This is a genomic window from Tissierella sp. P1, assembly GCF_002266425.1.
GTDB lineage: Bacteria > Bacillota > Clostridia > Tissierellales > Tissierellaceae > Tissierella > Tissierella carlieri.
Genome location: NZ_NPMN01000007.1, coordinates 115343 through 161224, shown reverse-complemented (window position 1 = coordinate 161224; position 45882 = coordinate 115343). Strand labels below are relative to the sequence as shown.

Genomic DNA, 45882 nt, shown 5'->3' with positions numbered 1-45882 from the left:
CATTTATATAATAGAAAGGAAGAAGATTTATAGGGGAGGTGCCAGCTCCCCTATGAAACTAAACATCTTTTTGTGCAAAGAACTCTTCATTTGTAGTTGAGTTCTTTGTATTTTTTTTAGTAGAATGAAAAGTACTTATGCTGGCCACTAAATTAAGTAAAGCTGTTAAAGTTTTAAAGAGTTTCTCCCAGAATAACATTTCTATCACCTCCTATATATAAACTCAAATGAGTTAAATATTTCATAGAGATGAGATTAAATTAGATAGGGATATGAAAAATAAATAGTTAATGTATGTGTTAATATTATTTTATGAGATGGTTTACATAAATATTCTTGATATTAAAGGATATGTCCTTTCTTTCTATATTTATAGTAACACTTGTACAAACTCATAATATACTAATATTGGGAAAGAAATTCCCAATACAAAATAAGGAAGGCGAAAGCAATGGATTACGAACAAGTGGCTAGCGGAAAACCAATATGTAACGAGCCAATTATGATAGGTGCAACATGCGTAGCCCAAATAGATGGAAGATTTTTCTTGCTTATAGAAATAGAAATAGACGTTATGGGTAATGAGAGAGAAGAAGTAATCATATTTGAGATAACAGCAGCACAAGCAGCAGCACTAATAGCATCGGGAGTCATGCGTTGCCAAATAGTTAATACAATCCCTACAGGAAGAGAAGTAAATCTTATTTGCGTGTTTGTAGTAGGTCAAAATGCATTCTTGGTGTTTAATGTTGAAAATGCAACTGACCGTCTAGTTCTAGTTAGAGTACCTTTGTGTACTATCATTTAATATAATAAGTGATTACGACTATAGAGTTATTAGACCAGGATTAATTTTCTGGTCTTTTTTATTGAAGAATTTAATATAGATTTAAAATAGTAAAGAGACCTACTAGGAAGTTCTCTTAAGAGAATGTATTTTATATAATGGCAGTTATGAATTACTAGTGGTGATGTAAATTCTAAAAAATGAGTACATTGAAAATTGAGTAATACAGTTAATTAACTGAAGAAAATGTTCTTGACATTTAAAGATTAATATTATAACGTATATATACCGACGGTTGGTATGCAAGGAGTGATTAAATGTCAAGAAATAAATATCCAGAACAAACAATTGAGAAAATATTATCTGTCTCAGGAAGATTATTTAGCGAAAAAGGATTTGATAAAACAAGTATACAGGATATTATTAATGAACTAGAAATGTCGAAAGGTGCAATTTATCATCATTTTAAATCCAAAGAAGAAATTTTAGATGCTATAACCAAAAAGCAATTAAGTTATTCAAATCAGATGTTAAAAAAATTAATAAAGGATACAAAAGCGAATAATGGTAGAGAAAAACTTGTACGTATATTAGAAGCTACTATGTCTGATGAAGAAGCACATTCTTTAGATAATGTACTAATGAGTCAAATAAAAAATCCACAATTTGTAGTTTTGGGCATCAAAGCAGGTATTAACAGTGACGCACCCACTTTAAGTGAAATAATACAAGAAGGAATAGAGGATGGTTCTATTAATACAGAGTTTCCAAATGAATGCGCTGAGATATTCATGTTACTTGTTAATATTTGGATAAATCCAGTTTTATTCAATCGTAATACTTCTGAAACATTAAGTAGATTAAAGCTCTTACAAATGTTAATGAAACAACTTGGAGTTGATATTGTAAGTGATAAACTCATTAAACAAATCTTAGAAAGACATTCAGATATCATGGAGGATAAAAATGAATAATATTAATGAAAAGCTTTTGCAAATAACAAAAAAAGCACTAACTAAAACAGAAAAAGCAATAGAAAGAACAGGAGCAATACCTAAGATATCCTCTGCAGTTCAATATAAGGGTTGTTTAGTGGGATTAGGTATTGGAACTATATTTATAGTGGGTGGAATTATTGGGCTATTAATGAAAAAACAAATATGGCCGCTAGGTACTCTAATTGCTGGAACAACAACTATTATTAGTAACATTATAACTATGAAAAAGTTACAGGCATAAAGTCAGATTATTATAGAATTATAGTAATAAAATATATAGATATAATTAAATGTATAAAAAATTTTGGATACTCTATTATTCAGAAAAGAATTGTACGGTATCTTTATTGATATTGTAATTATTAAATAACGGTTAGAGGCTTTAGAAGGCCAGGGATAATAAAATAAAATCCTTGGGCTTTTCTTTTTTGGGAAGGAGAACATGTAGGAACTACAGATAGAATTAAATAAATATAGAAGTGACCTTAATAAAGCTATTACAATTATAAAAGAAAGAGGAAAGACTAAAGCAATAGCTGAAAGAAATTATAGAGTAGAATTAGCAAAAGAGATATTAAGATTAGAAGTTATGTCAGTCACAATAATATCAGATATATGTAGAGGAAATGAAAGGATAGGAGAATTGGAAATGGAAAGAGGGGAGCCAATGATAATATAAACATATAGGTGATAGTTTAGTAAGACAGATATTTAAATTAAGATGTATAAATGGGCTAGAATGGAAACAGTGAATGTAAGTATAAGAGGGAATGTCATCACATTCATTTTGAATGTGTTAAAATAGTATATAGAAACTTATTTCAAATTACATGTTAAAATTAAATAAGGATTTACATTAAATCGAATCAGTTCTTTGGTGGGTTTTTATAATCTAAACAGATATACTCATAAATGATAACTTTTTAATTTAAATTTATATAAAATTGTGGAGATGACTTACTGAAGAAATTATAAAAAATTATGCTATAATAGCTGGAGTTATACTTTATAATTACATTTTGACATGAATTAGAGAAGGTCGCTACTTAGATTAGACATAATAAATCTATGCAGAGCTTTTCCTTATCTCAGAAATGAAAAAGAAGCTGGTTCAAATTTCTATTACGAAGATTGCTTGGTCGGATTATAGAAAAAGTGAGTGGAAAAAGTAATATGTATTTATTAATGCTAAAAAAAGGAGGAGTTAAATTGTACGTTAAGCAATTATCCGAAAACGAAAAAATAGCACTAAATGAAAGATACGAAAAAATAAAAGAACTGCAAGAAAAGGGCACGTGTTTCTCATGTTATAATTTTATTACAGGAGATATATTTCCTGATGATGGTTTAATTTTTTACGAGGATGAAAAGGTAAGGTGTCAATTTGAAAAATATCCAATAGCAACGGGACATACAATTATTGTAGCAAAGGAACATTATGAAGATATTTCTGAAATGCCTCTTGAATTAGGAGTGCATATATTAAAAATATCAGATGCAATAATTAAACTTCATAAAGAAATTATAGGTGCAGAAAAAGTATATATGTGTACAATATGTGACGGTAAAAGAAATCATTTACATTTTCAACTTCTCCCTCGATTAAAAGGAGAGACGATGGGCTATGGAAACTTTGTCAGAGAAGAAGGAATAATTATGGATTATCATGAAACAGCAGAACTTTATAAGCATAAACTAAAAAGAATTATTCTATAAGTAAGGAAGTCCAAGAATACCATTGTAAAATGCAATTTGAAACGTTAGTGTTGTTATTCTGAGCTTGTCGAGGAAGCTAGCTTTGTTATCCTATTGAAAGCAGCTAGATAGTTGACACAATTGTAGAATTAAGCGTAATGGAAATGATTGATAAAACAACTAGCTAGTATCTTTTATTAATATAGTAGTGAAAAATATATTACTTTATAATATTAACAAAGGAAACCTAATGTGATGCATATATATCATTATGATACATATATATATCATAAAAGGGGGGTTCATTATGATAAAAAAACAGTTTTATTTTGGGTTTTTCGGCTTAATAGGATTTAAGAGTTTGCTATACTTTCATACAGGAAATTTATCAGATTTAGCGTATATTGGATTTTTTGGTTTCTTTGCGAACTTTTTTACTGGTAAAATTAGTGGGAGTAAAGAGGATGAACGATATGTTGAAAATAGGAAAACAGCATTGGCTTTTATTGCTCCATTAGCTATTCTTGCAGTAGCTATTATATGGAGTTCTACCGTCCTTGTAAGGGATATTGAATTAATTAGGGTATTAATTTTCTTGTTATCTGCAATTTTATTAAATGTATATGGTATGAAATTATATATATTAGAGGAAAAATAATATGGCTAAATTCGTTTGCAAGCTAAAAAGATATAGACAATTAAAAGAATTAACACAAGAGCAACTTGCAGATATTGTTGGTGTAAGAAGAGAGACAATAATGAGACTTGAATCTGGAAAATATAATCCTTCATTAAAACTTGCTATAGATATTTCAAAAGCAGTAAATACTCCTATTGAAGAAATATTTATATTTGATTAGATTAATTATTTTACTTTATTAATTTTCATGTCACATTTTTTATATTTTACATCATAATTTTTAGAACTTAATATTTCATTGAGATACCGTATTATTCAGAAACGAATCTTACGGTATTTTTATATTATACTTTAAGTAACTAGAACTATCTATGTAAAGTAATAATTAAAAAATTGAACATTGAAAACTGAATAATGGGGTATTTAAAATAAAGGTATCTACCGTAATATACCAAATAAATTCATTATATATGTTATAATATCCACATAAGTAATTCGTAATAGTAATTTTATGTGCGGTAAAAAAGTCGAAGGCTAGAAGGAATTGTATATTTAAAGATAATCTTAGAGGGGGTAGATTGTTATGGATATTGGTAGAATATTAATTTTCTTTCCTGCAATGATATTCTTTTTTTATTCGTTTTGGAAACATAGAAAAGATTTTTATTTATTGTGTGGAATTGCGTGTTGGTTGAGCGTGTTTTATGTTGGAAAGCATAATTTGCATCAAGTCCTTCAAGATTCTACAAAAGCAATCATAAATAGCATCTCTAAATTTTTTCTAATCTTAGTATTTACATTATATTTTATAAAATCATTTAAAGAAGTCAAAGAAATCAAGAAATAAAATATATAGGTAAAAACATAGTGCTAATACACATAATTTATATTAAACGTCATACTTGTCAAAACTAAATATTTGATTGAAATACTATATTATCGCGAAAAAAATTGTACGATATTTTTATTGATATTGTAATTATAAAATTATAGATAGAGGCTTTAGAAGCCCAAGGAGAATAAAATTAAATCCTTGGGTTTTTCTTTTTGGGAGGAAAAACATACAGGACCTAGAGATAGAATTAAATAAATATAGATATATGCTTAATGCTATTGTATTAATTTAATGAAATTATGTGATATAAAATATGAAGATAAATATAACGATTAATACTAAAGTAGATTTCAAAATAACATTTTTTTATTTAAAAATTTTTCTCTAAAAAGAAGGAGTTTTAATTCGAATATTGAACTATATAAGTAAAATCTAATGTAAAGAATAATGGTATAGAGCCTATTATTTATAGCTAGAGATTTATTAAGTTCTTTAGGAGCTATGGAATTTATAGAAGATGAAAAGGATTACATAGCTTATGTAGCATCGAGAGTTATGGCTGTTTTATCAATCCTTGATTTTCCTAGCTCTTTTTTTATGTTCTAATATTTGATATAATAATTATACAAATATTTTTATGAGGTGAATTTCAAAATGGTAGAAAAGCAAAAAACCTTCTTTACAAAAACTTATGGTTGTCAAATGAATGAGCATGATTCGGAAAAAATTTCATGGATATTAGAAAATATGAACTATATTGAAACTCAAAATATCGAAGAAGCCGATTTTATAATATATAATACTTGCTTAGTTAGAGAAAATGCAGAAGTTAAAGTGTACGGAAATTTAGGTTCTTTAAAGCAATTAAAAAGGCAGAAACCTGATTTGATGATTGCAGTTTGTGGATGTATGATGCAAAGAGAAGAGGCTAGGAATGTTATATTATCCAAGCATAAACATGTAGATATAATATTTGGAACCCATAATATCCATAAGCTACCACAACTGATTAATAATCATTTACAAACAGGCGAGACTATTGTGGATATATTTGAAGATGGTAGAGAAATAATCGAAAATATCAACTCCAATCGAAAATATTCATATAAGGCATTTGTCAATATCATGTACGGATGCAATAATTTTTGCACATATTGTATAGTACCTTATACTAGAGGAAGAGAAAATAGTAGAGAGCCTGAAAATATAATTAAGGAGATAGAAGAATTAGCTAAGAATGGATGCAAAGAAGTTACTTTATTAGGACAGAATGTGAATTCATATGGCAAAACTTTAAAGACTGACTATAGTTTTACGGATCTCTTAAAGGATATCAATAAAATAGAAGGTATTGAAAGAATTAGATTTATGACATCTCATCCTAAAGATTTATCGGATGAATTGATTAATTGTTACGCTACTTTAGATAAACTATGCGGACATTTGCATCTTCCGGTCCAATCAGGCAGCAATAAGGTTTTAAAAGAAATGAATAGAAATTACACTAGAGAAGGCTATTTAAAGATTATCAATAACCTAAAAAAATTAGTTCCAAATATCTCGATTACAACAGATATTATTATTGGCTTCCCAGGAGAAACTGAAGAAGATTTTAATGATACATTAGAATTAGTAAGAGAGGTAAGATTTGACTCAGCTTTTACTTTCCTATATTCCATTAGAGAGGGTACCAAAGCTGCAAAGATGGAAAATCAAATAGATGACAAAGTTAAACATAGTAGATTTCAAAGATTAACAGATACATTGAACGAAATTGCTTTAGAGTTAAATCAAAAACTAGTTGGTGAAACATTAGAAGTGCTAGTAGAAGAAGTAAGTAAAAATAATACTGAAGTCTTAACAGGAAGATCAAGAAACAATAAGCTTGTGCATTTTAAAGGAAATGAGGATCTCATAGGTTCTATAGTGAGTGTAAAAATTGAAAATGTTAAAACTTTTACACTTGAGGGCAGTTTAGTTTAATATGGTTCTCTTTAAAAAGGAGGAAAATTTTTGGAAAATTTAACACCAATGATGCAACAATATATGAGTATAAAAAAACAATATGAAGATTGTATACTCTTCTTTAGATTAGGCGATTTTTATGAAATGTTCTTTGATGATGCTTTGACTGCTTCAAGAGAATTAGAAATAACCTTAACTCAAAGGGACTGTGGCATGAGTGAAAAGGCTCCTATGTGTGGAGTACCTCATCATGTATCGGATTCATATGTATCTAGATTAGTTGAAAAGGGATATAAAGTAGCTATCTGTGAACAGATAGAAGATCCAGCATTAGCCAAGGGGATTGTGCAAAGAGATGTAATTAAGGTTGTTACTCCTGGAACTATAACAGATCAAACTATTCTAGATGAAAAATCTAATAATTATTTAGTATCTATCTATTTGGATAATCTAGGACTAGGAATTTCCTATGTTGATAATTCAACTGGGGAAATGTATACTACTGAACTTATGGGAGAAGGAGATGAAATCAATTCTTTTCTTATAGATGAACTGGGTAAAATACTCCCATCTGAAATTATATGTAATGATATATTTAGCAGAAATACTAAGATTCTAAAGATTTTGAAAAATACTATTAATCCATATATTAATATTTATAAAGAAGATGAGATAGCAAAGAAAGATTGGAAATCTATGGTCTTGGGCCATTTTGATGTTGAAACCTTAGAGCAAATAGAATTAAATAATAGATTATATTCTATTATCGCTACAGGTAAATTAATAGATTATCTATATAAAACTCAGAAGTCTTCTCTGGAGCATATTAACAGCATATCTTATTATAGGCCAAATAACTATATGATATTAGATATAAGCACTAGAGCAAATCTTGAAATTCATGAAACAATCATAAAAAAGGATAGGAAAGGTGCCTTAATTGGATTATTAGATAAAACATCTACATCTATGGGTGGAAGACTTTTGAAGAAGTGGTTAGAGCAGCCTTTAGTAAATATAGCTGAAATAGAAAAGCGTAATAGTATTGTAGAATACTTTTTTAATAATATTGTAATTATGGATGATATTAAATCAATTTTAAGGCAAATATACGATATTGAAAGACTGGCTAGTAAAATATCTAATGGAAATTGCAATGCAAGAGATTTAATATCTTTAAAATCTTCAATTTCTGTTTTACCAGATTTTAAGAGAATATTAAGAAACTGTGATAACATAGAATTAGGTGATATGGGAATTAGTCTTGATACATTAGAGGATATTTACTTATTATTAGGGAAGGGAATTAATGAAAATCCTCCCATATCTTTAAAAGATGGTGGATTAATAAAGGAAGGTTATGATTCTGAATTAGATGAAATTAGAGAAGCTTGTTTAAGCGGAAAGGAATGGCTTGCAGCTTTAGAATCTAAGGAAAGAGAAAAGACTGGTATTAAGAATTTAAAAGTAGGATTTAATAAAATCTACGGATACTATTTTGAAGTTACTAAATCTAATATTTCTTCAGTTCCTGATTATTTTATTAGAAAACAGACCTTAACTAATTCTGAACGATATTATACTGAAGAATTAAAAAATATGGAAGATAAGATATTAGGTGCTGAAGTTAAATCCTTAGATTTGGAATACCAAATTTTTAGTGATATTAGAAATAAAGTCAAGAAAAACATTGAACGAATCCAAAATGCAAGTAGGATAATCTCTCAAGTTGACGTATTAAATGCTTTTGCTCAAGTAGCATATAAATTGAATTTTGTTAAACCTAATTTCAATAAAAAGGGAATAATTCATATTGTAGATGGAAGACATCCCGTAGTAGAAAATAATATTGAAAATAATTTATTTATACCTAATGATACCTACTTAGATACAAAAAATAATATGGTGCAGATAATTACTGGTCCAAATATGGCTGGTAAATCTACTTATATGAGACAAGTTGCTATCATTACCCTTTTAGCTCATATAGGTGCATTTGTACCAGCAAGTAGTGCAAATATATCCGTAGTAGATAGAATATTTACTAGAATTGGAGCGGCAGATAACCTTTCTCAAGGTGAGAGTACATTTATGGTTGAAATGAATGAAGTGTCTAATATAATAAGATCTGCTACTAAGAATAGTTTAATTATTTTAGATGAAGTAGGAAGAGGAACAAGTACCTATGACGGTTTAAGTATAGCATGGGCTATAGTAGAGCATATTACTAATGTTATAAAAGCAAAAACTCTATTTGCAACTCATTATCATGAATTAACTCAGCTTCAAGCAAAAAATAAAGGTATAAAGAATTTAACAATAGCTGCAGAAGAAAAAGGAGATCAAATTGTATTTTTAAGAAAAATAGTTGAAGGTAGTACTAATAGGTCTTATGGGATAGAAGTTGCTAAATTAGCTGGGATAAATAGAGATGTTATTGACAGAGCTAATGAGATATTGTCATTGATTGAAGGTAATCATCAAATTAATATTAATAATATACCTAAAGAAGAGCCTAAACAATTAAATTTAATAGATTATAAGAAAGATTATTATCTTGATAAGGTTTTAAATTTAGATATAGATAGTATCACGCCTAGGGATGCCTTAAACATTCTTTATAATTTAAGAGATGATGCAAAAAAACTAAGGGGAGATAATAATGGGTAAGATTAAACTATTAGATAATATAACTATACAAAAGATCGCTGCAGGAGAAGTTATTGAAAGACCGTTATCTATAGTTAAAGAATTAATAGAGAATTCTCTAGATGCTAATTCAGAAAATATAGTAATTGAAATTAAAAATGGTGGAAAATCTTATATTCGAGTTACAGATGATGGAGATGGTATTGAGGACGAAGATTTGAACTTAGCTTTTAAAAGACATTCAACATCAAAGCTATCTACTATTGAGGATTTATATAGAATAAAATCTTTAGGATTTAGAGGTGAAGCTTTAGCAAGCATATCTCATGTTTCAAAGGTGGAAGTTATGACTAAAACCAGTAATGCCGTAGGAGGTATTCATGCTATAGTTGAAGAAGGGGAAATTAAATCTAAAGAAGTTGTAGGATGTCCCAAAGGTACTACACTTATCGTAAAAGATTTATTTTACAATCTGCCGGTTAGAAAAGAATTTCTAAAATCAGATTTGGTTGAATCTAATCAAATTTCTGATATAGTATATAAGGTAGCTCTTGGAAATCTAAATACTTCATTTAAATTTATACGAGATGATAAAGTGGTTTTAAAGACTTCAAAAAATAATGATATGAAAACACATATATATAGCATCTTAGGGAAGGAGTTTTCTAATAATTTAGTCCAAATTGATTTTGAAGAATATGGGATTCATCTCCATGGATATATATCTAATAATAATTTATATAGAAGCAATAGAAATCATCAGTATATTTATATTAATGGAAGATATATAAATAATATTAATATATCGAATACTATAGAAAATCACTATAAATCTCTCATTCCACTAAATAGATTTCCTTGTTTTATTCTTTTTATAGAACTAGATCCTAGTACTATAGATGTAAATATACATCCTACTAAGCAAGAGATTAAATTTGCTAATCAATCCGAGATATTTTCAGTAATAGATAAAGTTATAAAGGACACATTATATCCTTCATTATCTGTACCTAAAGTAGGTTTTAAGGAGACTAAGGAAAAGGTTAAGGAAGAAAAACCTCCACTATTGTTTATGAATACTAATGCTAATATACAAGATGATATTATAGTTAAGGACTTTACTCATAAAACAATATTTGAAGAAGAAAAACTAAAAGAACCTCATGAATTTAATATGATATCAGAACATGAATTGTTAATCAGAGAAGATATTGGCAGGGAGGCAATCCCCTCTAAGGAAAGTATTGTTGATGACAGTCCTGCTGATATTAAAAATATTCTTTCGGACATAGAACCAATAGGAGTAATCTTTAACACCTATATACTTGCTGAGGATAAAGTTAATGAAAAATTATATTTTATTGATCAACATGCAGCTCATGAAAGGGTTATGTATGAGAAATATTTAGAAGAATATAGCAATGAAAATATAATAGCCCAGCAACTTTTAATTCCAGAAATTGCAGAATTAACAAACTCAGAAATGAGCAATTTCCTAGAAAATATATCGATTTTTAAAAAACTGGGATTTGACATTGAAGAGTTTGGAAATAATAGTGTGGTTATCCGATCTGTTCCTTTAGTCTTTGGAGTGCCAAATATTAGAGAATTGTTTTATGATTTACTTGATAATATTAATAATATTAAAAGTAATTATGATACTAAGCTGGAAAAGATTATGAAATTAGCCTGTACTAAGGCTGTTAAAAGTGGAGATCATATGAGTGAAATTGAGATGTTTAGTTTGTTTGAGCAGCTAAAAAGGTGCAATAATCCTCATAGTTGCCCACATGGCAGACCGACAGTTCTAGAAATGAGTAAGACAGATATAGAAAAGGCGTTTTTAAGGATCATGTAAAAGGATGATAGAATGAAGAATAAAGATAATTTATTTATTTTAATAGGACCAACAGCTATTGGAAAGACTGCTTTATCTATTGAATTAGCAAAGAAAATGAATGGAGAAATCATCTCAGCTGATTCTATGCAAATATATAAATATATGGATATAGGATCAGCTAAGATTACTAAAGAAGAGATGGATGATATTCCTCATCATTTAATAGATATAGTATTACCCAATGAAGATTTCACCGTAGCAAACTTTAAAGATAATGCAATTAAGTTGATTAGAGATATAAATAGTAGAAATAAGATTCCTATTGTTGCAGGTGGAACAGGATTATATATTAATTCACTAGTGTATAGTCTAAACTTCACTCAAGTGGCACCAAATGATGAGATTAGGAATAAACTTGAATCTCTAGGAGATAAATATGGAAATGAATATTTACATCAAGAACTACAGAGAATAGATGTGAAAAGCGCTGAGAAAATAAGTGTTAATGATAGAAAAAGAATAATCAGGGCAATAGAAATATTTGAAATGACAGGTAAGCTAATGTCTGAGTATAATGAGAATTTTAGAAAGCCAGTAGAAGATTATAATTTAGTAATGATTGGATTAAATATGGATAGGAAGGAATTATATGATAGAATAAATCTTAGAGTAGATATAATGATTGAAGAAGGACTTATGGAGGAAGTAAAAAAACTTTTATCGATGGGTTATAGTAAGGAACTTGTATCTATGCAAGGTATTGGATATAAAGAAATTATCATGTACTTAGAAGGCAATATTTCATTGGCCAAATCTATAGAAATGATTAAACAGGGTACAAGAAATTATGCTAAAAGACAATTGACATGGTTTAGAAGAGATAATAGAATTAAATGGGTGAATGTAGATGAATTTTTTACCCTTGATGATTTAACTCAATATATAATTGACTATTCTAAAGATAAGATTATAATTAATAAATAAGGGAGGGATATAGGTGAAGCAAAATATAAACTTACAAGATGTATTTTTAAACAAAGCTCGTAAAGATGGAATAGGAATAACAATATTCTTAGTTAATGGTTATCAAATAAAAGGTCAAGTAAAAGGATTTGATAATTACACTATAATTTTGGAAAGTGAAGAGAAACAACAATTAATATATAAACATGCTATTTCAACAATAATACCTATGAAGCAGATAGACTTAGATAACTAATTTTTTATAATCCATAGGAAAGCTCTCTTTTTTACCAGTTTTTTAATTGGAATTTTTCCGTATATGGATTTCAAAAAAAGGCTTCCTTAATATATTAGATATATTAAGGTCCCATATGAGGCCTCTTTTATTTAAATATTTTTAGTTTTGCAAATGTCTCTGAATTTATCAGGGGCTTTTGTATTTTATAAAATAGAAAGGTGAAATAAGATGAACGAGTTAACTATAAATAGATTATGTAAACAATTTGATTTGGATAAAGAAATTATTGAATTTATTAATAAAAAAGAAAAGTTAATTTTAAATAAGTTTAATAAAATTGATGAGATTAAGGAATATAATCAATATAAGGTTATAAATGCAATGCAAGAATGCAGATTATCATCTACAGACTTTAACTGGACAACTGGATATGGATATGGAGATATTGGAAGAGATAAAGTAGAGCAAATATATGCCAATGTGTTTAATGCAGAGGATGCTCTAGTTAGGCCTGCTATTGCTTCAGGGACCCATGCTCTTACCTTAACACTCTCTGGTCTTTTAAGACCTGGTAATGAGCTTATAGCCATAACAGGGTCTCCTTATGATACTCTTCAAAAGGTGATAGGAGTTAAAGGTGATATGTCTGGTACTTTAATGGAATATGGAGTTAAATATAAAGAAATTCCTCTAAAAGGGAATACTATAGACATTGAAGAAGTGATAAAAAATATATCTCCGGATACTAAGATACTTATGATTCAAAGGTCCACTGGATATAGTGATAGAAGAGCATTAACAATTGAAGAAATTGAAATTGCAATTAAAAGTATTAGGGAGCATAACAAAAATGTGATTATTATGGTTGATAACTGTTATGGAGAGTTTCTTGAATTTAGAGAGCCAACGGAGGTAGGAGCTGATATTATGGCAGGCTCTTTGATAAAGAATCCAGGAGGAGGAATTGCCTTATCAGGAGGATATATTGTAGGTAAATCTAGTTTAGTAGAACAAGTGGCTAATAGACTAACAGCTCCAGGACTTGGAAAAGAATGTGGACTTACATTCGGTACTACAAGATCTACATTGCAAGGACTTTTTTTAGCTCCTCATATAGTATCGGAGGCAGTTAAAGGGGCATTATTGGTAGCAGTTGTATATAAGGAATTAGGATTCAATGTGGTTCCTGATGTTGATGATTTAAGGTCTGACATAATTCAAGGAGTACAGTTAAATAGTCCTGGGAGGGTTATTGAGTTCTGTAGAGGGATTCAGGCTGCTTCTGTGGTAGATTCATATGTTGTTCCTGAGGCTTGGGATATGCCTGGATACGAAGATAAAGTTATTATGGCAGCGGGAGGTTTTATAGAAGGATCATCTATTGAACTTAGTGCTGATGGACCAATAAGGGAGCCTTATTTTGCATATTATCAAGGCGGTTTAACATATGAACACTGCAAGCTAGGCACCATGAAATCCTTAAATAATTTATATAGAGGAAATTTAATTGATAAGACTAAGGTATTAGAATAGAAAATAGCAGGATATTAATCCTGCTATTTTTAAATCTTTCTAAACAATCCAATAACTTTTCCTAAAATAGATACATCCTTAGTATATATAGGCTCCATAAATTGATTTTCAGGCTGTAATCTTATTTTATCTTTTTCTTTAAAAAATCTCTTAACTGTAGCTTCGTCTTCCAGCAAAGCTACTACAATGTCGCCATTTAGTGCAGCTTTCTGCTCTCTTACTAAAACTAGATCTCCATCTAGGATTCCTGCATCAATCATACTTTCGCCTTGAATTTTGAGCATAAATACATCATGGCCTTCCACCAATTCCAATGGTACGGGATAAGTATCTTCGATATTTTCTACGGCTAAGATTGGAGTGCCAGCAGTTACCTTTCCTAAAATAGGTATATCGACAGTTTTTTTAGAAGTCAGTAAAAAATCATCATTTTTATCAAGTATTTCGATAGCTCTTGGCTTCGTAGGATCCTTTCTAATATAACCTTTGGCTTCAAGTTTTTCTAAATGACTATGAACCGTTGAAGTAGACTTTAGATTAACACCTTTACAAATATCTCTAACAGCTGGTGGGTAACCTTGCCTTTGAACCTCTGATTTTATATATAGTAAAATTTCAATTTGTTTCTGAGTTAAGTCTTCGTACATAAGATACACCCCTCATTCATATAATTAATAATAATACTGATTTTTTATTTATTATATCATATAAGTAAAAATATTTCAAACAAAGGTTCGATTTTTTTGGAAAAAACTGTTGACAAGGAACCTATGTTTGTGTAGAATGTATTTAGAACGGTTGTTCAGAACTAATGTGCGAGGTGCTGTTATGAAGAAGAGGTATAAGATAGTTAACAGAAGAAGATTTTACTTTTTTATTACATCTGTATTTGCAGTTATATCAATCCTATTATTTACTTTGCTATTAAATAATAAAGCTCATAGTTCGGTATATAGAGTTAACTATAGGGAGATTGAGGTAGTGGAAGGGGATACACTATGGAATATTGCTTTAAACTATCTTCCAGAAAAAACAGATATAAGGAAGATGATATATGATATTAAAGAATTTAATGGAATGGATAATTCATACATATATCCTGGAGATATGATAAAAATTCCAATTACAAATAAATGATGAGTTGACATAAAAATAATATGTTAACTTACCTAAAATAAATGACTTGATAAAAAAGAATTGAGAATATATTCTCAATTCTTTTTATTAGTCCTAGTAGATAATGGATTACTTTTTACTGCATCTCTTAGCCTTTCGTTATCGATATGAGTATATATTTGGGTTGTAGATACTGATTCATGTCCTAAAATCTCTTGTAGGGCTCTAATATCTACATTGCCATATTTATACATCAATGTAGCTGCTGTATGTCTTAGCTTATGGGTAGAATATATAGAAGTATCTAATCCGGCTTTTTCCAAATATCTATCAATCATATGCTGTATAGCTCGATTGCTCATTCTATTTTTTCTTTTACTTATAAACATAGCTTTTTCATCTATTGGATTTTTAGGTCTAACTTTTAAATATTCTTCTATGGCCGATATGCAAGCATCATTTAAGAAAATGGTTCTTTCCTTGTTTCCTTTTCCGATAATAGATAAAGTATCACTGTCTTTAATTTTATCAATATCCATGCTAGATAATTCTGATAGTCGTAGGCCACAATTTAAAAATAGCATAATTATTGCATAATCTCTTTTTCGATATTCCTCATTATTGTTTTCTAACACTATATTTAATAGTAGTTCTGATTGTTCTAAAGTAAGATAAGCAGGATGCCTATTATCTCTTTTTGGAAACTCTAAAGCTTCAGCAGGATTTTTCTCTATTACGTTTATTATGGAATAGAGATAATCAAAGAAAGATCTAAGGGATGCAACCTTTCTAGATTTGGTAAAGTTCTTATTATCTCGTTTTTTGTCTGCGTATGAGATATAGGCGTGTAGATCTTGAATGCTTAGTTTTTTAATTAAATCTAGCTCGACATCCGAGATGTTAATTTCGTCAAATGGTTGATCATGGTCAACAAGTTTATATCTCAATTTGATAAATCTAAAAAATGTTCTCAAGTCAAAAAAATATTCTTTTACAGTATTAGGGGAAGCCCCTTTAATGGTTTCCATATAATTTAAGTAATCTTCTAGGATTAACGGTATATCTTTCATTATCTCCCTCTTTTCGCACTATATTAGTCACAAAATAACTATTTTGTGACTAATAATATTTTACACCAAAATTATCCAAAAATCAATTTAAATAACCTTTTAAATAATATAATTATTTTTCTACAAATAATATAATTTTGAAGCAAATATTTATATATCTCTATCCCTGAATATATAAATATAAAATAAACTATATATTAATCTGCTTTTTATCTAAAAATAAGCTGTTCAATTAAATTCAGAATGGTAAAACATATAGTTCAAAGCTAAAGGCTGCTAATGAGGCTGTATAACTGATTTCGATTAAAGCACACACAAATACATTAGTTGTGCTTTTTAAAGAGCTTAAAAGCGATTCTACGAGGTCGAAAATTCAAGTTGTATAAAAAATTTATTTAAATATGTAAACTTGAGCTTGATATTCATTATCCTGCTAAAATTATTTTGTTTGTTAGTATGCATCCATGACTGTGAGTATATTACGATGATCGATTTGTTGCATGGGCGATTTAAAAAGTTTTATAGCATCGAATCAAGTATACATAATTTAATTATGTATACTTGATTCGATAAGTTGAAGAGAAAATAAAAAAGTTAACATAAATACATTATGTTAACTTTTTCTCTTCTATTAAATTTATTTTTATTCCTCTACTATCTGTTTAATTCTTTCTAATCCATTTTTTATGTTTTCCATAGATGTTGCATAAGATAATCTTACATATTTATCATCTCCGAAAGCAATTCCTGGAACTACTGCTACCTTACCTTCATCAAGTAGCAGATTGGCAAAATCCATAGAGGAGTTTATAGCATGTCCTTTAATAGTCTTGCCTAATAACTGTGTAAAGTTAACCATTATATAAAAAGCACCCTGAGGTTTTCTACAGCTTAATCCTTTAATTGAATTGATTGTATCAGCCATGTAGTTTCTTCTTTCTACAAAATGTTTTTTCATTTCTTCTACACTGTTTTGATCTCCTGTAAGACCTACTACACTGGCATATTGAGATATTGAACAAGGATTAGATGTTGCATGACTTTGAATATTGCTCATTACTTTAATTATTTCTTCATGAGCAGCTGCATATCCAATTCTCCATCCAGTCATGGCATGGGATTTTGACATACCATTTATAAGTATTGTTAATCTCTTTATGTCTTCATTAAAAGAAGCAATACAAACATGTTTATTATCATCATATATCAATTTTTCATATATCTCATCAGAGATAACGAAGATGTTATTTTTAACAGCCCATTCAGCTATTGCTCTTAGCTCTTCTTCAGTATAAATGGAACCTGTTGGATTACTAGGGCTATTTAATATAATTGCTTTAGTTTTATCAGTTAAAACTTTATTCAAATCATCTACATTGAATTTAAAATCATTTTCTTCCTTTGTTTCTATATAAACAGGAACTCCATCAGCTAATCTTACTAACTCTGGATAACTTACCCAATATGGAACAGCAAATATAACCTCATCCCCTGGATTTAATATTGCCATTAAAGCATTATGTATAGAATGCTTTGCACCATTAGATATTATAATATTACTTGGTTTATATTCTAGACCATTATCTATTTTAAATTTCTCACATACAGCTTTTTTAAATTCAACTATTCCAGAAGCTGGAGTATATCTAGTTAGACCTTCTTTTATTGCTCTAATACCTTCTTGTTGAATATTTTCTGGTGTGTTAAAGTCTGGTTCGCCAGCCCCAAAACTAATAACATCTATTCCAGAATCCTTCATAGCCTTTGCTTTTGCCGTAATCTCCAATGTAATTGAAGGGGCAATCCTTAACCCTTTTGCTGATAAATTAAAGTTCATAAATAATCATACCTCCACAATAGTATTTTGTTTTATATAATTATATTTTTTCTCCATATATATCTTTTAACACATTTTTAACAATAAGTAAAGAATCTTCGAAGGAAGTTTTATTTTGTAACAATAATATTTTGTAATGTTTTATTCCTTCGTCAGTTATTCTATACCTTCTTATTGATCTTTTGTCGGGTTCATCCCACCATCCCTCAATATATCCTTCTGATTCTAATTCTCTAAGAAGAGGATATATCATTCCAGGGCTTGGTTCCCATCTATTACTCATCCTACTCTTTATTTCATCTTTTATTTTATTACCATAATAAGATTTCTCATTTAGTAGATGTAATATATAAAGTTTTACAAAAGAAGTTGTACTTATTTTTGTAGGAAATTGTCTCTGCCTTTCTCCTTTATAAATAGTCACTTATATCCTCCCCTTAAACTCTGGAATAGTATCGATATCAACAAAATATTTACCTAATAGTAAGTCTTTATTTATTAAGTCTCCATGAAAATCTGAGCCACCTGTAACTATCAAATTATTTGACTTTGCTTTACTAATCAAAGAATTAGTATCATCTTTTGTGTGCTTTGAATGTATGCATTCTAACCCCTCTATACCTAATGAGATACAATAATCAACAATACTTTTATCTTTTAAAATACCAGGATGAGCTAAAATTGCAATTCCACCAATGGTTTTTATCAAAGATATAGTTTCGCCAATAGTTATTTTATACCTTTCAATATATGCTGGTTTACCCCTATCTAAGTATTTAGAAAACGCTTCCGAAATATCAGCTACATAACCTCTTTTAATTAGTGCTCTTGCTATATGAGGCCTACCAATATATTTTTCACCTGAAAACTTTTTAACTTCTTCTATCGTAAGATCTAATCCTAGTTGATTAAGTTTGCTCACAATTTCCATTCCTCTAGTTAATCTAGATTGTTTTAATTCATTAGTTATTTTAATAAGATTTGGATCTTTGTAATCTATGAAATATCCTAGTATATGTACTTCTTCATTGTTAAATACGCAGCTAAATTCAATGCCTGGTATAACTCTAAAATTATCATAGCTATTACTGAATTGAATAGCTGTTTCTATTCCAGTTATAGTATCATGATCAGTGATTGCTACTCCATCTAAACCTTGTTCAATAGCTAGATCAATTACTTTTTCTGGAGAAAATAGTCCATCTGAATGATTTGTATGTACATGTAAATCAAAGATCATAAAATCCTCCCTCCTTATAATATAATGAATTAGTATTTGCAATATCTGAATAAGATTATACAAATATTTTCATATATAGATTATAAAAAACCTGCCAGCACGGCAGTTTTTATAATATTATCTTGGTTCAATAATTAGCTTTATAGCTGTCCTTTCTTCACCATCTATTATTATATCTGTGAAGGCTGGTATACAAATAAGATCGATTCCACTTGGAGCAACAAATCCTCTTGCGATTGCTACTGCTTTTACGGCTTGATTTAAAGCACCTGCTCCTATTGCTTGAATTTCAGCAGCACCTTTTTCCCTTAAGACTCCTGCTAATGCCCCTGCAACAGAATTTGGACTTGATTTTGCTGATACTTTTAATACATCCATTAAAATAGCCCCCTCTAACTAAATTTTTTAAATATATCTTTTTATATTATTTAATTACCGTTTATTTAAAAAATTATTATTTGGCGTATTCAATAGCCTAGTTTCTCGGATTACATTTACCTTTATCTGACCCGGATAATCCAACTCAGCTTCAATTCTTTTTACGATATCTCTAGCTGTATGGATTATATGATTTTCTGAAATTTCATCAGGTTTTACTAAGATTCTAATTTCACGCCCTGCTTGAATTGCATAAGATCTTTCTACTCCATCAAAAGAATTTGCTATCTCCTCAAGTTTTTGTAATCTCTTTATATAAGCTTCAAGTGTTTCCCTTCTAGCACCTGGTCTTGCAGCAGATATAGCATCAGCTGCTTGTACTAGAACAGCTTCGACAGTTTGTGGTTCACAATCGCCATGATGAGCAGCAATACCATGTAATACTTCTTTAGATTCTTTATATCTTCTAGCTAAGTCTACTCCAATATCAACATGAGGACCTTCCACTTCATGATCCACAGCTTTTCCTAAGTCGTGTAGTAAACCTGCTCTTTTTGCTATTTTTACATCAGCTCCTAGTTCTGCAGCCATTATACCTGCAAGATGTGCTACTTCAACAGAATGCTTTAATACATTTTGTCCGTAGCTTGTTCTATACTTTAATCTACCTAGAAGCTTAATTAATTCTGGATGAATTCCATGAACACCTGCATCAAAAGCAGCTTGTTCACCTTCTTCGCGAATAATATTGTCTACTTCTTTTTTGGCTTTCTCCACCATTTCTTCGATTCGAGCAGGATGTATTCTGCCATCTACTATAAGTTTTTCTAAGGCAATTCTAGCAACTTCTCTTCTTACGGGATCAAATCCTGACAGAACTACTGCTTCAGGAGTATCATCAATAATTAAATCTATTCCAGTTAAGGTTTCGAGAGTTCTAATATTTCTTCCCTCTCTTCCAATAATTCTACCCTTCATTTCATCATTTGGAAGAGCCACAACTGTAACTGTAGTTTCAGCTACGTGATCAGCTGCACATTTTTGTATTGCTGTAGATATTATTTCTCTAGCTTTTTTATCAGCTTCTTCTTTAGCTCTATTTTCCATTTCCTTAATCATAATAGCAGATTCATGAACTATTTCTTTTCTAATTTCATCTAATAATAATTCCTTTGCTTCTTCGGATGTTAAGCCAGAAAGTCTTTCTAACTCTAATACTTGATTTTTATAAATGTCATCTATCAGAGCTTCCTTATCTTCAACCTCTTTAAGTTTTTTAGCTAATAGTTCTTCTTTTCTTTCGATTGCATCGCTTTTTCTATCAATACTCTCTTCTTTATTGAGAATTCGTCTTTCAAGTTTTTGAAGTTCGTTTCTTCGTTCACGATTCTCTCTTTCTGCTTCATTTCTAAGCTTATGGATCTCTTCTTTTACTTCTAATAAAAGCTCTTTTTTGTGAGCTTCTCCATCTTTTTCAGCATCTTCAATGATTTTTTTAGCTAACTCTTCAGCATTATTTATCTTACCTTCTCCAATAGTCTTTCTTATAAAATAACCAATGAGAATTCCAATAATTGCTCCTAGAATTGCAATTAAAGCTTCAATAACTAAACACCTCCAATTGTATAAAATTTTCAAGTTCCATACTGCATTTTCATTTTCATTAAATATAAGCATATGATACAAGCTTAAAAAATTGAAATAATAAACTGTATAGAATATACATATAATTCAATTCTATTACTTTTACTAGATAATGTCAAGATGTAATTAGGATGTAATCTTTGTTACAGTACTTTCAGACCCTTTTATATCCACTCTATAAGCATTACTACCTATAGCAGCTAAATGATGATTGTGAGTTACCATTATTATTTGTCTGTTAAACAATTCAGAGGTTTGCTTAAGAAAATCGGCAACATTAAAGATAAATTCATCACTAACATGCTTTGCGGGCTCATCTAGAATTAGAGGACCTTGTATTTTTGGCTTATGAATTTGTAAAAATGCAATTCTCAAAGCCAAAGAAACTATATCGACTACACCCCCACCTCTAGATAACTCAGGCTTAGTCTTAACCAATATATCTTCAATCTTATTAATTACATAGAATTCGGCATTTGATTTCCCTCTTTGTTCTTCAATCTCAATTAGAAATTCAATATCCGATTCAAATATAAATTGTAAACATTTAGTAACTAAAGATTCAATTTGACTTTTAGCTTGTTCTCTTGCAAATTCAGAAGTTTTTTGAAACAATATATTTACTTTAGATAGCAAATCAAGTTCATATTCAATATTTTGAAGGGCATCTTTTTGCACTTCCAATTGTTCTTTAATTTTGTCTCGCTTTCCTAATTCTCTTGCAAGATATTCCTTTGATTTAATTAAATAATTATCTAACTCTTGTAGTTCCGTTATCATCTCATCACTTCTTTTCTAATAGATCTTTAGGTAATAATTCATTAGCTTCTTTAAACAATCTATCTATATCTAGTGTTAACTTATTGATTTCACTTTCTAATTCATCAGGCTTTATGCCAAGACTTGCTAATTCTCTAATTATTTCTTCCTCTTGCTGATTTAATTGTTCTAATCTCGCCTCAGCTTTATACTTTAAATTTTTAGCTTTTTCTAGATTTTCTTTCAAGCTATTAAGTTCTTTTTCATAGTCCATAAAATATACCTCCTAATTATAATGGCTTATAATATGATTAATTTTATCATTGTCAATTATACTAAAACATAAAGGACAAATTTCTTGTTTCAATAATAGTTCTTTATAATATAATAGCTGCTTATCTACTTCATCTTTGTACCTTTGTAGTAATATATTTAATTTTTTAATTTCATCTTTATTGGAATTATAGGAAACATGTAAGTTCTTTAATTGGTTTAAGAGAATAATCCTCTTTTGTAATTCCATATGAATTCTAGAGATATAATCTATTTCCTGTAATTTTTCAACATACCGTATTCCAATAGCTAAGCTTTTTCTCAATGAAAGTTCTTTATCTTTTATATCAGATAACTTTTTAAGTCCAATGATACTGTTAGAAATCATGTTTATATTATTTTGTAAAATATTAAGATTACTTAAATTACTAGATATAATTTTAAGTCCATCCATTTCATATTGTATATTTCCTAGCTTTGATTTACAGTCTATAAGCTTGATCCTCAAATCATATGATGAAATCATCTTAGCGATGTTGTTTTCAACTTTATCAATACTTTTTAGTGAAGTAATAATTTTAGCATTCTCATTTTTATTTAAAGCCAATTTATTCATTGAATTAAACTGCTTATTTAGATAATTAAACTTATTAATATCTGAAGAAATAAGGTTTAAAACATTATCTACTAGATTTATACTTTCAAGTTTTTTCATATAAAAGCTTAATTCTTTTTTTTCTTGTGAAATAGTTAAAAACTTGTTTAACAAATCTTGATATTTGCATATGGTTTTATTTTTTTCTTGTATTTCATCTTTAATTTTTTCAATATAGCTAATCCTATTGGCTAGTTCGTCTAAGTAGTTATATTCGGATAATTCTTTCTCTAGTTGAAATACACTGTCTTCCGTATTTTTTTTACTATTAGATAAGTTACGGCTATCTTTTAATGACTCTCGTAATGCATCATCAACAATATTAACTCCTACAAGTCTTCCAATGGAACTTGCTCTAGTTGAAGCTCTTTCTGATAGTAAAAAAGCTCCTTCTAACTGATCGCTTAAATTAATTGCATTTGAGAGATCACTATCTAATAGTTATTTTTTTTATTCCAGTTTCATCTATGATTTCTTGGGGAACAGAGGTACCAAAACCTTCAAATTTAGTTTCATTATTATTAGAATCATAAAGAAAGTAAATATTTTTACTTTTATTTCGGTATCTTTTTATTTTTGTTCCATCATTAAATATAACCGTTACACTACATTCACTAGTACCTTCTCTGATAAAATAGTCTCCTGAAGGTTCATTATAGAGTGCCCATCTAATTCCTCTAAGTATTGCAGTTTTTCCACTGTCTGATGGACCAACAATAACATTTAATTGATCATCGAATTCTATAATAGAACTCTTATGAGATTGAAAATTTTCTAAAATTACTTTTTCAATATACTTCATACTAATCACCAGTTAAGCCTTTCATTTGAATAAGAGCGATTCTCCTTAAAGCTTCTCTTTTAACTTCGTCATTTACGTTTTCTGCAGTAGATACTTCCATTAATACTTCATTTATATCCATTTTTTCAAAATCTAAAGCAGCATCTATAGTTTGCTTAAATTCAAATATTCGCTCACTCTTAAATAGATTGTTTTCAATTTCTTTTCTATCTAATACTTCTTCTCCAGGCAATGCTGTCTTTAGGGGAAGTTGTTTTATTGTAATATTATCATCTAACTCTATCAATATTACCTGAGGCGTTCTTTCAATCTCTTTTAAACTATTTGTTATTCTCACTAAGCTACCTGGGTTGATAAAATATTTTTCATCAATTTTAGTAAGTTTAAACCCTCCATGATAATGACCTGAAAGAGTAATATCTGCTAAAGTATCTTTTATGTCTTCAATTAAGGTATAAGGAATTCCTTTTATAAAGGGTCTATCCAATAACATACCATGAACTATATGTATATAGTAATTTACATTGTTATCTCTTTCTTTTAATAAATAGTAATCTAAATGATTTGGAGTATCAATATCATATACATAGGGCTGCCCTGTTAATTGCACTCTAATATTATTCTTCTCAAGAATTACTTTTTCTCCACTTTTAATTAATTTTATAACTCCTAATACATCTAGTAATCCAAGCATAGTTCTATTTATAGTATCGGGATTATGGCCATAGATATCATGATTTCCACTTATTAAATATAATGGAACAGGTATCTGGTCTAAAATCATAGCAAATTTACTGGCAACAGTTATTGATACATCTGGTCTATCAAATAAATCTCCTCCATGAAGAACAAAATCTATATTGTTTTCTTTAACTATATTAACAATTTCTATAAATTTTTGTTCAAGGGTATCTATAAATACATCCTTTCTATTCTTAGGAGTAGTTCCTCTAATATGAGTATCAGTAAAAAATAATAGCTTCAAAATATAACACCTCACAAATAGACCTCCTATTAAAGGAGGTCTATATTTCTTTATTATTATTTCTCCTCAGAATCTTTAGTTATATCCATGGAGTTAGTATTGTCTTCAATTAAACCAAATTGCGCACGAACTTTATTTTCAATTTCTAATGATACATCAGGATTTTCTTTTAGGAAATCCTTGGCATTTTCTCTACCTTGACCAAGCTTATGTTCATTATAGCTATACCAAGAACCAGATTTGTTGACAATATTAGCAGCTACACCAGAGTCTAAGATATTACCTTCCCTAGATATACCTGTACCATACATAATATCAAATTCTGCTTGTTTAAAAGGTGGTGCTAATTTATTTTTTACAACTTTAATTCTAGTTCTATTTCCAATAATTTCATCACCTTGTTTTATTGAGTCAATTCTTCTAACATCTAGTCTAATACTAGCATAGAATTTCAATGCCCTACCGCCTGTTGTTGTTTCAGGACTACCAAACATAACTCCAACTTTTTCCCTAAGCTGATTGATAAATACCACAGTTGAATTTGACTTATTAATTGTACCAGCTAGTTTTCTGAGGGCTTGAGACATAAGTCTAGCTTGAAGTCCAATATGACTATCACCCATCTCGCCTTCTATTTCTGCTTTAGGTACTAAAGCAGCTACAGAGTCAACTACAACTATATCTATCGCACCGCTTCGTACTAAAGCTTCAGCTATTTCTAAAGCTTGTTCTCCTGTATCTGGTTGAGATATAACTAAATTTTCAATATCTACGCCTAACCTTTTTGCATAAGCAGGGTCTAGAGCATGCTCTGCATCTATAAAAGCTGCAATACCTCCTAGCCTTTGAGCTTCTGCAATTATATGAAGAGATACAGTAGTCTTACCTGAAGATTCTGGACCAAATATTTCAATTATCCTACCACGTGGTACTCCACCAATTCCTAAAGCAATATCAAGATCTAAGGAGCCAGTTGGTATTACGTCGATATTTAATTTTGCATCTTCACCTAGTCGCATAATAGAACCTTTTCCAAACTGTTTTTCAATTTGACTTAAGGTTAAATCCAAAGCCTTTTTCTTCTCAATGTTATCGATCATAAGTATCCCAGTTGAACTGGAGTCACCCCTTTCAATTTACGAACGTTAGTTCTAACTCTATATTACAATATATTTTAAATTAAGTCAATCATTTATTTAATAAAAATTTTCTCAACTCAAAAAACGCTCTTGTAGCTGTCTTATTTTGTATAGACTCCCTATTTCCATTAAAATTACATTTAATAGGTATAGATTGATCTTTAGTAGAAATACATAGATATACTAAACCAATGGGTTTTTCTTCAGTTCCTCCATCAGGTCCAGCAATTCCTGTTACAGATAACGATAAATCTAAGTTATCTCTATTAAGTAATCCATTAGCCATTTCTATGGCAGTTTCCTCACTTACTGCACCATATTTTTCTAATGTATTAGAATTCACCCCAAGTTCCTCCATTTTTGCATTATTGCTATAGGTAACAATACTTCTATCAAATACTTGAGATACACCAGGTATACGACTGAAACGACTACTTATTAAGCCGCCTGTGCAGGACTCACAAAATCCAATTTTATAATTTGTTTCCTTTAATAAATTAAATACAATGGTTTCTATTGGAATATTATCAAATCCATATATATATTCATGAAATCTCTGTTCGAGTATTTTAATTACATTATTGATTTTATTCTCAATAATATCTTTATTTTTTCCTTTACCAATTATTTTAACTTCAACTTCTCCTTCTTTTGCAAAAGTAGCAATTATAATATCTGAGTCTTTATTTATTAGGTCTTTTATTTTCATTTCTAATTGAGACTCGCCTATACCAATTATATTAACAGATTTAACTATGATATTATAATCCTCATGAATAAGAGGTATTACTTCATTGTTAAACATTAGCTCCATTTCTTTAGAAGGGCCTGGAAGCATGATTATTTTTTTATTATCTTTAGATAAAAATATGCCAGGAGCTGTACCAATGGAATTTTTTAAGAATTGGCTTCCTTCTGGTTTAAATGCTTGTTTTAAATTATTAGTGGGCATTGTCTTGTCTAATTTAGAAAATATATTTCTAATATTATCTTCAATATTTTTGTCACTTATTAATTCTAATTCTAAAGTTTCAGATATAACTTCCTTTGTTAAGTCATCATCAGTAGGACCTAATCCTCCAGTGGTAATAATAATATCAGCTCTATTTAATGCTATGTTTATGATATCACTTACCCTTTGTTTATTATCATCAACTGATGTATGATAATAAGTTTCTATACCTAGTTCTAACAATTTACTTGAAATGTACTTACTATGAGTATTTAAAATACTACCTGTAGTAATTTCAGATCCTATTGTAATAATTTCTGCTATCATAGTATAATCACCTTTTATTTAATCCCTATTTTAAGGGCAGATTTATTTTTATATATATAGTCTACTCCAGATATTATTGTAAAAAACAAGGAAATATATAACATAATATTTGCGAAAGGTAAATTAATTAGGTTAAAAGGAAAATTATTAAGCAATAATGCAATTATAGCTATCAGTTGTGTAATAGTCTTTATTTTACCTAATGGGCTTGCTGCTATAGTTACACCTTCAGATGCTGCAATTACTCTAAATCCAGTAATAGTAAACTCTCTTGCAATAATCAATACTACAACCCAACCAGGAACTTTACCTAACTCAACAAGGGAGATCAAAGCAGCTGATACTAAAACTTTATCAGCCAAAGGGTCTACAAACTTTCCAAAGTTAGTAATCATATTTCTACTTCTAGCAATGTATCCATCTAAAGTATCTGTCAAGGATGCAATAATAAAAATTCCTGCTGCTACATAAGTACTATATGGTATATTGGAATATAATACAATCATGAATATTGGTACTAGAAATACTCTAAAAATGGTTATTTTGTTAGCTAGATTCATTAGATTACCTCCCCTATCAAGTCATACTCCAAATAATCTATAATTTTAACTTCAGCAAAGCTACCTAATTCTATTTCTTCCATAGAGTTAATGTAAACCACACCATCTATTTCAGGACTATCCATGTATGCCCTGCCAATGTAGGTATGACCTTCACTATATTCTTCCACTAAAACATCAAATACTTTACCAACTTTACTCATCATTATATCCTCTGATATATCCTTCTGAGCCTCCATAATTTTATCTCTTCTGTATTCTTTTATTTCTTCTGGAACTTGATCAGGAAAGCTATAAGCAGGTGTATCTTCTTCCTTAGAATAAGTAAAGACTCCTAATCTTTCAAATCTTATATCCTTAATAAAACTTAAGAGTTCATTAAAATCATCATCAGTTTCTCCAGGAAAACCAACAATAAAGGTTGTTCTAATGACTATTTCAGGTATTTCCTTTCTCAATTTATTGATTAAAGATGTAATATCCTCTTTACTTGTTCTTCTGTTCATCTTCTTTAAAACATTATCATTTATATGTTGTAAAGGAATATCTACATATTTAACTACCTTTTGATTATTTTTTATTGAGTTAATTAGATTATCATTAAAATTGTCAGGATATAAATATAGTATCCTAATCCAAGAAATACTATCTATAGAATTCAATTCATCTAATAATTTATATAAAGAATATTCACCATATAAATCAATTCCATAATCAGAAGTATTTTGTCCAATTAAGATAACTTCTTTTACACCGTTTGCAGCTAAATATTTTACTTCTTTTATTATATCCTCCATTTGCCTACTCCTATGTTTTCCTCTTAACTTAGGAATAATGCAATAGGTGCAGAAATTATCGCAACCCTCAGATATTCTTACATATTCAGTAGTATTAAAATTAATTCTTTTGATATCTTCTAGATAATCTGTATCAATATTATCTATCTTTTTAATTTTCTCAGACTTCAAATCTAGTTCTTTGACTACAGAAGATATGTCTCTAATATTTCCTGTGCCTATTATTGCATCAATATCAGGGATTTCATCTATTAGCTCCTGGGAATATCTTTGTGCTAAACAGCCGGCTAATATTAAGTATTTACAATTACCTTCATTTTTATATCTAGTCATTTCCCAAATTGTTTCTATGGATTCTTCCTTTGCTTTCTCTATAAATCCACAGGTATTAACAATAATGATATCAGCCTCATCTGATGTATTAGCTACCTCATAATTATTGTCCTTCATTATACTTATCATTAATTCCGAATCTATTTCATTTTTTGAACATCCTAAAGTGATAATATAAACTTTTCTTGACTCCATCTTATCTCTCCTTAAAGTATTGAATCTAAATCTTCAGGTGATAATAGGACTTTTCTAGGTTTGCTCCCTTCATAGCCTCCTATTACACCTCTCTCTTCCATTTCATCTATTATTCTTGCCGCCCTTGCATAACCAATTTTCAATCTTCTTTGTAATAATGATATTGAAGCCTGTCCTTCCCCAACCACTAGCTCTATAGCAGTGGGCAGAAGATCGTCACTATCATTGAACTGCATTTCTCTTGGACTCTCAACTATTTCAATAATATCTTCATTATAATCAGTTATATCTTGAGCCTTGAGAGAGTTAACAACAGCCTCTACCTCTTCATCGGATATAAAAGCACCTTGTAACCTAGAGGGCTTTGAATAGAAAGAAGGATAGAATAGCATATCTCCCTTTCCTAGAAGCTTCTCAGCTCCCGCCATATCTAAAATAGTTCTGGAATCTACCTGGGAAGATACAGCAAAGGATATTCTCGAAGGTATATTAGCTTTTATGGTGCCAGTTATAACATCTACAGAAGGTCTCTGAGTGGCTACGATAAGATACATTCCTGCTGCTCTGGCCATCTGAGCAAGTCTACAAATATAATCTTCTATTTCTTGAGCTGAAACCATCATTAAATCAGCTAATTCATCGATAATTATAACTATCGTAGGAAGTTCTTCTCCATTACTAGCTTTTACCTTGCTATTATAAGAATTCATATCTCTAACATTGTTTTGAGCAAAGAGCTTATACCTTTTTTCCATTTCATCGACAGCCCAATTAAGTGCAAAAGCAGCTTTTTTTGCATCAGTAACAACTGGGATTAATAAATGTGGAATACCATTATATATACTTAATTCTACCATTTTAGGGTCTATTAATAGGAGCTTAACATCCTCAGGTGATGATTTATATAAAATGCTCATGATAATGGTATTAATACAAACAGATTTTCCTGAGCCGGTAGCTCCTGCTATAAGTAAATGTGGCATTTTATCTATAGTAGATACAATTACATTACCCGATACATCTTTTCCCAAAGCTAGAGGTACGGATGAATTAATATTATTATATTCTTCAGAAGTAATTAGCTCCTTAAATAATACACTACTCTTTACTTTATTTGGAACCTCAATTCCTACAGCAGCCTTCCCAGGTATAGGAGCTTCAATTCTAATGTCAGAGGATGCTAAACTTAAAGCTATATTATCTGACAAGGATACTATTCGACTTAGTTTAATACCTGGAGAAGGTTGAAGTTCATAGCAAGTAATAGTAGGACCTTTATTAATTTGAGTAATTATAGCATCTATTCCAAAGTTTTTCATGGTTTCTTCAATTATTTTAGCATTGTTTAGTATTTCCTTCTTATCGTTTATATCCTGATTAGGTGCTGGTGACTTTAGTAATGATAATGAAGGAATACTATATGTAGAAACATGGTTTTTACTTTGTTTAATTTTAATTTCAGTATCTATACTATTTATTTCTTCTTTAATCTTTATCTCCTTTGGAGAATCCTTAGCAATAGAATTTTTCGTATAGTCTAATATCTTAATATCCTCTTTATTTACTTCTTGCTTTATATCATTAGCTAAGTTATTTATCACCTTAGGTTTAACTGATTTATTAATTTCTGGTTTCGACTCCTTTTTAAATATGGAGACAATATCCTTCACTCTAATATTTGTTATTAGGAGTATATTTATTAATATAATAAGTCCTAAAATTAAATAAGAGCCTATGGAACCAAATAATTTGTAGAAGAAGAATCCAAAAAAGCTACCTATAATTCCTCCGCCTTTTCCAATTTTACTTAAAGCAATAGAATTACTAATTCTATCATAAAATGTATAATCAAAAGGATTTATTCCGTCAAGTATAATTAATATACTTAAAAGTATAAACCCCATAGATAAAATTATTTTTCCTTCTTGATGATTAAATTTATCCAAGATAAAAACCATGCCTGATCCCACTATAATTAAAGGGAAAAAGTAAGATCCAAAGCCCATAAATGAAAAAGTGGTACCTCTAATTATAGAGCCTATTATTCCCATTTTAAAACTAAATAGACTTATCATAGATAGTATACCTATTGCAACAATAATGACTCCCATAATATCCTTATTATATTTATTCTTGTCTTCCATTTTCTTTGTAGTTTTCTTTCTACTTTTATTCAATTAAGTCACCTCAAATTCTTTAACTATGTAGTACCTAAGATACCCCCCTTTAAAGTACATACTGTAGTTATTATAGCATAATTTGGAATTCTATTCTATTTATTTTTATAACTCATAGTAAAGTTCTCGATTTTAATGGAATCTTTTTTATATGAGTTATAAAATTATATATTATAATGCTTTATTAGAGACTTTTTTTACTTTCTATGATATCATTAAGTTTTTTTAAAGCTGTGGAAAATCCGCCTACTTCATTGATTAGTTTATATTTAACGGCTTCTTCTCCTACTAATATTGTTCCTACATCATTGGCTATTTCATCTGTTGAATACATTAACTCAGTTAATATTTTATTACCTATTTCCGAAGTTCTTAGAATAAAGTTTATTATTCTTTGCTGCATTTTTTGAAAATACCTAAATGTCTGAGGTACTCCAATAACTAAACCAGTAGTTCTAATTGGGTGTATGGTCATAGTTGCAGTGGGAACAATAAAGGAATAATCAGTCGAAGTGGCTAGTGGTACTCCAATGCTATGTCCCCCGCCTAAAACTAAAGATACCTTTGGTTTATCAACTGAGTTTATTAATTCAGCAAGAGCTAATCCAGCTTCTACATCTCCACCTACAGTATTTAAAATAATGAAAATTCCCTCAATTTTAGGATCTTGCTGTGCAGCTATTAACAAGGGAATAATATGCTCATACTTTGTAGCTTTTTTATCATTGGGAGAGATTGTATGTCCTTCTATTTCTCCAATAATAGATATAAATTGAATGTTATTTTTTGTCTCTGGAATATTTGCAACTCCAAGTTCTTTAATGTTCTCTAATTTTTCTTTTTCCATGCAGTCTTTGTCGTTATCTTTTTTGGTCATAATTTCCTCCTAAAATAATTGATATCTATATCATTTGCTTAAAAAAATAATAATATTCTATTCAGAAATAAATTATCGTCTAAGTCAATCCATATAAATCGTAAAACACTTCACAATGTGTTTAAATACCTATATTATATGAATTTAATAATTATAAGATTTTATATAAAAAGTAAATAAGGTTTTAAGGCATATAAAAAAATTACATATATTCTAATTTAGAATATATGTAATAAAATATATAGTGGCCATCGTTTATCAGTCTAATTCTATTATAATCATATCATAGCCTATTTTTCTAATTGTATTCCAAGGTATTTCTGTACCATTGCTTTCTAATCCTAGAAGCCTGAAACCTAATCTTTTTTCGGGAACTAATAAGGATATAATTTTACCAGTTTCTTCATCAATTAAAAAATCACTATCAGCTATTAAGCCAAGTCTCCCTCCGTTATTTAAATTTACTATTTCTTTTTGACCTAATTCGAGTAAACGCATAAGATCTCCTCCTAATTATATATATTAAATAATATTCTAGAAATTTGATTTTATGCGTTATCATTTATGATAACATCTTATTAGATATTAATATCCTGAATGCCCAAAACCCCCTTTTCCTCTAGCAGTTTTATCTAATTCATCAGTTACTATTAAATCGGCCTTTTCATATTTAATAAATACCATCTGTGCAATCCTATCACCTTTATTGATTGTATAAGACTCTTTTCCAAGGTTAATGAGAATAACTTTAATTTCACCTCTATAGTCACTATCTATTGTTCCTATCCCATTTGCTAATGTTATTCCATGATTTAAAGCTAAACCTGATCTTCCTCTAATCTGAGCTTCGAAGCCCTTTGGTATTGAGATAAACAAACCAGTGGGTATCAATGCTCTATCAAGTGGCTTCAACTCTATAGGCTCATCGATATTAGCCTGTAAATCTATTCCCGCTGAGCCTTCCGTTTCATATTTTGGTAATTCAAACTGAGATTTATTTATTACATTTACTTTCAAATTAATCACACTCCATTAAAATAATATATTTTTTATTTTATCTTCAATAATATTTTGATTTTCAATATCTCCAACATATGCAATATTGATTTTTTCTCTATTAAATATAATACAAATTATTTCTTTTATATTATCTATACTCACTTTATCTATTTTATTTAATATCTCATCAGGAGATTGAACCATATTAAAAATAGAAAGAGATTTTCCTATTTCATACATTCGGCTAAAAGTTCCCTCCATACCAAGAACATAACTACCTTTCAGCTGTTCTTTAGATTTATCTAACTCATCTTTTGAAATTATATTATTTCTAATATCATTCATTTCATTTTCTATATGCTTTACTGTCTTTAATAACTGAGATGGATGCAATCCAGCATATATAGTTAATATACCTATATCCTTATATGATGATGGATATGATTCCACTGCATAAGCTAATCCTAAATCTTCTCTAATTTTTTGAAATAACCTTGAACTCATACTGCCGCCAAAGATATTATTTAATACCAATAGACCTTCTACATATTCAGAAGTGACTGGCACTCCTTCCATGCCAATACAAAAATTTAATTGCTCTGTATTTTTATTAATTCCTTTCATTTTATTGGTAAAATTATAAATACTATTAATCTCATAAATCTTTTTATTTGAATTATTAAAGTTCCCAAAATGATAATTTAACATTTTAAAAACTTCCTTGGTATCAATATTACCAGCTAAAGATATTACTATATTTTCAGGCCTATAATTATTAATAAAATAATCAATAATTTTTTCTCTACTTAAATTTTTAATTGTTTCTTCTGTACCAAGGATTGGACGACCAAGGGATGTGTTTTCAAACATTATCTCATTTAGTAGATCATTAACCATATCCTCTGGAGAGTCTAAATACATATTTATTTCTTCTATTATCACTGCTTTTTCTTTTTCTATATCTGATTCTGAAAATATTGAATTAGTCAACATATCTCCTAATACGTCTATGGCAATATCTATATGATTATATAATACCTTAGCATAATAGCAGGTACTTTCCTTACTAGTAAAGGCATTTAATTGACCTCCTATGTTATCTATTGTTTCGGCTATATCTTTAGCAGTTCGTTTCTTTGTACCTTTAAATAACATATGTTCAATAAAATGTGATATCCCATTATTATGCTTGTCCTCTTTTATAGATCCATTATTGATTATAATTCCAATAGAAACAGAGTTGACATAGGGAATCTTCTCCATGACAACTCTTATACCATTATCCAGTTTGTCTATTAAATACATTATTCTCCTCCAATACTACTAGTCATTTTTTATTTCTTTATTAGGAACTTGACCTAATTGAGTTTTAAGCAGATTGCCGAAATCTTTGATTTCATGCAAGTCGTTTATTCAGTGGCCAAAAAAGCCATCTTCAATTAGTTATGGTGCTTTTTTATTACATCACTTATTGTACCAATTTTATAGCCATTTTGGTATAGATATTTTATTATTTCTGGCAATGCTTTAACGGTTTCCTCTGTTGGATGCATTAAAACAATTGCAGAGTTATGTGCTTTTGAAGTAACTCTTTCAATAATAACATTTTTTGTACTATCCTTTCTCCAATCTATGGTGTCTATACTCCACATTATAAGTTCATACCCTAAATCCTTTGCCGCTTTTATCGTATTATCATTATAAGCACCTGATGGGGGGGCAAAATACTTTGAATCAATATTTAGAGTTTCTTTAATTATATTATGAGCTTTCAGTATTTCTTCTTTGTTTCTATCATAAGATAACTTATCATAGTCCTTGTGGCTATAACCATGATTTCCAATTTCATGGTTATTATCATATATAGTCTTTAGTATATCCTTATTTTTTTCAGCCCATTGACCTGTTACAAAATATGTAATTTTAATATCATTATCCTTGAAAATTTGTAACATGTTTGGAAGGTGCTCATTTCCCCAATCAACATTACAAGCAAATGCTATTATCTTGTCATCAATATTTCCCTGATAATATACGTCAGAATTAAAAGTTTCTTCTGATTTGTTATAAACTACTGAAATACCTAAGACTATTATAGCTAATATTAACACAATTAAAATAGTTAATAAAGTCTTTTTATTTATGACAACTAATCTCATATATATCCCTCCAATATCTTTTATATCTATATATATTCAAGGGATTGAGAAAATATCCTAAAAACAAAAACATGAACCTTATTTTGGTTCATGCATTAGTATATTACTCTTCAGTTTTAGTTTCTTCAGGTAACAGTACTTTTCTAGATAGATTTACTCTACCTTGATTGTCTATTTCCATGACTTTAACTAATATTTCATCTCCTATAGCTAATACATCCTCTACTTTATTTACTCTTTCTCTAGCTATATTAGATATATGAAGTAAACCTTCCTTACCATTTAAAACATCTACAAAAGCACCAAAACTAGTTATGCGTGTTACCTTACCTAAATAAATATCTCCTACTTCAACTTCTTTAACTATTTTATTTATCATATCCATTGCTTTTTCTCCATCTTCTTGAGTTACTGAAGCAATGAATACCTTACCATCATCGTCAATATCAATTTTTACACCTGTTTCATCGATTATCTTATTAATCATTTTACCGCCAGGCCCGATTATATCTCTTATTTTATCTGGATTTACTTGCATTGTATACATTTTTGGTGCATAAGGTGATAAATTTTCTCTTGGAATTGAAATAGTTTCAGCCATTTTATCTAGAATATAAAGTCTTCCCTTTCTAGCTTTTTCTAGAGCTTCCTCTAAAATTGGTTTATCTATTCCAGCTATTTTTATATCCATTTGTATAGCTGTAATTCCATCTTTAGTCCCAGCTACTTTAAAGTCCATATCTCCTAAATGATCTTCCATACCTTGTATATCAGAAAGAATAGCTACTTTACTATCTTCTTTTATCAATCCCATGGCTATTCCAGCTACAGGAGATTTTATAGGTACACCCGCATCTAATAAAGCTAGAGTACTCCCACAAACACTAGCTTGTGATGAAGATCCATTTGAGCTAAGAACTTCAGATACAAGTCTAATAGTATAAGGGAAAACATCTTCTGATGGTATAACTGGTTCAAGCGCCCTTTCAGCTAATGCACCATGCCCTATTTCTCTTCTTCCTGGGCCTCTTAGAGGTCTAGCATCACCAACTGAATATGGTGGGAAATTATAATGATGCATATATCTTTTAGATTCTTCCTCTCCTAATCCATCAATAACTTGGGCATCACTAATAGCACCTAAAGTAGCAATTGTTAGAACTTGAGTCTGACCTCTTGTGAACAATCCAGATCCATGAGTCCTTGGAAGTAAGCCTACATCAGTAGTAATAGGACGTATCTCATCTACTTTTCTATTATCAGGTCTCAATCCTTCTTCAAGAATTAGCCTTCTAACTTCCTCTTTTAGCATATCTTCTATTATTTCATTTATATCCTGCTCTGATTCTGGGTATTCTTCTAAAAATACATCTTTAATTTCTTTATTTACTTTATCAATATTATCTAATCTTTCTTGTTTTTCAAAAGTACTTATAGCATCAATTAATTTTTCTCTACCAAAGTCAATGATTTTTTCTTTAATTTCTTCATTTGGTCTAAATAAATTATACTCTTTTTTAGGTTTTCCTACTTCTTTTGCAATATTCTCGATAAAATTACATAGCTCTATAATCTCTTTATGTGCCGTTAAAATACCTTCTAGCATAACTTTCTCTGTAACTTCATTTGCACCTGCTTCTACCATCATTATAGCATCTTTTGTTCCTGCTACTACAAGATGAATTTCAGATTTGTCTCTTTCTTCGCTAGTTGGGTTAATAATAAATTTTCCATCTATTAGTCCTATAAGAGCTGATCCTGTAGGACCATTAAAAGGAATATCTGATATAGATAAAGCTATAGAAGAGCCTATCATTGCAACTATTTCTGGCGAATGGTCCTGATCAACAGATAAGACCGTAGCTATAACTTGTACATCATTTCTATATCCATCCGGAAATAATGGTCTAAGGGGTCTATCTATAAGCCTTGAAGTTAAAATTGCTTTTTCACTTGGTCTACCTTCTCTCTTAATAAACCCTCCAGGTATTTTTCCTACTGAATATAGTTTTTCTTCGTAATCAACACTAAGGGGAAAAAAGTCTATCCCTTCTCTTGGTTCCTTAGAAGCTGTAGTAGTCGCTAGAACAACTGTATCTCCATATTGTACCATGCAAGCACCACTAGCCTGTTCTGCCACTTTGCCTATGGTTACAGTAAGGTCTCTACCAGCTAATTTATACTGGAATTTTCTTTCCATGCAATACCTCCTTAATCTTTAATATATTTATTATATCCTTATTTAATAAAAATATCTAAAATAAGAAAAGCTTCTAACAAAATATAAAATGTAGCTTTTCTTGGCCACTGCATAAACAACTTGCATGAAATCAAAGATTTCGGCAATCTGTTTAAGACCCATTTAGGTCAAGTAATATATAATATTAAAAAATTTCCTCTTCGTTATAAATCAATAGAGCGGGATACCCCCGCTCTTATTAACCTCTGATGCCTAATTTTTCAATTAAAGAACGATATCTTTCAATATCATTATTTTGTAGATATTTTAAAAGGCCTCTTCTTTGACCTACCATTTTAAGTAATCCTCTTCTTGAATGGTGATCTTTTTTATGAGCTTTTAAATGCTCGTTTACAGAATTGATTCTGTGTGTTAAAATTGCAATTTGTACTTCTGGTGAACCTGTATCACCTTCGTGCAATTTGTAATCATTAATAATTTGTTCTTTTACTTCTTTTGTTAACATAAATAATACACCTCCAAAATTTTGATATACTCCCATAGCTGTGTAAGACGCCGAGGATACGTTAAACATAGCCATAGGTAATGTAACAATATAATAGTATCATAATAAATAATAAATGTAAATATTAATGTCTTAATTTAATCATCTCTATATCTATTTTCATTTGTTTTATCAAATCTTCTTTTGTTTGAAATTTAATATCATCTCTTAAAAATTCTAAAAACTCAATTTCTAAAGTTTTACCATATATATCTCCTTTAAAATTTAATATATAAGTCTCTATCTTCAATATATCTTCATTAAAGGTAGGATTATAACCAATATTTGTAGCAGATATATATCTATTGTTATCTATTATGGTATTAGTCATATATACTCCATTTTTAGGTATTACATAGTTATCAATAGGTTCTATATTAGCTGTTGGAAATCCTAATTTATTTCCTCTGTTTTTTCCTGGGATAACTTTTCCTATAATGGAATATGGTCTACCTAATATATTTAAAACATCCATAATATTTCCATTAGCTATTAACTCTCTTATGCTAGAACTACTGATAATCTCATTATTTTCATAAACAGGGTCTAATACAATTACGTCTATACCATATTTTTTACCAAGCTCCATTAAGTAATTAGAATCTCCCGAAGCTTTATATCCAAATCTATAATCAAATCCAACTACAAGTAATTTTCCATTCATTTTATTTATAATGATATCTTTAACGAAATCTTGTCCAGATAATTTCATTATCTTATCATCGAAATCTAATAGATAGATAATATCTATTCCTAATTCTTCAGCAATTTTAAATTTTTGTTTATTATTGGTTATCATATTTGGCCTATTATTATCTACTATAGTTTTGGTATGACTTTTAAATAATAGAAGTGATGACTTTATACCTAACTCCTTAGATTTAGATATCATAGTTTTTATTAATTGCTGATGACCTATGTGAATGCCATCGAAATTTCCTAAAGCAATAGCTGTATTAAATCTTGTTTCATTATAGTTTAATAGATCGATAATTTCCATGTATACCACCTTATATTATTAAAACTTTGTCCATTTTCAAGTAAAATTGAGAGTCAATTCTGCTAATCTTTCCTATTCCAATAAATATATTTTTACAATAAACTCTAAGCAATTTATTAACCTTAATTTCATCCATAAGATTAAATTGTAACACAACACCATTGATTAATTTAGAATATAATTCCTCTGGAACAATAAATGCCTCTAAATGGTCTAAAGCTTTATCCATAGGAACTATGATTTTTGAAACTTCTTCTAAATTCAATTTTCTAATATGCTCAATACTATAAGCACTTTCAATTTTAAAACTTCCTGCACCTACTCTCAGTAAATATGACATATAACCATATGTACCCAAATCCATACCAATATCATCACATAATGTTCTTATATAAGTACCTCTAGAACATTTTGTATAAAAAATAATTTTTCTACAATCTTCTATATTCAATACTTTTTGTTCATATATTCTAATATTCCTGGGAGTACGTTCAATAGTCTTACCTTCACGTGCCAATTCATAAAGTTTCTTACCTTTATGCTTCAAAGCAGAATACATAGGTGGCAGTTGAGATACATCACCTATATATCTTGACATGGCCTTGATAATATCTTCTTCACTAACGATTTTATTTGAAGAAGATATTATCTTACCATCTATATCTTGAGTATCTGTCCTAGATCCTAGTGTTAATTCTCCAATATATTCCTTGTCACTATCAAGAAGATATTCTGCGATTCTAGTTCCCTTTCCTATACATAGTGGTAATACTCCCGATGCATTTGGATCTAAAGTTCCAGTGTGTCCAATTTTTTTTGTTTTTAATGTTTTTCTTAAAAGACTTACGGCATCATGTGAAGTCATTCCCTTTGGCTTAAAAAAGTTTATTATACCATTCATATAATCACCTAAAATACTTTCTCTAGTTCATTTAAAATCAATTCTTCGGCAATATCTATAGGAGAATTAATAGTACATCCTGCTGCTCTTATATGTCCTCCACCACCTAAATTAGCACAAAGGGAAGATACATCTACATATCTTTTACTTCTCATACTAACTTTTATTTCTTCTTCATTAAACTCTTTGAGTATAGTTGCAACTTCTACAGAAGTAATTTCCCTAATAAATGAAACTATGCCTTCTGTATCTTCCATTTTAGCATTGACTTCTTCAACCATACTACGAGTTATCTTTACTATAGCAACCTTATTTTCAAAATATAGCTTTAAGGTTTCAAGGGCTTTTATAAACAACATAGTTCTCTCTATACTTCTGCTTTGGTATAAATTTATATTTATATTACCTTTGTCAATTCCTGTTCTTATTAATTCTGCAGCAATTTCATGGGTTTCTGCACTAGTATTATCATACATAAAACTACCAGTATCTGAGCTTATTGCAGTATAAATACAAGAAGCTATATCTTTATTAATAGGAATTTTTAGTCTATTTATTAGTTTATATACTAATTCACCAGTTGCAGCTGCATTGCTATCTACAATATTTATATGTCCAAAATTAATATTGCTAATATGATGATCAATATTAATAATTGTTTTAGCTTGATTCAATAAATCTTTATTTTTTCCTAATCTACTTTCATCACTAGTATCTAGAGTAATCAAAAGATCTATATTATCATCATGGTTATATTCATTAATTATATTTATATTTGGAAGAAATAAAAAATCAGAGGGAATCTCATCAGTTTTAAGTATAAAAACTCTTTCTTTTATATTTTTGAGGGCCATCCATAAGGCAAGTATTGAGCCTATATTATCACCATCTGGCTGAACATGTGAAACAATATAAATATTTTCACTTTCTTGAATTTGTTTGATTGCTAAATCAAATAAATTTTCAATATTATTCATCATATTTCTCTTCCTCATATACATTAGAGTCCTTATTTACTTCTTCAATTAATTTAGACATATAAATACCTTGCTCTATAGACTCATCTAAAACAAAGATTGGCTCAGGAGCATATCTTAAATCTATTCTACTACTTATTTCTTTTCTAATAAATCCTTTTGCACTTTCTAGTCCCAATAGAGTGTTTTCCTTTTCTTCTTTATTTCCAAATACTGAGACATAAATCTTTGCGTATCTTAAATCTCTAGTTACTTCCACCTTTGTTATAGTTGTCATGGAATTAACTCTTGGATCTTTAAGTCCATTATAAATCAGTTCTGAAACCACCCTTTTTACTTCTTCGGAAATTCGATTGAGTCTTTTATTGTTCATTTTTTCACCTCTATTTCTCGACTTCTTTTAGAACGTAAGCTTCTAATAAGTCTCCTTCTTTTATATCATTATAATTTTCTAATCCTAATCCTGCTTCATATCCTGATAGTACTTCTCTTGCATCATCTTTAAATCTTTTTAAAGATGATACCCCACCTTCAAATATAACAATATCATTTCTAAGAAGTCTTATCTTCCCATTTCTAGCTATTTTTCCATCTAATACATAAATACCAGCTATAGTGCTTCCATTAGGTAATCTAAATGTAGCCCTAACCTCAGCTCTTCCTATTACTTCTTCAACAATTTTTGGTGCATGCATACCTTTAATTGCGGCTTGAATATCTTCGATTGCCTCATAAATCACCCTATATGTTCTAACATCTACTTTTTCTCTTTTAGCTACTTCTATAGCGTTTAAATTAGGTCTAACATTAAAGCCAACAACAATAGCATTAGATGCAGAGGCAAGCATAATATCAGATTCAGTAATTCCTCCTACACCACCATGGATAATATTAGTTTTAACTTCATCAGTATTAAGTTTTTCAAGGGACTGCCTTAATGCTTCAATAGAACCTCTAACGTCGCCTTTTATAATAATATTTAAATCTTTTATCTCACCTAATTTTATTCTTTCAAATAAATCATCTAAAGATACTTTTTGGTCAGATTTCATTTGTTCTGCTCGCACGATTTCCTTATGTTTCTCACCTAATGATCTAGCAGTTTTTTCATCATTTACTGCATACAATAAATCTCCTGCATTTGGAACCTCAGATAATCCGAGTATTACTACAGGCGTTGATGGACCAGCTTTTTTAACTCTCTTGCCTTTATCATCAAGCATTGCTCTCACTCTACCAAAGGAAGAACCAGAAACAACCATATCTCCAACTTCCAAAGTTCCTTTTTGAACTAATACAGTAGCTAATGGTCCCTTTCCTTTATCAAGTTGAGCTTCTACAATTGTACCCACTGCATTCCTATTTGGATTAGCTTTTAACTCTTGCATTTCTGCAACAAGTAATATCATTTCAAGCAACTCTTCTATTCCTTGACGATTTTTGGCTGATACTGGCACTGTTATAGTGTCCCCACCCCAATCCTCTGGAACTAAAGCATTCTCTACTAATTCTTGTTTGATTCTATCTATATTGGCTGTAGGTTTATCCATTTTATTAATTGCTACGATTATTGGAACCTTAGCAGCCTTAGCATGATTTATTGCTTCTATGGTCTGAGGCATAACTCCATCATCAGCTGCTACGACTAATATGGCAATGTCTGTCACTTGTGCACCTCTAGCACGCATAGACGTAAAAGCTTCGTGACCTGGTGTATCTAAGAAACATATTTTTCTGTTATTAATATTCACAGCATAAGCACCTATATGCTGAGTAATTCCTCCAGCTTCAGATTTTGTAACACTAGTTTCTTTAATAGCATCTAGTAAAGAGGTTTTACCATGGTCTACGTGTCCCATTACCGTTACTATAGGAGCTCTAGATTTTAAATCTTCTGGATTATCTTCATAGTCTAAATTAAATTCATCTTCTATTAATCCTTGACTTTCTTTAGAAGCTTCTTTTATCGTTAACTCAATGCCAAATTCTTCAGCAACTATAATCGCTATATCAGAATCTATTGATTGATTTTGGTTTACCATTACTCCTAACCCTATTAATTTAGAAATTATTTGTGATGGACTTACACCTATTTTATCAGCTAAATCTTTTACAATGATATTATCTTCGATTTCTATAACAACCTCATTCCCTTCTTTACTAATTATAGTATTTTCTTTACCCATACTATTATTCTTCACTTTATTTTTATTTCTTTGTTTCTTATTCCTTTGTTTTGTATTATCCCTATTTTCTATTTCTTTAACAATTTTTTCATCTTCTTCGACATCTCTTTTACTGCTAATCTTGTTACTATCTTTTATATTTTCATCAATATCATCAAACTTTTCACCAACTATGTTTTCCTCTTCTTCCTCTGATAATAATGATTTTATTATCCTTGCATCTTCATCTTCTAAAGCACTCATATGATTGCTTACAGTTATGTCTAAACTAGCAATTTTTTCAATTAAATCTTTGCTGCTAATTCCTAATTCCCTAGCCAATTCATATACTCTAATTTTTTTCATATTATATACCCCCTATCATATTAAAAGGTGATATTTCTTATTTTCCCAATTTTGATTGAATTATATCTTTTAAACTTTCATATACATCGTTTGGTACTTCAACTTCTAAAGTTCTAGATAGTTTTTTACCTTTCTGTGCAAGTTCTAAACACTCAAGATTGGAGCATATATATGCTCCACGTCCATTCATTTTACCAGTTATATCAATACTTACTTCTTTTTCATTATTTCTTACAACTCTTATTAATTCTTTCTTTGGTTTGCCTTCACCACAAGCAATGCATTTTCTTAGAGGAATCTTTTTCTTTTTCAAATAATCACCTCTTATTGATTTTCTTGATTATATTGTGACTCAGATTTTATATCTATTTTCCAATTTGTTAATTTTGCTGCTAATCTTGCATTTTGACCTTCTTTACCTATAGCTAAGGAAAGTTGATAATCTGGTACTACTACAACAGCGGACTTTTCTTTTTCATTAGTTATAACATTTAATACTTTAGAAGGACTTAAGCTGTTTGCAATAAATTCTCCTATATCTTTACTCCAAATTACAATATCTATTTTTTCACCTTTTAATTCATCTACTATTACTTTTACTCTACTTCCTTTAAAACCTACACATGAGCCAAGAGGATCTACATTGGAATCTTTAGAGAAAACTGAAATCTTTGTTCTAGAACCGGCTTCTCTAGATATAGAATATATTTCAACTATTCCATCATTGATTTCTGGAACCTCTAACTCAAATAGTCTCTTCACAAGATTAGGATGTGATCTAGATAATATTATCTGAGGTCCTTTCGTTGTCTTTTTGACCTCTGATATAAGTAATTTTAACCTATCTCCCTGATTATACTCTTCACCTTCCATTTGCTCAGAAGGTGGCAATATCCCCTCAGTCTTTCCTAAATCTATATATACATTATTTTTACTAATTCGCTGAACTAATCCAGTAATTATCTCATTCTCTCTATTTATAAATTCATCATAAATTACATCTCTTTCTGCATCTCTTATTCTTTGAATAACTACTTGTTTAGCAGTTTGAGCCGCTATCCTGCCGAAATCCTTTGGGGTGATTTCTACTTTTAAAATATCTCCAGTCTGAAATCTATCATCAATTTCTTTTGCATCTTCTAAGCTTATTTCAAGGTATTCGTTTTCTACTATATCCACTACTTCTTTTAATGCCAACACTTTTACCTTCCCAGTTTCTCTATCCATTTCAACTTCAACATTTTGGGATGCATTGAAGTTTTTCTTATAGCTAGAGATAAGTGCCGACTCAAGAGCATCAAATATTACATCTTTAGAAATGCCCTTCTCTTTTTCAATTTCACGAAGGGCATCGATAAAATCTCCATTCATTCATTAAACCTCCTTAAAATTTAACTGCCAATTTAATTAAAGCAATGCCTTCCTTAGGTATTGTAACAATTTCATTAATCTCTGTTCTTATTACAATTGTTTTTTCTTCATAATCCTCTAGAATACCTTCTATTATCTTTTTACCCTTCAGTGCTCATATAATTTTATTTCAATTTCTTTTCCTAGATTTCTTTTCAAATCCTTATCATTCTTTAGAGGTCTATCTAATCCTGGAGATGAAACCTCTAAATAATATGGCGTAGTGATAGGATCTTTCTCGTCTAGTTTATCACTTAATAATTGACTTACCTTTTGACAATCATCTAAGTTTATTCCGCCTGGCTTATCAAGATATACTCTTAGAAAATAATTTGAACCCTCTTTTAAAAATTCTACATCTACTAACTCATATCCTAACTCATCTGCTAACTGCTCACATATTTCTTTGACAATACTTATTATGCCTTTTCTATTCAATCAATTCACCTCCATAAATGTTTACTTAATATTATGCAAGAACAATATCAATAAAAAATCAAGAGTGGGTTAACCCACTCTTTCCCAGAAAAAATTCATTTTTGTCAAATTAATTATATCATAAATTAAGGAAAAATCAAATATTAAAAAGGCTTATTTGATTACTTAATGGCAAATCACCTAAACAACCATGATTAGTTAATACTTCTAATACAGGTTTACTTACTTTGCCACGATTAACTAAGTCTTCTATAGATATAAATCTAGAGATATTTCTTTCTTCGACAATTTTTCTGGCTACATTTTCACCAAGACCTTCTAGGCTTTTAAGTGGTGGTAGAATCCCATTTTCATCAATTATAAATCTATCACTATCTGATTTGTAAATATCTACATTTTGGATATTATAACCCCTTGCATACATTTCTAAAACAACTTCTAGAACTGTTAGCAAATTCTTTTCC

Annotated in this window: 48 protein-coding genes (1 of these 48 running past the window's edge); 14 read left to right on the top strand and 34 right to left on the bottom strand. The window is 29.5% G+C overall.

Annotation, left to right across the window (positions count from 1 at the left end; genetic code table 11):
• Window positions 1-58: 58 nt before the first annotated feature.
• Window positions 59-199, bottom strand: coding sequence for a hypothetical protein (locus tag CIW83_RS22140; protein WP_158220040.1), 141 nt, complete (start codon window positions 197-199; stop codon window positions 59-61).
• 252 nt (window positions 200-451) lie between these two features.
• Here CIW83_RS22140 and CIW83_RS07165 point away from each other — a divergent pair, with 252 nt between their 5' ends.
• From CIW83_RS07165 to CIW83_RS07105, 13 genes are all read left to right on the top strand, one after another.
• Window positions 452-808: a hypothetical protein gene (locus CIW83_RS07165; RefSeq protein ID WP_094900156.1), complete on the top strand. Its 357-nt coding sequence runs from the start codon at window positions 452-454 to the stop codon at window positions 806-808.
• A gap of 296 nt (window positions 809-1104) precedes the next feature.
• On the top strand, window positions 1105-1761 hold the full coding sequence (locus CIW83_RS07160) for a TetR/AcrR family transcriptional regulator (RefSeq protein ID WP_094900155.1): 657 nt from the start codon (window positions 1105-1107) through the stop codon (window positions 1759-1761).
• Window positions 1754-2026 (top strand): hypothetical protein, encoded by a 273-nt coding sequence (locus CIW83_RS07155; RefSeq protein WP_094900154.1) that lies wholly within the window; start codon window positions 1754-1756, stop codon window positions 2024-2026. Before CIW83_RS07160 ends, CIW83_RS07155 begins: the two co-directional genes overlap by 8 nt.
• A 968-nt stretch (window positions 2027-2994) precedes the next feature.
• Entirely contained in the window at window positions 2995-3501 is a 507-nt protein-coding gene (locus CIW83_RS07150) for an HIT family protein (protein ID WP_094900153.1), read from the top strand.
• Between the two features lie 286 nt (window positions 3502-3787).
• Window positions 3788-4138, top strand: coding sequence for a DUF3796 domain-containing protein (locus CIW83_RS07145; RefSeq protein ID WP_094900152.1), 351 nt, complete (start codon window positions 3788-3790; stop codon window positions 4136-4138).
• A 1-nt stretch (window position 4139) separates the two neighbouring features.
• A complete protein-coding gene (locus tag CIW83_RS07140) occupies window positions 4140-4340 on the top strand; it encodes a helix-turn-helix transcriptional regulator (RefSeq protein WP_094900151.1) in 201 nt (66 codons plus the stop codon).
• A gap of 363 nt (window positions 4341-4703) precedes the next feature.
• The gene (locus CIW83_RS07135) at window positions 4704-4967 is read left to right on the top strand and encodes a hypothetical protein (RefSeq protein ID WP_094900150.1); all 264 of its coding nucleotides are present in this window, start codon (window positions 4704-4706) and stop codon (window positions 4965-4967) included.
• A 642-nt stretch (window positions 4968-5609) separates the two neighbouring features.
• Window positions 5610-6938: a tRNA (N6-isopentenyl adenosine(37)-C2)-methylthiotransferase MiaB gene (miaB, locus tag CIW83_RS07130; protein ID WP_094900149.1), complete on the top strand. Its 1329-nt coding sequence runs from the start codon at window positions 5610-5612 to the stop codon at window positions 6936-6938.
• Between the two features lie 30 nt (window positions 6939-6968).
• Window positions 6969-9590: a DNA mismatch repair protein MutS gene (gene mutS, locus CIW83_RS07125; RefSeq protein ID WP_094900148.1), complete on the top strand. Its 2622-nt coding sequence runs from the start codon at window positions 6969-6971 to the stop codon at window positions 9588-9590.
• Complete coding sequence (gene mutL / locus CIW83_RS07120) at window positions 9583-11427, top strand: DNA mismatch repair endonuclease MutL (protein WP_094900147.1); 1845 nt, start codon at window positions 9583-9585, stop codon at window positions 11425-11427. Before mutS ends, mutL begins: the two co-directional genes overlap by 8 nt.
• Window positions 11428-11439: 12 nt before the next feature.
• A complete protein-coding gene (gene miaA / locus CIW83_RS07115; protein WP_094900146.1) occupies window positions 11440-12393 on the top strand; it encodes a tRNA (adenosine(37)-N6)-dimethylallyltransferase MiaA in 954 nt (317 codons plus the stop codon).
• A gap of 13 nt (window positions 12394-12406) precedes the next feature.
• On the top strand, window positions 12407-12628 hold the full coding sequence (gene hfq / locus CIW83_RS07110; RefSeq protein WP_094900145.1) for an RNA chaperone Hfq: 222 nt from the start codon (window positions 12407-12409) through the stop codon (window positions 12626-12628).
• A gap of 210 nt (window positions 12629-12838) precedes the next feature.
• Window positions 12839-14143 carry a methionine gamma-lyase family protein gene (locus CIW83_RS07105; RefSeq protein WP_094900144.1) on the top strand — a complete coding sequence of 435 codons (1305 nt, stop codon included), beginning with the start codon at window positions 12839-12841 and terminating at the stop codon, window positions 14141-14143.
• A gap of 29 nt (window positions 14144-14172) precedes the next feature.
• Here the strand turns inward: CIW83_RS07105 and lexA are convergent, their stop codons facing one another.
• Window positions 14173-14790: a transcriptional repressor LexA gene (gene lexA / locus CIW83_RS07100; RefSeq protein WP_094900143.1), complete on the bottom strand. Its 618-nt coding sequence runs from the start codon at window positions 14788-14790 to the stop codon at window positions 14173-14175.
• A 181-nt stretch (window positions 14791-14971) separates the two neighbouring features.
• On the opposite strand from lexA, the gene CIW83_RS07095 reads away from it, so the two are divergent.
• Window positions 14972-15280 carry a LysM peptidoglycan-binding domain-containing protein gene (locus CIW83_RS07095; RefSeq protein ID WP_158220039.1) on the top strand — a complete coding sequence of 103 codons (309 nt, stop codon included), beginning with the start codon at window positions 14972-14974 and terminating at the stop codon, window positions 15278-15280.
• Between the two features lie 74 nt (window positions 15281-15354).
• Here CIW83_RS07095 and CIW83_RS07090 read toward each other — a convergent pair whose 3' ends face one another.
• The 32 genes from CIW83_RS07090 to CIW83_RS06935 form a co-directional block, all read right to left on the bottom strand.
• Window positions 15355-16329, bottom strand: coding sequence for a tyrosine recombinase XerC (locus tag CIW83_RS07090; RefSeq protein ID WP_094900141.1), 975 nt, complete (start codon window positions 16327-16329; stop codon window positions 15355-15357).
• A gap of 643 nt (window positions 16330-16972) precedes the next feature.
• Entirely contained in the window at window positions 16973-18166 is a 1194-nt protein-coding gene (locus tag CIW83_RS07085; RefSeq protein WP_094900140.1) for a pyridoxal phosphate-dependent aminotransferase, read from the bottom strand.
• A gap of 40 nt (window positions 18167-18206) precedes the next feature.
• Window positions 18207-18590 (bottom strand): PadR family transcriptional regulator, encoded by a 384-nt coding sequence (locus tag CIW83_RS07080; protein ID WP_094900139.1) that lies wholly within the window; start codon window positions 18588-18590, stop codon window positions 18207-18209.
• Window positions 18591-19406, bottom strand: coding sequence for a PHP domain-containing protein (locus CIW83_RS07075; protein ID WP_094900138.1), 816 nt, complete (start codon window positions 19404-19406; stop codon window positions 18591-18593).
• 117 nt (window positions 19407-19523) lie between these two features.
• On the bottom strand, window positions 19524-19784 hold the full coding sequence (locus CIW83_RS07070; protein ID WP_094900137.1) for a stage V sporulation protein S: 261 nt from the start codon (window positions 19782-19784) through the stop codon (window positions 19524-19526).
• A gap of 54 nt (window positions 19785-19838) precedes the next feature.
• Complete coding sequence (rny, locus tag CIW83_RS07065) at window positions 19839-21461, bottom strand: ribonuclease Y (RefSeq protein ID WP_094900136.1); 1623 nt, start codon at window positions 21459-21461, stop codon at window positions 19839-19841.
• A gap of 93 nt (window positions 21462-21554) precedes the next feature.
• On the bottom strand, window positions 21555-22208 hold the full coding sequence (locus tag CIW83_RS07060; protein ID WP_094900135.1) for an ATPase: 654 nt from the start codon (window positions 22206-22208) through the stop codon (window positions 21555-21557).
• 4 nt (window positions 22209-22212) lie between these two features.
• Window positions 22213-22461 (bottom strand): hypothetical protein, encoded by a 249-nt coding sequence (locus CIW83_RS07055; protein WP_094900134.1) that lies wholly within the window; start codon window positions 22459-22461, stop codon window positions 22213-22215.
• Between the two features lie 12 nt (window positions 22462-22473).
• A complete protein-coding gene (locus CIW83_RS07050) occupies window positions 22474-23175 on the bottom strand; it encodes a hypothetical protein (RefSeq protein ID WP_094900133.1) in 702 nt (233 codons plus the stop codon).
• Between the two features lie 370 nt (window positions 23176-23545).
• Window positions 23546-23917, bottom strand: a complete 372-nt coding sequence (locus tag CIW83_RS07045; protein ID WP_094900132.1) for an AAA family ATPase — start codon at window positions 23915-23917, stop codon at window positions 23546-23548.
• Between the two features lies 1 nt (window position 23918).
• Window positions 23919-24917 carry a metallophosphoesterase gene (locus CIW83_RS07040; RefSeq protein WP_235601251.1) on the bottom strand — a complete coding sequence of 333 codons (999 nt, stop codon included), beginning with the start codon at window positions 24915-24917 and terminating at the stop codon, window positions 23919-23921.
• Window positions 24918-24958: 41 nt separating this feature from the next.
• Window positions 24959-26002 (bottom strand): recombinase RecA, encoded by a 1044-nt coding sequence (recA, locus tag CIW83_RS07035; protein WP_094900131.1) that lies wholly within the window; start codon window positions 26000-26002, stop codon window positions 24959-24961.
• Between the two features lie 88 nt (window positions 26003-26090).
• Window positions 26091-27320, bottom strand: a complete 1230-nt coding sequence (locus CIW83_RS07030; RefSeq protein WP_094900130.1) for a competence/damage-inducible protein A — start codon at window positions 27318-27320, stop codon at window positions 26091-26093.
• A 14-nt stretch (window positions 27321-27334) separates the two neighbouring features.
• Window positions 27335-27880 carry a CDP-diacylglycerol--glycerol-3-phosphate 3-phosphatidyltransferase gene (gene pgsA, locus CIW83_RS07025; RefSeq protein ID WP_094900129.1) on the bottom strand — a complete coding sequence of 182 codons (546 nt, stop codon included), beginning with the start codon at window positions 27878-27880 and terminating at the stop codon, window positions 27335-27337.
• Window positions 27880-29205 (bottom strand): 30S ribosomal protein S12 methylthiotransferase RimO, encoded by a 1326-nt coding sequence (rimO, locus tag CIW83_RS07020; protein ID WP_094900128.1) that lies wholly within the window; start codon window positions 29203-29205, stop codon window positions 27880-27882. Before rimO ends, pgsA begins: the two co-directional genes overlap by 1 nt.
• A gap of 11 nt (window positions 29206-29216) precedes the next feature.
• Window positions 29217-31349, bottom strand: coding sequence for a DNA translocase FtsK (locus CIW83_RS07015; protein ID WP_094900166.1), 2133 nt, complete (start codon window positions 31347-31349; stop codon window positions 29217-29219).
• 217 nt (window positions 31350-31566) lie between these two features.
• Complete coding sequence (locus tag CIW83_RS07010) at window positions 31567-32259, bottom strand: ClpP family protease (RefSeq protein WP_201259713.1); 693 nt, start codon at window positions 32257-32259, stop codon at window positions 31567-31569.
• A gap of 258 nt (window positions 32260-32517) precedes the next feature.
• Entirely contained in the window at window positions 32518-32757 is a 240-nt protein-coding gene (locus tag CIW83_RS07005; protein ID WP_094900126.1) for a YlmC/YmxH family sporulation protein, read from the bottom strand.
• 87 nt (window positions 32758-32844) lie between these two features.
• Window positions 32845-33276: a dUTP diphosphatase gene (gene dut, locus CIW83_RS07000; RefSeq protein WP_094900125.1), complete on the bottom strand. Its 432-nt coding sequence runs from the start codon at window positions 33274-33276 to the stop codon at window positions 32845-32847.
• A gap of 15 nt (window positions 33277-33291) precedes the next feature.
• The gene (locus CIW83_RS06995; RefSeq protein WP_094900124.1) at window positions 33292-34563 is read right to left on the bottom strand and encodes a pitrilysin family protein; all 1272 of its coding nucleotides are present in this window, start codon (window positions 34561-34563) and stop codon (window positions 33292-33294) included.
• Window positions 34564-34697: 134 nt separating this feature from the next.
• Entirely contained in the window at window positions 34698-35417 is a 720-nt protein-coding gene (locus tag CIW83_RS06990; RefSeq protein WP_094900123.1) for a polysaccharide deacetylase family protein, read from the bottom strand.
• A 103-nt stretch (window positions 35418-35520) separates the two neighbouring features.
• Window positions 35521-37617: a polyribonucleotide nucleotidyltransferase gene (locus tag CIW83_RS06985; RefSeq protein ID WP_094900122.1), complete on the bottom strand. Its 2097-nt coding sequence runs from the start codon at window positions 37615-37617 to the stop codon at window positions 35521-35523.
• A 238-nt stretch (window positions 37618-37855) separates the two neighbouring features.
• Window positions 37856-38122 carry a 30S ribosomal protein S15 gene (gene rpsO / locus CIW83_RS06980; RefSeq protein ID WP_072972299.1) on the bottom strand — a complete coding sequence of 89 codons (267 nt, stop codon included), beginning with the start codon at window positions 38120-38122 and terminating at the stop codon, window positions 37856-37858.
• A gap of 124 nt (window positions 38123-38246) precedes the next feature.
• Window positions 38247-39161, bottom strand: coding sequence for a bifunctional riboflavin kinase/FAD synthetase (locus CIW83_RS06975; protein ID WP_094900121.1), 915 nt, complete (start codon window positions 39159-39161; stop codon window positions 38247-38249).
• 10 nt (window positions 39162-39171) lie between these two features.
• Window positions 39172-40062: a tRNA pseudouridine(55) synthase TruB gene (gene truB, locus CIW83_RS06970; RefSeq protein WP_094900120.1), complete on the bottom strand. Its 891-nt coding sequence runs from the start codon at window positions 40060-40062 to the stop codon at window positions 39172-39174.
• A gap of 8 nt (window positions 40063-40070) precedes the next feature.
• Window positions 40071-41042 (bottom strand): bifunctional oligoribonuclease/PAP phosphatase NrnA, encoded by a 972-nt coding sequence (locus CIW83_RS06965; protein ID WP_235601249.1) that lies wholly within the window; start codon window positions 41040-41042, stop codon window positions 40071-40073.
• Window positions 41032-41412, bottom strand: a complete 381-nt coding sequence (rbfA, locus tag CIW83_RS06960; RefSeq protein WP_094900119.1) for a 30S ribosome-binding factor RbfA — start codon at window positions 41410-41412, stop codon at window positions 41032-41034. Before rbfA ends, CIW83_RS06965 begins: the two co-directional genes overlap by 11 nt.
• Window positions 41413-41422: 10 nt before the next feature.
• On the bottom strand, window positions 41423-43570 hold the full coding sequence (gene infB / locus CIW83_RS06955) for a translation initiation factor IF-2 (RefSeq protein ID WP_094900118.1): 2148 nt from the start codon (window positions 43568-43570) through the stop codon (window positions 41423-41425).
• Window positions 43571-43607: 37 nt separating this feature from the next.
• Complete coding sequence (gene rnpM / locus CIW83_RS06950) at window positions 43608-43883, bottom strand: RNase P modulator RnpM (protein WP_094900117.1); 276 nt, start codon at window positions 43881-43883, stop codon at window positions 43608-43610.
• An 11-nt stretch (window positions 43884-43894) separates the two neighbouring features.
• A complete protein-coding gene (nusA, locus tag CIW83_RS06945) occupies window positions 43895-44941 on the bottom strand; it encodes a transcription termination factor NusA (protein WP_094900116.1) in 1047 nt (348 codons plus the stop codon).
• A gap of 147 nt (window positions 44942-45088) precedes the next feature.
• Window positions 45089-45418 carry a ribosome maturation factor RimP gene (gene rimP, locus CIW83_RS06940; protein ID WP_094900115.1) on the bottom strand — a complete coding sequence of 110 codons (330 nt, stop codon included), beginning with the start codon at window positions 45416-45418 and terminating at the stop codon, window positions 45089-45091.
• A gap of 136 nt (window positions 45419-45554) precedes the next feature.
• Window positions 45555-45882 carry the 3' portion of a PolC-type DNA polymerase III gene (locus tag CIW83_RS06935; RefSeq protein WP_094900114.1) on the bottom strand. Its footprint extends 3947 nt past the window's final position, so 328 of the gene's 4275 nt are visible here — the last part of the coding sequence; its start codon lies beyond the right edge, outside the window — the gene reads right to left on this strand; the stop codon is at window positions 45555-45557.

Excerpts from the sequence above, each read along its gene's own strand:
- CIW83_RS22140 (WP_158220040.1), bottom strand. The coding sequence starts at position 199 with ATGTTATTCTGGGAGAAACTCTTTAAAACTTTAACAGCTTTACTTAAT.
- CIW83_RS07165 (WP_094900156.1), top strand. The coding sequence starts at position 452 with ATGGATTACGAACAAGTGGCTAGCGGAAAACCAATATGTAACGAGCCA.
- CIW83_RS07160 (WP_094900155.1), top strand. The coding sequence starts at position 1,105 with ATGTCAAGAAATAAATATCCAGAACAAACAATTGAGAAAATATTATCT.
- CIW83_RS07155 (WP_094900154.1), top strand. The coding sequence starts at position 1,754 with ATGAATAATATTAATGAAAAGCTTTTGCAAATAACAAAAAAAGCACTA.
- CIW83_RS07145 (WP_094900152.1), top strand. The coding sequence starts at position 3,788 with ATGATAAAAAAACAGTTTTATTTTGGGTTTTTCGGCTTAATAGGATTT.
- CIW83_RS07140 (WP_094900151.1), top strand. The coding sequence starts at position 4,140 with ATGGCTAAATTCGTTTGCAAGCTAAAAAGATATAGACAATTAAAAGAA.
- CIW83_RS07135 (WP_094900150.1), top strand. The coding sequence starts at position 4,704 with ATGGATATTGGTAGAATATTAATTTTCTTTCCTGCAATGATATTCTTT.
- miaB (WP_094900149.1), top strand. The coding sequence starts at position 5,610 with ATGGTAGAAAAGCAAAAAACCTTCTTTACAAAAACTTATGGTTGTCAA.
- mutL (WP_094900147.1), top strand. The coding sequence starts at position 9,583 with ATGGGTAAGATTAAACTATTAGATAATATAACTATACAAAAGATCGCT.
- miaA (WP_094900146.1), top strand. The coding sequence starts at position 11,440 with ATGAAGAATAAAGATAATTTATTTATTTTAATAGGACCAACAGCTATT.
- CIW83_RS07105 (WP_094900144.1), top strand. The coding sequence starts at position 12,839 with ATGAACGAGTTAACTATAAATAGATTATGTAAACAATTTGATTTGGAT.
- lexA (WP_094900143.1), bottom strand. The coding sequence starts at position 14,790 with ATGTACGAAGACTTAACTCAGAAACAAATTGAAATTTTACTATATATA.
- CIW83_RS07095 (WP_158220039.1), top strand. The coding sequence starts at position 14,972 with ATGAAGAAGAGGTATAAGATAGTTAACAGAAGAAGATTTTACTTTTTT.
- CIW83_RS07090 (WP_094900141.1), bottom strand. The coding sequence starts at position 16,329 with ATGAAAGATATACCGTTAATCCTAGAAGATTACTTAAATTATATGGAA.
- CIW83_RS07085 (WP_094900140.1), bottom strand. The coding sequence starts at position 18,166 with ATGAACTTTAATTTATCAGCAAAAGGGTTAAGGATTGCCCCTTCAATT.
- CIW83_RS07075 (WP_094900138.1), bottom strand. The coding sequence starts at position 19,406 with ATGATCTTTGATTTACATGTACATACAAATCATTCAGATGGACTATTT.
- CIW83_RS07070 (WP_094900137.1), bottom strand. The coding sequence starts at position 19,784 with ATGGATGTATTAAAAGTATCAGCAAAATCAAGTCCAAATTCTGTTGCA.
- rny (WP_094900136.1), bottom strand. The coding sequence starts at position 21,461 with ATGCTTATATTTAATGAAAATGAAAATGCAGTATGGAACTTGAAAATT.
- CIW83_RS07060 (WP_094900135.1), bottom strand. The coding sequence starts at position 22,208 with ATGATAACGGAACTACAAGAGTTAGATAATTATTTAATTAAATCAAAG.
- CIW83_RS07055 (WP_094900134.1), bottom strand. The coding sequence starts at position 22,461 with ATGGACTATGAAAAAGAACTTAATAGCTTGAAAGAAAATCTAGAAAAA.
- CIW83_RS07050 (WP_094900133.1), bottom strand. The coding sequence starts at position 23,175 with ATGAAAAAACTTGAAAGTATAAATCTAGTAGATAATGTTTTAAACCTT.
- CIW83_RS07045 (WP_094900132.1), bottom strand. The coding sequence starts at position 23,917 with ATGAAGTATATTGAAAAAGTAATTTTAGAAAATTTTCAATCTCATAAG.
- recA (WP_094900131.1), bottom strand. The coding sequence starts at position 26,002 with ATGATCGATAACATTGAGAAGAAAAAGGCTTTGGATTTAACCTTAAGT.
- CIW83_RS07030 (WP_094900130.1), bottom strand. The coding sequence starts at position 27,320 with ATGATAGCAGAAATTATTACAATAGGATCTGAAATTACTACAGGTAGT.
- pgsA (WP_094900129.1), bottom strand. The coding sequence starts at position 27,880 with ATGAATCTAGCTAACAAAATAACCATTTTTAGAGTATTTCTAGTACCA.
- rimO (WP_094900128.1), bottom strand. The coding sequence starts at position 29,205 with ATGGAGTCAAGAAAAGTTTATATTATCACTTTAGGATGTTCAAAAAAT.
- CIW83_RS07015 (WP_094900166.1), bottom strand. The coding sequence starts at position 31,349 with ATGGAAGACAAGAATAAATATAATAAGGATATTATGGGAGTCATTATT.
- CIW83_RS07010 (WP_201259713.1), bottom strand. The coding sequence starts at position 32,259 with ATGACCAAAAAAGATAACGACAAAGACTGCATGGAAAAAGAAAAATTA.
- CIW83_RS07005 (WP_094900126.1), bottom strand. The coding sequence starts at position 32,757 with ATGCGTTTACTCGAATTAGGTCAAAAAGAAATAGTAAATTTAAATAAC.
- CIW83_RS06995 (WP_094900124.1), bottom strand. The coding sequence starts at position 34,563 with ATGTATTTAATAGACAAACTGGATAATGGTATAAGAGTTGTCATGGAG.
- CIW83_RS06990 (WP_094900123.1), bottom strand. The coding sequence starts at position 35,417 with ATGAGATTAGTTGTCATAAATAAAAAGACTTTATTAACTATTTTAATT.
- CIW83_RS06985 (WP_094900122.1), bottom strand. The coding sequence starts at position 37,617 with ATGGAAAGAAAATTCCAGTATAAATTAGCTGGTAGAGACCTTACTGTA.
- rpsO (WP_072972299.1), bottom strand. The coding sequence starts at position 38,122 with ATGTTAACAAAAGAAGTAAAAGAACAAATTATTAATGATTACAAATTG.
- CIW83_RS06975 (WP_094900121.1), bottom strand. The coding sequence starts at position 39,161 with ATGGAAATTATCGATCTATTAAACTATAATGAAACAAGATTTAATACA.
- truB (WP_094900120.1), bottom strand. The coding sequence starts at position 40,062 with ATGAATGGTATAATAAACTTTTTTAAGCCAAAGGGAATGACTTCACAT.
- CIW83_RS06965 (WP_235601249.1), bottom strand. The coding sequence starts at position 41,042 with ATGATGAATAATATTGAAAATTTATTTGATTTAGCAATCAAACAAATT.
- rbfA (WP_094900119.1), bottom strand. The coding sequence starts at position 41,412 with ATGAACAATAAAAGACTCAATCGAATTTCCGAAGAAGTAAAAAGGGTG.
- infB (WP_094900118.1), bottom strand. The coding sequence starts at position 43,570 with ATGAAAAAAATTAGAGTATATGAATTGGCTAGGGAATTAGGAATTAGC.
- nusA (WP_094900116.1), bottom strand. The coding sequence starts at position 44,941 with ATGAATGGAGATTTTATCGATGCCCTTCGTGAAATTGAAAAAGAGAAG.